The following is a 41,609-nucleotide window of genomic DNA, read 5'->3' as shown; positions in this document are numbered from 1 at the left end:
TTGTTATTCTTTGTATCCGCAAAGCCCAAAGCTCCACTGTGAAGCATTTTATCGTTTTTTACGACACAATATGCGATTGAAGTGGTGTTGCTTTTTTCAAATTCCGACTTCAATTTTTCTTCAAGTTCTTCTTTTGAATTTACAGTAAGGTCGGCCGCTTTCTGACAGGACCATACGCTCAAAAGCAAAAAGCCAAGTAAGATTGTCAGAATTCTATTTTTCATGATTTGTACAAGTTTAGCACCCCACCTCCGGTGGAGTGTTTTTTAGAAATTCAGCCACAAATGACACAAATTTTCACAAATTAAGGCACAAACTTGCGTTTGTGCTTCCGACACGAACGAAGTTCGTGCCTTAATTTGTGAAAATTTGTGTCATTTGTGGCTGAAAAATATTGTTTCGCTTCGGCGAAGGCGAGGTGCTAAACTATTACCATGATTTTTAATTTAGTGGTTGTTGTGTGTATTTCCGCTTTGGTTGTACCAGATTGGACATTCAAGAATAAAAAACAATCCTTGCAAAATACATTTTTTCTCCCTAGTAGCTGATCTCTTGTAGGTAGTATAGTGCTTTGCTTTCATTTGGCACTTCAAGCCCCCGACTTTTCAGCAATACCAATTGATCTTGAAACGACAGAGGGACTTTAGTGTATACGTGTTTATTCATAGCTTATAAAAGAGAAAACCCTCCAAGTGTGCTTCGTCGAGAGGCATGGAGGGTGTATTATCGTTATTCCGAGAATGTCTAAGGAGAATGACCCGCAAGCAGATCTTACGGTATGCAAAACGGGTACTGTTGGTGCAAAGATAAATGCCATTGTGAAAGGTTGTAAATGTTTTTTGGTTGCGCCAGGGTGTCTAGCGCAGCCAGCAGTCACGTTTGGCTTCGAGCCAGAGCGTGTCGGCAGGTAGAGGTTTTCGATCAATGAACCCCTCAAAGATTTATGTTCAATATAAATTTAATTTCAAACAAATTTTGTTTAGATTTGCTATTGGTTTTTAAATGATCAACTTACTACTACCACCTCACCTACCATGAGCGAAAGTCAAAACACAGAGTGGAAAAGTACCTGGCGCGACGAATACATTAAATGGATATGTGGCTTTGCCAATGCCAATGGTGGGAGGCTTGAAATAGGTAGAGACGACCATGGAAATGCAATTGGTCTTGACGACGCCAAACGGCTGATGGAAGATTTGCCGAATAAAATCAGGGATGTATTGGGCATCGTTGTAGATGTTAATCTTTCTTCAGAAAGTGGCAAAGATCTGATTTCTATTGAGGTTGCTCCACACCCTTATCCAGTTAGTTACAAAGGTCAATACCATTATCGTAGCGGGAGTACCAAGCAAGAGCTTAAAGGAACAGCACTGGACAAGTTTTTGCTCCAAAAGCAAGGCAAACGTTGGGATAGTGTTCCCGTTCCTTATGTTGCGGTTGAAGACCTTAGTGCATCGGCATTTGACTATTTCCGAAAAAGGGCAACTCAAACCAAACGCTTGGACAAAACTGTTTTGCAAGAAGATGACCGAATCCTTATTGATAAGCTTCACCTGAAAGAAAAGAAATACCTCAAGCGAGCGGCTATTTTACTTTTCCATCCTGATCCAGAACAGTTTTTTACGGGTGCCTATGTGAAAATCGGCTATTTCCGCACGGAAGACGATCTGCGTTTTCAAGATGAAATTCATGGGCCTTTATTGGAACAGGTGGAAAAAACCATGGACTTGCTTTTGTCCAAGTATTTTGAAGCCTCAATCCGCTATGAAGGCATCGAAAGAATTGAAGAATATCCCTATCCTGAATCGGCTATTCGTGAAGCATTGCTCAACGCCATAGCCCACAAGGATTACAGTAGTGGAAACCCCATTCAAATTAAAGTTTTCGACGGTGCCATTACTTTTTGGAATGCTGGCCAATTGCCCGAAACATGGACAGTTGCGGACCTAATTAAGGAGCATCCTTCCATACCATTTAATCCAGATATAGCTACTACATTTTTTAGAGCAGGCCTGATTGAAGCTTGGGGGAGAGGTACTTTAAAAATGATTAGGGAATGTAAAAATGCAGGTCTGGTCGCTCCAGTTTTTGACTACGATCAATCTGGCTTTCGCATCAAATTTAAAAGATTGGAGGAAAAAAGTTCGGGGAAAAGTTCGGGGAAAAGTTCGGGGAAAATCCTTGAGCTGATACAATCCAATGGCTCCATAACCATTCCAGAGCTTGCCAATATGATTGGGATTTCTGAGCGTGCCGTTGAAAAACAACTGTCCAAATTGAAAGATGAGAACAGAGTAAAACGGGTAGGGGCAGCAAAAGGGGGACGTTGGGAGCTTGTGGAATAAACCATCGATACTCCTAAGGCCAACAACTCGACAGAAATAGAGGCCATCCGGCATTGCCCAACTATTTTTTTGTAATTGTCGCACCACTGGAGCGACAATTGAAGCATTCTTGGATTGGCAGGTATCGCATATATTTTTGGCAATAAAAAAAGCCTTACTCCCCGGTCATTCCGCGAAATAAGGCTTAAAAAGTGGTCCCTGTAGGACTTGAACCTACGACCCCCTGATTATGAGTCAGACGCTCTAACCACTGAGCTAAGGGACCTAAAAAAGAGAGTGTAAATATAGATAAACTTGCCACATCGGGCAAGTGCAATCACACCATATTGTGGAAATAGTTGAGGATATCCTCGTCTTCGTCCATTTTATCGATCAGTTTTTCCACGTCGGCTTTTTGCTCCTCGGTCAGTTCTTTGGTGACGTTGGGGTTGCGTTCAAACTCGGCGCTGACCAGTTCCACGCCCCGTTCTTCGAGGGCTTTTTGCATGGCGCCGAAGTTTTTGAAACCTGCGTAGATCACAATACAATCGTCTTCGGGAAAAAGTTCCTCCAGGCCGTGGTCGATCAGTTCCAGTTCCAGTTCTTCGATGTCGATGCCTTCGGCTTTGATTTTGAATACACTATCGTGGGAGAAGATGAAATCGAAGGTACCCGAGCTGGCCAATGAGCCGCCGTACTTGGAGAAGTAGCTGCGCACGTTGGCAACGGTGCGGGTGGGGTTGTCGGTAGCAGTTTCAACCACGAAGGCGACTTTGTGGGGGCCGTAGCCTTCGTATACAATTTCCTTATAGTCGGCAGAATCTTTGCCCAGGGCCTTCTGAATGGCGCGATCGACGTTGTCTTTGGGCACATTCAGGGCTTTGGCGTTTTGGATGGCAATTCGCAGTTTGGAGTTGGTCTCCGGGTCAGGACCAGCTTCTTTTACAGCAATTGTAACATCCCGGTTTACTTTGGTAAAATTTTTGGCCATACTGGCCCAGCGCTTAAGTTTACGCCCTTTTCTAAATTCAAACGCGCGACCCATATCCTGTTTGGTTGTTAGTTGACCTTTTGTGTTGTTCAATAAACGGCTGCAAAAATACCATCTTGTGGCGTAGGAGTAAAGGAATCGGGATTTTTTTTTAGGATTGGAACCAATTATCTTTGTTAAATGCAGCTTAATCGTTCTGAAATGCGGCCAAAAATCAGTCCACTGGGTGATCAGGGGCTTTTGCTCGATTGGGGCGGGGGGCTAGATCCAGTGGTTCACCAGCAGGTTCAGGGCTGTTGGCAACGTTTGGCGGCAATGGATTTGCCGGGGGTACTCGACCTGATTCCGGCGTACAACACTTTGGCCATCTTGTGGGATCCGGTTTTTTTGCTGAAAAATTACCCGCAGCAGCTGCCTTTTGAGTTGCTTAAGGATTGGATTTTGCCGGTTTTGGCGCAAGAAATGACACACACTGCGGCGGCGAGCACGCGTATGGTAGCCATCCCGGTGTGTTTTGAGCCGCCCTATGCTTTGGACTTGCTGGAACTGGCGGCACAAAAACAATTGAGCCCGGCGGCTTTCGTCGAGCGTTTTTGTGCACGGACCTACCAAGTGTATTTGTTGGGTTTTTTGCCGGGTTTCGCTTACATGGGTACGGTGGAGCCGGAGCTGGCTAGTCCGCGGCGGGCGGTGCCGCGCGCGCTGATTCCTGCGGGTAGTGTTGGCATTGCAGGGGCACAAACGGGGATTTACCCATTGGATTCCCCCGGGGGCTGGCAGGTGATTGGGCGTACGCCCTGGCGGATGTTTTTGCCAGAGGTGGAACCGCCGGTGCGGCTGAGGGTGGGGGATGAGGTAAGGTTTTATGCGATTGGGGCGGAGGCGTTTTTGAAGGAGCAGGAGAAAGAAATAAAGGTCACTTGAACCTAGTGCTTAACTCTCCTTAGGTGAGTCTTAAGTGCCTTAGGTTTCTTAGGTGGTGAAGAAAAACTAGGCACGAAAGTGCTTTCACCACCTAAGAAACCTAAGGCACCTAAGTTACACCTAAGCAAGGCCAAATAACTTGCCTACTCCTCCTTAAACCACCCCGCGTACATCACATAATTGTTCGCGATCCGCTCGATGGTATCTTTAAACGTTTCCGCGCTGATGGCTTTGACCTTTTTGGCGGGTACGCCAGCGTAGATGTGGCCAGCTTCCAGACGGCTATTTTCCAGGACTACGGCCCCGGCGGCGATCAGTACATTTTCTTCCACTACCGCGTGATCCATCACGATGGCGCCCATGCCCACGAGCACATTGTCGTGGATGGTGCAGCCGTGTACGAGGGCGCGGTGGCCGATGGATACATTGTTGCCGATGGTGGTGGCGGCTTTGAGGTAGGTGCAGTGGATGATGGCACCGTCCTGCACATTCACCTTGTTGCCCATCCGAATGGCGTTGACATCGCCACGAATGACGGCGTGAAACCAGACGCTACAATCCGCGCCCATCACTACATCGCCAACAATAACGGCATTTTCAGCCAGGTAACAATTGTCGCCAAATTGAGGGGCAATACCTTTTACGGGTTTGATCAAAGCCATGTGTTGTATTTTAAATAGCTGGAATTTATTCAGGAAATTCGCCTTTGGTCTTGCGGTTTTCTTCCAAAACTTCCAGGGCACGGGCTGCCTCTTCGGCAATCACGAATAAGTTTACTTGTGCCCATTCCAGCTGCATCATGTTGTTTGTTAGGTCATTGGTAATAAAACTGGCAATATTGTTTTTGCGCAAAATGAGTTTTACCAGTTCGGCTTGCCAACTAAAAGGGAAGCGCATGATGCAGACTACATCTGCGTCGGGTGGGATGACAAGATCGTATTCCTCTTCGAGTTCTTCCTCAAAATCATCCTCGAGGTCCTCCTTATGGTTTTCCCATTCAAAATCGTCCAAAACATCGTCCAGTGGCATAATCAGGGTTTGAAGCAGTAAGTTACAAAGGTCGTTTTTTATAAGCAAGTTCATATTCAGTATATCCACCCAACAGAAAAGTCAGCAGGTAGTTCCCCGCAATTTTGGCGCCATTGCTGTTGAAGTGGGTGTAATCGAGGTTGGCCAGTTTGGGTCGACGCCGTTCTACCCATTCCACCATGGAGTCTTCGCCGCCCATTGCCTCGTAAAAGCTGAAAAAACCGCAGCCTTTGTCCATGGCCGATTGGCGTTGGGCTTCGGTAATGCGGTAAACGCTGGGATCGGAGTGCATGGCTGCGCCGTCTTTGATCGACTTGTCGGAGGGACCAACCAACAGGATCGGCACACCGGGCATGGCTTTTTGGAAATGTTCGATGACCTGGTTCATTTCGCGGGTGTACCAGCTGTAGTCCTGGAGTTTGGCGTTGAGTACGTTCAGGCCGTATTGCAGGATGATCAGGTCGTAATCCAGGGCGGTCTGGAAACTGCTCAGTTGTTCCTGGCTGATGCGCATCAGGCTACGGCCAGAATTGCCGCGCAGGGAGAAATTGTCCACGATGACACCATTGGGTGTTTCCAAACTTACACCGTACAAGGGCAAGGAGCCCGGTACTTTAAAATCGGCCCGCAACCTGGTGGTCATGGAATCGGCCAGGATAACAGTGTTCAGGATTTCGCGCCCATCCAGTTGGATTTCGCGGCTGCGGCCATTGTAAGTGCTGGTGACTTTGCGGGTGCTTTGAGCCAGGCTATCACCCTGAGTTTGGCCATAAAACAAACGGACACTGGAAAAACCACGGGTGCCGTAAAAACTTTTGCTGGCGCCCCATTCCGACCAATGGTGGACGGAGATGGGTTTGGGCGGCGGCGCAGTATCAATGACAGCTGTTCCATCAATGGTGTCCTTGGGTACAATCAGGCGGGGGAACAAAGCCCGAAAGTTTTCGCCCGAAATCCCGAAGGGGAAGCGTCCAGGGTCCTTGTCGATTACCGTTTTGCGTTGCCAATTGTTGGAAAAACTCAAACGCACCGACTGCCGGAAGCCGGGAATGGGGTTGTCGATGCCCACGTATCCTACTCCCTTGCCCCCAAAACGTTTTTGGAGGCTGTCGCGGAAAGTTTGGCAAATGAGGTCACCTTCGATGGAAGAGTCGCCGTAATAGGCAATGCGGATCTGGCTTTTGCGCTGGCGCAGTTTTTCAAAAAAATGGGCCAGGTAGGTCAAACCATGGTATTGGTCCTTGGCGTCGTAAGCACTGATCTGGATTTCAGAAGCAGGGTTGATGACTGGCGCAATCGGTTTTTTCGCTTTGGCCTTGGCTGCGTCGCGCTGCTTGTTTTTGGGTTGGGTGCTGCGCAAAGACTCGTAAAAGTTGTAGCCCCGCAGATTGTCTTTTAACCAGGGAATCCGGTTGTGGACAGAAGGGTAAGTCAGCAGCCACAATGCCGCCAACACGATCACCAACCAGGCCCGGCCAAAAACGTTCTTTTCCATAATCGATTGCTACTAAAACTGGGCGAAAATAAGAAAAAGCTAGACTATTTTACTTCACCCGAATTTTAGATCCCACCTTACATTCGTCTGTACTCAAATTGTTGAGTTTTTTCAAACCATCGATGGAGGTTTTGAACTTTTGTGCCAAACTTTCCAGGGTGTCGCCCTCCATCACCAGGTGGTATTGTGGAGCAACAACGGAGCCAGCGGCACTTGTGCTTTGGGTACCCGAATTTGGCACCGGGTTGGACTTGCCAAAAGGATCATTTCCGCCAGAATTGACCGGATTGACTTTGTTGTTTGATGCCCCAACCGTGGTCGTATTCACATGGGTAGTGGGGGCCTTGCTTGGTGGCACTTCACTTTTGGTTCCGGTACTTGTAGTGGTTGGAGGAATAGTAGATGTTGCAGTAGTGGTCATGTTGCCAGGTGTGCTCGTTTGGGGCACCGTAGGCATGGGGGTTGGTTTTTTATCGGGCTGGTCGCTTTTCAGTTTTGGCTGCTTCTTGACTTTTCCACCGCGGATTTTGATCTGGGCATTTTCAGCAGGCTCCTGGCCGTGGCTCATTTTGTTGCGGGTGTAGAGTTTGTCCAGGTCGATGGCATACAACACCGAAATGTCTATCATCCCTTCTCCTTTGCGCACCTTGTGGTAGGTTTCCTGACCACGCCAGGCCTTGGGCTTGGACTGCAAAAACACCCGGGTACCTGCTTTGAGTGGCTCGTCAGCACCACTGATATGGGGGTTGTGGTGCATCAGGGACTTGGGGGATACAAATTGCTTGGAGGCAATGTCTTTAACCGTTTGCCCGGCGCCAGCTATGATGAACTTCACATCGTTGGTCGATTGGGGTACCCCTACCACCAAAACTGGCTTGATTTTTTCAGGTGAATCAGGCTGGGTAAGGGTGGGTAAAGTGCCTATTTCGGACAATAAGTCCTGGTAGGTAATTTCGTCGTAACGGTGCAAGTCCAGGTCTTCAATCAATTTGATCAGTTTGCTGGGGTAGCCAGGGTCGGTGGCGTAGCCTCCTTTTTTCAAACCCTCTGCCCAGCCTTTATAATCGGTACGTTTGAGTTCAAACAAGGGGCCATAACGCTCTTTTTTGGCCGGATTCATCAGGAAAGCCGAATGGTCGCGGTAACACTGCTCGGCGCTACCATAAACGCGGAAGCAGGACTTAATGAGTTCCCCTTTGTCGTTGAGGTCATCGTCTTCTTTGTAATAACCTTCGCCATTCCAGTCTTTGCCACATTTGATGCCAAAATGGTTGTTGGCCAGGCGCGACAAATCACTGGTGCCCCAACGCGACTCCAGCAGACCCTGCCCCAATTTGATGCTGGCGGGGATGCCGGTGCGCTCCATTTCCTCTACGGCCAGAAGGCGATAACGCTCTACATAGGCCACTTTTTCATCCATGTCCTTGGGTTGCGCCTGGGCGCATCCGTACACCAAAAGGGACAAACAAAGCAATAGGCTATTTTTCAAAAAATTCATGAGCAAGGGATTGTTTTCAGACTCGTACTTAATGAATATGTTTTTCAACGAGGGCGAAAAGTTAAACAATATCAGTCGATTGATAATTAAAATTTTTTTAACGTTGCATAAAAACCTGTGAGTGGTAGTGCTGTTCCAGATTCAGGTGCGATGAAAAAACAAACCATGCAAGTACGTGTACATTTTTTAGGCCAAACTCGCTCCATTGACCTGGCTGCTCCGCTCGACATCAGCATGCCGCTGGTGGCTGGCGAGGGCAATGCCAACTGTTTTTATGCCCCTTATCCGGAGTTCTGGCCCGTAGAAGCACCCGAATTTGGCTTCATCGGCGATACCAATCGGGGCGGGGCGGTCAATTTTTACAACCTCAAAATCAACCCCCACGGCAATGGTACCCATACCGAGTGTGTAGGGCATATTGCTAGCGAAAAATATACCATCCACCAGTGCTTGCGCCGCTTTCATTTTTTTGCCAAATTGATTAGCGTTTGGCCACAGCGGCTGGACAATGGTGATCGGGTCATTTTGCGGCAACAATTGGAAGATTTGTTTGTTACCCATGTGCCAGAAGCGCTGGTAATCCGCACTTTGCCCAACGATGAGTACAAATTGCGGCAAAATTATTCTGGCAGCAATCCGCCGTATGTGCACCACGAAGCCATTGCTTTTTTGGTGGATCGTGGGGTACAACACCTACTCCTGGATTTGCCTTCGGTGGATCGGGAAGAGGACGCGGGGGCTTTATTGGGGCACAAAGCTTTTTGGCAATACCCCGATGCTCCGCGGAGTGCGTGTACCATTACCGAGTTGATTTATGTGCCTTCGGAAATACCGGATGGCGATTATCTGCTCAACATTCAGATCGCGTCCCTGGAACTAGACGTCAGCCCCAGTAAACCCGTACTTTATGCTTTGGACATTATGTCTGTCTCTTGAAACCTAACGCAGCCATGTATAAGCCAACGTATTATTCCAAAATTTACCGCACTTTTATGAGCCTGGATGAAACGGCTTTCCAGGAGCAGATTCGTTTTTTTGAAGAAAATGAAAAGGAGATTCGCGAACTGGATTTTGAGGAATATTTCGAGGTGTTGGCGACCTACGTTACGGCCTTGTTTGAGGTGGGGGCCTACCGCGAACATTTGTTGATGGTAGATGTGGTGATTGAAACCTCGATCATGAACAATATAGTGGAATACAAGGGAGAGGATCTTTTTCGGCGGATGTTGTTCCGCAAAGCGGCCTCCTTGTACCATACCGGGCAGTTTCAAAAAGCGGAGCACGTATTGGCCGAGCTGTTGCGCATGGATCGGGAAGACCAGGGCGCCATTTTGTTTTTGAAAAAATGCCTGCGTACCCATTACCCGCAAATCCGCAGCAATGCTCACGCGGTGGCGGTATTTTTGTTCCTGCTCACCGCCTTTGTGATTGCGATAGAGGTATTGCTCGTAAGGCCATTTTATGAAATGCATGCCAAAATGGTGGAGATGTCCCGCAACTCGATTTTTGTGATCGGGATTTTGTGTATCCTTTTTGGGAATTTGTACCATCGGTTTTTGGCGGAACGGGAGGTGCGGGGTTTCTTGAAGGCTTTGCGGAAGGAGAAATGAGTCCCAATTTCTAAGGCACCAAAGGGGCACCTCAGTTGGTAGCGCAAATTACGCCCAAGCTTTTTCCCCCACTTTATACTCCACACAACCATCAAATCTCCCTGGAATGGGGTTGTAACGCAAAGCCTTGGTCATCCCAATTTCCGAACTGAAATACGCAAAAGTGGCCAGTTGTTTGATCAAGCTGAAAGGATGCGGCGGAGCATCGTTTGCTTTACTGCTTTCGTAGGCAGCAGCAGTTTTATCCATGGCAGTAAGGAGTTCATGTCGTTGTACTGCATTCAAGGCATTGAAACTGTTGTTGAATTGGGTTTGGCTCTCCGCCAGGATTTTTTTCAAACCTTCCACAAAGATTTTTTGCTGCTCTTCCGCATAACAATCTTCCACAATGAGCATCATAAATGCACCCGCTCCGGCTTGTTTTGCGCCAGGCGAACCGGTGGTGTCGGGCAGGATGGTGTCGGCGATGCCGTCCAACAGCGCTTCGTCACCCGCTTGAAACAGGGCACTTTTAGCGGATGATTGATTACGCGGGGCGCAACCACTCAGGATGGCTTCCGCGCCAATGAAGGTTCCGCCGAGTAGGAGGGAGGTTTGGTAGAGTGCTTGTCTGCGATCCATAGGGATAAGTTGAGGAGTTGAGAAGGTTGAGAGGGTTGAGGAGGTTGAGGAGGTTGAGAAGGTTTAGGCTCCGCGAGCGATTTTGACAAAGTGCTTGTCTAAGTCGCTCGCGGAGCCTAAACCTTCTCAACCCTCTCAACCTCCTCAACCTATAAATTTCCTGCTTTCAATTCCGCTACCGCATGATTGGCAGCCCGTGCGGTCAGCGCCATGTACAAAATAGAGGGGCTCTGGTTGCCCGTACTGGTCATACACGCGCCGTCGGTCACAAAGACGTTTTTGCAGTGGTGCAGCTGGTTCCATTCATTCAGTAAGGAGGTTTTGGGGTCGCGGCCCATGCGTACCCCACCCATTTCGTGAATGTCCAGGCCGGGAGCTTGTTTGTTGTCGTGGGTGCTGATGTTTTGGCAACCCGCCACCTCGAGCATTTCGCGGCTTTGGGTCAAAAAGTCAGCTACCATTTTTTCCGCGTTGTCGTCATAACCCACCGAGGTGACGAGTAGTGGAATGCCCCATTGGTCTTTTTGATCGGTGCTCAGCCGCACGTGGTTGTTTTCGTTGGGCATGGATTCCCCTTGCATGTACATGTACACTTCCCAGCCCCGGGGTTCGGAAAGTGCTTTTTTGTAGTCGGCCCCAATGCCTTCCGCGGCATCGCGTCGGGCGCGGTAAGCCCCCATAAAAGTGGTATAGCCACCCAGGAAGTCAGTGTCTTGTTTGCCGAGGTTGCGGAAATTGGCCAGGATACATTCCACCGGATTTTTGCCGTACACGTATTTGTCTTCATAGCCCGGCATCTCGCCATGAGCAGAGCCCCGGTAAATGTGGAATCCGATGTATTTGCCCAACAAACCATTGTCGTTGCCCAGGCCATTGGGGAAACGATTGCTTTGGGAGTTCAGTAAAATCAAATTGCTGTTCAGTGCCGAGGCATTGACAAAAATGATTCGGGCTTTGTATTCAATCACTTCTTTGGTATTGGCATCAATCACCCTGACGCCGCTGGCTTTGCCCGATTTTTCATCATAAAGAATGGAGTGAACCACCGAATCAGGCCGAATGGTCAGGTTGCCCGTCTTTTTGGCCCAGGGCAACGTACTGGTGACCGAGCTGAAGTAGCCACCATAAGGGCAGCCGCGCATACAGAGGTTGCGGCGCTGGCAGCGACCCCGGCCTTGTTCGAGGTGTATTTCCTTGGGTTCGGTGAGCTGGGCCCAACGGCCTTGCACCAGGTAGCGGTTTTTGTAGTGCTGGAGAAATTTTTCCTGCAATACTTTTTCCACGCAGTTCAATTCGATCGGGGGCAAAAACTCCCCATCGGGCATGGACTTGATTCCATCTTTGTGGCCACAAACACCAATGAATTTTTCTACATGGCTGTACCAGGGGGCCACGTCGGGGTATCGAATCGGCCAGTCGATGCCGTAACCAAACTGGGCTGGTGCTTTAAATTCGTATTCGCTCCAACGCTGACAGGCCCGCCCCCAAATCAGGGATTTGCCACCCACCTGATACCCTCGAATCCAGTCGAAAGGTTTTTCCTGTATGTAGGGATGATCCTTGTCCTCAATGAAAAAATGAGCCGTATCTTCATTGTAACCCGCCGCCTTACTGATGAGTGGATTTTCCTGCTTGTATTGGCGCGGATGGGTGTTGCGGTGTTTGAACTCCCAGGGTTCGGTGAAGGCAGTTGGGTAGTCGCTGATGTGCTCGATGTTGCGGCCACGCTCCAGCACCAGGGTTTTGAGGCCCTTTTCACACAACTCTTTGGCTGCCCAGCCACCACTGATCCCTGACCCAATGACGATGGCGTCAAAATCTGGCATAGCTATATGTTTTATGGTATCAAATCTAAAGATTTTTTTGTCGGGCTTTGCTCTTTTTTACGTTATTTCAGTACTTTAAATCTTTATTGCAAACACCTCAAACCTACCCAGAGCTTATGAAAAATATACTGGCCTTTCTTTGTTTTTACTGCTATGTACAAATTGGCCTCTGGGGTCAAATCCCGGCTTTCCCCGGAGCTCAAGGATTTGGAGCATTGAACACAAGTGGCGGACGCGGTGGGCAGGTCATTTATGTGACCACGCTCAATTGTGAAGGCCCTGGATCGCTCAACGCAGCCTTGGCAACACCCGGCCCGAAGTACATCTTGTTTAAGGTGAGTGGTATTATCGACTGCGCGGCGGAGCTCATTTGGGGCGACTGCTACATTGCTGGCCAAAGTTCACCGGGCGGCATCATCGTGCGGGGAATCATCATCGACGACTGGTACGAGCCCAACAATGGGGCCAAAAACATCATCATCCGTCACCTCAATTCACGCCCGGCCACCGAACAAATCCGGCCAGGCAGCGGCTGGGTAGCCGACGATGCCCTGCGCCTGGATGCAGCAAGTCGGGTTGTCATCGACCATTGCTCTTTTGCCAATGCCACCGACGAGGCCATTCAAATTTCTCGCAGCAACAACCTCAGCATTCAATATTGTCAGTTGGCAGAAACGCTGGGGGACCACTACGAATTTGGTGGGATGTTGCTCAATTATTCGGCCAACGGGCACCGCAAAGACAGCATCAGCATCCACCACAACATCTGGAACCGCATCGGCGGGCGAATGCCGGAAATGAGTTGTGAACAAAGTGGCGAGGCGCCGAATGACATGTCCTGCCTGCAACATCCGCTGAGGATCGAGCTGTCGAATAACTTGCTGTGGGATCAACAAATCGAGATGTATTACAACTCCGGTTTTTATACCTCAAATCAGGAAGCGCCGGGGATGCGCCTTTTGCCCAATTTTGTCAACAACCTCTCGGTGGTACGCAGCAACATGTGCCATGGCATGTTTCGCGACCTGATGCTGGGTTTTTCCAACAATGAGCTGTTTGTCAGCGGCAATAAACTGAGCAGGTTTCCCAATTATGCCGACTATGACCTGTTTTACTGCTGCAACGATTTTTGCACGGCGCCCAATCATCCCAATCGGGAATTGGGCAAGGCCGTTCGTCGCAGCACCCGTTTTCCTTACCCCACAATTACCTATACGGCCACAGTCGATTTGCTGGCCAATTTGCGCAGCACCGTAGGCGCTTTTAACCCTCACAGTACCCGCCGCCGCGATCCGATGAACCGTCGCTTGCTGCAACCCCTGCTGGACAATGTTATTGACAGCCGCCCTATTGATGGCCGCGATTATTACCAGGATGCTTTCCGACTGGATTTTACAACGGCTCCGACTGCGCCAAAAGATACGGATAGCGATGGCATGCCCGATTCTTGGGAAACCGCCCAAGGTTTGAACCCCAATGTGAAGGACCACAATGGCACCCAGCTGTCGATCAAATTCACAGGACTGGCTGGCTATACCAACCTGGAATGTTACCTCAATGATTTGTCGGATCGTTTGGTCAGTGGCAGTCCTTTGACAAAGGTAGGCGACCGAGGCATTGACAAGCAGTGGCAAAAAATCAATTTCGACAGTTCGGCGCGGATCTTGTATGTGGAAATAGACCAGGCGACTGCTCCGGAAGGTTCGCAGGTACAAGCTCAGGTGTTGAACAGTTATGGTGCAGTGTTGGCCGAGGCCAAAACGCAGGGGCAGCGCTTGCAGATTCCTTTGGCGCATGCACCTGGTGGCATCCATTTTGTACACATTCAGAAAGGCATTCACGGGGTGACAGAAAGGATTTTCATTCCCTGAGTGCAAAGGGTAGCCCTTGGCTTTTGAACTCTTTTGGCTTATTTTTATTCAATTTTTGATCAATTCAATGGATAAACCTGCATCATGAAAACCGACTTAATTGCGCTATTCCTGTGTTTTTTTGGGCTAAACCTAACTGCTCAAATTCGTTTTGAACGGGCTTATTTCATCGACAACCAGGGCAACAAAACCGAATGTCTGATCAAGAATTCAGATTGGAACGACAACCCCAATTCCTTTGTATACCGCAAAACAGACACCGAGCGGACCCACTCCGCATCCATTGAAAATGTCCAGGAATTCGGCGTGTACAATTTTTCCAAATACATCCGCGCCAAAGTGGACATTGACCGCAGTAGTGGCGACATCGGCAAGATGGATTATTTCGGCAATGCCGTTTTTCACAGCGAAGAGCTTTTTTTGAAAGTGTTGATTGAAGGCACAGTGTCTTTGTACCAGTATTCCGATGGCGACCTCAATCTTTTTTTCTTCCAAACCCCTGGCCAAGGCATTCGCCAATTGGTGTACAAAAAATACATTGTAGACCAAAACACCATTGCCAGCAATGTGGAGTTTCGGGAACAATTGGCCGTAGCCAAATGTGCTCAAGCTCGCCCGGAAGTGTTGCAGGAATTGAAATATTACAAGTCCGAATTGGTAAAATACCTGATCGCTTACCACCAGTGCCAGGGACTAAGTTTTACGAACTACGATGGGAAAATCAAACGCGACTTGTTCAATTTACGGGTGACCACCGGCCTGAGCTTTTCCGATTTTGTTTTTACAGGGGTGGATGGTTTTTCTCAAAGAGCGGCACCCCGGCTCGGGCTGGACCTGGAGTTTGTACTGCCTTTCAACAAAAGCAAGTGGGCCTTTTTTGTGGAACCCAACCTGCAAAGTTTTTTCGCCACCGAATCCATTCGCAACGACCTGACCTCGATCAATTACCGAGCCCTGGAAATTCCGGCAGGGCTGCGGCATTACTTTTTCATCACCGAAGATTTGCGCTTTTCATTGAGTGCGGCCTACGCTTTTGAACTGGGCTTCAAGTCGGCCATGAACCGGATTGATGGCCGCCAGTACGAACTCAGCGGGGGCAATGTATTTGCGGGCGGGGCCGGGATGAGTTACAAAAAATTCAGCGCTGAATTGCGCTGGTACGAAAAGAAGGATTTGTTGAGGTTGTATCCTTTTTTGGAGTCAGATTTTTCAAAAGTTGCATTGGTGTTGGGCTGGAAATTGTGGTAAAAAATGCCGGGCGCAGCGCAGGGTTTGTGGTGATTTGTCGTCTCATCACTAAAACCCGCTAATGAAAAAAACGCTCCTCCTCAAAACGGTGCTGGCCGGACTGGTACTGTTGTTCGCAGTTACCAATATGGGCTTGGCCCTGACCATCAGTGGCCGCATTACCAATGCTAAGACCAGATTCATTCATTTCCGCAGCTGTTGGGATCGACGAGATAGCTTTCAACTAGATGAAAAGGGCTACTTTAGTGCTACTCTAAGCATTAGCCCTTATGAGAAGTCTTTTGATCTGATTTGGGTAGCAAAAGATGGTTATGGAAGAGGGGTTTATATGCTACTCGACCCCGATGATGTGGTATCAATCACTGGCAACAACAAAGGCGGAAGAGTGGAATTCATCAAAGGCAATGTCGAGCGCAAAAATTACCTGAATGACCTACTGGAAAAAACGAACGGTCTCAACCACCGGAAATATGATTTTGGAGAAGAAAAAAGGGACTCTATCGATCGGGAGATTTTTAAGTACCTGGATACCCTTTTCATCAAAGACCCGGTTTTGGCCATCGAGTGTATAGGTTTTATGCGTTATACCCTTTTTACCAATGAATACAGTTGGAAAAAATTTCCACACGTCTGGCAATCCCTTGAATCTGTACCTGCGGATGTGAAGGAAAATTCATACACCTATAAAAAACTGAACAATCGACTCTGGCCGGGTAGAACCATGCTCGAACTTAGTTTTGTTGACACTTCCAAAATCAGCCACCGCAGCGATGAATGGTCAGGGAAACCCATCCTTTTGAGGTTTGGCAACAGTTGGTGCAGAGCTTGTTTATTAAATGATCAGGCCTATCTTGCTCAATATGAGGAGTTAAAAGATAAAATAGTGTTGCTCAGTATTGCCAGAGAGGACTACTTTAGCGATTGGCAAAAATACGTTCGTAAAAGTCCATTGCCCTGGCAACAAGGTTTTTGGGTCAGCGATGAAAGCATCGACAGGGATGGATTATGGGAAAACTATCACCTTAATGCCGTTCCACTGGACATCCTCATCGACCAAAACCGAAAAATCATCAGCTTCAACCCCAGCGTTGACGAGGTTTTAGCTTTTCTCAATAAAAAATAATACCAAGTCGCGCAGGTTTTTTAGAACCTTCTCGTCTAACCCCTAAACACCAACTTTTGACCAAAGCCAAAGCACATATCCACAGTTCTCAGGAAGGCAGCAGTACTTTCCAGGACTACTTTTACACCCACAAAGACCGGGTGTTCAATACCGCTTTGTCTTTGTTGCAAAATTGGGAAGAAGCCGAAGAGTTGACCCAGGATGTGTTTGTGGCCGCGTACGAGGCCATCGGCAGTTTCCGGGGGCAGTCGAGCATGCACACCTGGTTGTACCGCATCACAGTGAATAAGGCCTTGGATCGGATCAAGGCCCGTAAAGCGCAAAAACGTTTTGGCATCACCTTGTCGCTTTGGCGGCAAACGGAGCAGGAAGAAAAAAACCTGGATCTACCCGATTTTATTCACCCAGGGGTGCTACTTGAACGGCAGGAATCCAGCGTCGCTTTGTTCAAAGCCATTGCAAAATTGCCGGAAAACCAACAAAGTGCCTTTGTACTGGCCAAAATAGAGCAGCTCAGCTATGCTGAAATCGCCCAGGTTTTGGAGATCAGTACTCCGGCGGTTGAGTCACTTTTGGTACGAGCCAGACAGAAATTACGGGAATTGCTCAAAAACTTTTACGAGAACGATTAATACATTGCCTGATGGACGAATCCAAACATCCTGATCCAATAGAGGCTGCATTGCAAAGCCTGGAAGGCCTGCAAAGAGCCAAGGCGGATGAGGCTTTGCTGCAAAAAATCGAAGCCCGCATCCAGGCCACCCGTGCGGCGCGACAAGTGCAACACCTGCAGGTTCGGCGCATGGCCATTCAAATGGTTGCTGCTGCGGTGCTAATGTTGCTGCTCAATTGTGCGGTCTGGTTCAATGTAGGTTTCAAACAGCAGGAAATGCAAAAAGTGGAGCAGTTTTCCCGCCTGTATTTTGCATCACCACTCAATTATTAAACATGAATGCCATCAAAATAATGGGCGGAGCCCTCTTGCTTTTGTTTGTACTCAATGTCGTTTCGCTGGGTTTACTCCTGCGTATAAACCGCCCCCACGATCGGCCCAATCGGCCCTCGGCTGCGGCGGAATTCCTGATGCATGAGCTGAAGTTCAGCCCGGCTCAAAGGGATGAATACCAACAGTTGATCAAACAGCACCGCAGCAAAATGCAGGCAGTTGAAGCCGAGCGCGTCGAATTGCGCCAGGCCCTTTTTGCCGGAATTGCCCAAAATGATACTGCTGCACTGGCTGGTTTGCGCCAATTGGAGGGCGAAGCGGAGTTGATCACCTTCCAACATTTTCAGGCGGTGCGTAGGCTGGGCGATACGGAGCAAAAACAGCGATTTGACCAAATTATTCAAGAAGTCATTCGCAAAATGGCAGCCCAACGGCCTCATCGACCTAAAAGAAAGGAGCATCGATAGACCGCTACTTAACTCTTTTTTTCATTTCATCACACAATGAACCATCCAATGAACAAGATTCCTTTCAAATTATCCCTGCTTTCCCTGTTGATAGCCTTTTTGTCGATCAGTATTGCTTGCCAAAAAGCAGATGGTGATAGCACCAGCCCAATTGACACTACGGGCAACAACGTCAACCCCAGCAGCAGTGAAATGCTCACGATCTACAAAAAAATCTACGGGGCTACTGATGTGTACCTGGATGGCAATTTTGTGGTGGTAAAAACCAAAGATTTCCCGGATCACAAAAGCCCTTATTTCAAAGGAACGGCCTGGGAAAGCACCAAATACGAGGCATACACGGGCAGCAACCCCCAATTCGCCATCAACCCCAACCGCATTTCCGAAAAGAATCTGACCTTTCGTTTTCCGGTGAATCCGCAGGAAGCCAGTTCAAAATCGGCTACCCCCCTGGGCTCAATTGGCATATCGCTTAATGGTGTGGTGTTGTTCAACCAGTATGCCGGGCCCAATCAGCCCCTGACCAATGAGATCAACTCTTTTGACCAGCACAATGGCCACCCTGCGCCCGGCAATGAGTACCACTACCACGTGGAGCCGATGTACCTGACGGGTAAAGTAGGCAAGGATGCACTCCTCGGCTTCCTCTTGGATGGTTTCCCGGTTTATGGTCCGCAAGAAAATGGCAAAACGGTCAGCAATGCGGATCTCGATAGTTACCACGGCCACAAACACGCTACCACCGAATTTCCCAAGGGCATCTACCACTACCATTTTACCAATGAAGCGCCTTATTTGAATGGCAGTGGTTTTTTTGGCACACCAGGCACGGTTAGTCGATAATGATGATGGTAAACCAGAAAACAAGCTTTGAACAATATGTGCTTGGAATGGTGCTTGCGCTCTTGCTGTGCAACTGTGAGTTGGGCAAGCACCAGATTCCAGCGCAAAGAATGAATGCTGCTGCCGAAAATTGGAGTAGTCAGAATGGTCAACTGTTTTGGCATGGTCAGCCCTTTAGCGGGTATCGCTACGCGCTATACGGCCCTCGCGATACCGCCGAAATGATCCCTTTTTGGCATGGAAAGGAAGAAGGAGTGGCCCGTTACTGGCACCCCAATGGTCGCTTGCGGGAAAAGCGCTTTTTTAAACAAGGCAAACGGGAGTGCATCCATTACGGTTGGTGGGAAAATGGGAAACCTAGCTTTGTCTACCACTTCAAGGCCGATTTGCATCAGGGCCTGGCCTACACCTGGCATCCCAATGGAAAATTGGCCAGCATTTTTAATTATACCCAAGGCCAAGAAGACGGCCAACAACAGGCCTGGTACGACAATGGAGTGTTGCGCCTCAATTACGTGGCGAGGAATGGGCGTCAATACGGATTGACGGGGGTGAAAAACTGTGCTACGGTTTGGGATGCAATGGTGGGGGAGTTCAAGGAGAAGCCCGAGTAATTCAATAGACTTGAGGCGATTCGATTATCAAGTAATTGATGATTTTCTTTTTTGAGTTACGAGTTCCGAGTACATGACTTACGATTTTTGAAGTGAGCTACCGCAGCGATTTTGACTCCGTCTTGGCTGAGTCGTAGCGGTAGCTTACTTCAAAATTCAAAACTTCACTTCAAAACTCAAAACTCATGTACTCGGAACTCGTAACTCGAAAAATCTCTGTGCCAAATTACTAGGCGCTAATTTAATTGCTTGATAATCAAATCGCCTCAAGTCTAATCAATTCCAGGATTAAGCGGAATTCCAAACTCCTCAAAACCATCACCATGCCAAAATCACTCTTATTCATCACCATAACTCTGTGTTGCTACCTGACTGCCTGTCAAAAACCGACACTCAGCACGCTCCCCGTCTACAATAGCCCCAGTTTTAACCCACTTTGGCTAACTGAGTCAGCCCTCAACAGTGACACCATCCATCGCATTGCCTCCTTTGCTTTGTGCAACCAACTCGGCGATACCCTCTCCAATCAGGATTTGGACGGTAAAATTTACGTCGCCAATTTTTTCTTTTCCGTTTGCCCCAGCATTTGCCCCAAGATGACCAGCAACCTGCAATTGATCCAGGAAACCTTTGCCAATGATCCGGGGGTCAAATTGCTTTCCCATACTGTCATGCCTTGGGTGGACTCAGTGGCTCAATTGCGGGATTACGGCGAGCGCATGCACATCAACCCCAAACAATGGCACTTGTTGACTGGCTCGCGGGCCGAGATTTACCAATTGGCGCGGCAGAGTTATTTTGCTGAGGAGGAGATTGGGTACAACCGGGATTCGACCGAATTTTTACACACCGAACATGTGTTGTTGGTGGATACCAAAAGGCGTCTGCGGGGGATTTACAATGGCACTTTGCCGCTGGATATGGAGCGTTTGCGGGATGACATTTGGACTTTAAAGGAAGAATTGAAAAAGTAATTTTAGTATAAAAAATCAGGGCCGGATTACTAGGTATGTTAAACAAATCACCAAGGGCTAATGCATAATTTATGATCTTTGTCTGACGCATGACTCGTGTTCCTGCGTTATTTTGCTGAGAATCAACATAACTCCAAAAAATTGCATTGATGTCCATCAAAACCATTGACCCGAACAGCATCAGCATACCTGATTTGCAGGGTTACCTTCAGGCGGCTGTTGCACCGCGGCCCATCGCTTTTGCCAGTACCTTGGATAAAGAAGGGCAAATCAACCTCAGCCCTTTTAGTTTTTTCAATATGTTTAGTACCAATCCACCGATTTTGGTGTTTTCGCCTTCACGACGGGTGCGTGGCAATAGCACCAAACATACCCTGGACAATGTGCTGGAAGTAGCCGAAGTAAGCATCAATGTGGTGAATTACAGCATGGTGGAACAGATGTCTCTGGCCAGTACCGAATACGAAAAAGGGGTTAACGAATTCATCAAGGCAGGATTCACCCAGGTGCCTTCCACTTTGATCCAGCCTCCACGGGTAGGGGAGGCGCCGGTTTCCTTTGAGTGTAAAGTCCTACAAGTGATCCCTACTGGTTCCGAAGGCGGTGCTGGTAATCTGGTTATTTGCCAGGTTTTGCTCATTCATGTGCAGGAGCAATACCTGGATGCCAATGGTCGGCTGGATACGACCAAGCTCGACCTGGTAGCCCGCATGGGGGGGAACTGGTATTGCCGGGCAAGTGGCGATGCCCTTTTTGAAATTCCCAAACCACTGCTGACCAAAGGCATTGGTGTAGATGTCCTGCCTGCGTCCATTCGCAACAGTACCGTCCTAACGGGAAACAACCTTGGGCGCCTGGGGAATCTCGAATTTTTTCCAACTAGTGAGGAAATAGCTACTTTGCGAACTCAAACCGAGGTTCAGGCTGCTTTGCAACAAGGCGCTGAAGCCCTGCACCAACTGGCCAAATCCTGGATTGAGGCAGGTAAAACCGAAGAAGCGCTAAAAATTTTATTGCTGGAAGCCTGATCCGTGTTAATTTCGCGCAAATTTTTGGATACAATGAAGAACAAAGTAGCAGTGGTTACGGGGGCAAATTCCGGCCTGGGATTCGAAACGGCTAAGGCTTTGGCCACCCAAGGTGCCCGGGTCATTTTGCTCAGCCGCAGCGCCGACAAAGGCCAGGAAGCACTGGATAAAATATTTGCAGCCACCCAAAACGATCAATTGGAGTTGTTGACCGTGGATTTGGCTTCACAAGCTTCGATTCGGGAAACGGGCAAACTCATTTTGGATAAACACCCTGTGATTGATACATTGGTGAACAATGCAGGCACCTGGATTTCACAGCATTCCCTGACTGAGGATGGGGTGGAAACCATGTTTGCCGTGAATCACCTGGCCTATGTGCTGATGAGCCACCTGTTGTATCCTGCGATCCGCAAGGCCGAAGATGGCCGGATTGTTTGTGTAGCTTCGGATTCTCACTTTCAGTTCAAAATCAATTACGCCGACCTGAACCTGACCAACAAATACCACGGCTTGCGCGCTTATGCCCAGTCCAAAGGGGCGAATGTGATGTTTGTGTCCGAATTACATAAGCGTAAGCAAGAAGAAAATGTATCCAGCTATGCCATCCAGCCTGGCTTGGTGAAAACCGATATCGGTGTAAAAAGGACCAATTGGTTGCACGCCCTGGCTTGGAAAATCCGCCGCAGCGGCGGGGTAAGCCCGGCAGAGGGGGCGCTTTGCCAAATCTTTTGTGCAAGCGCGCCAGAAGCCAAGGGCCAAAGTGGTTTGTATTGGGACAAGTGTAAGCCAAAACCTTCGGCGAAGTATACGTACATCGAGGAGGATCGGGCGCAGTTGTGGGAGCAGTGCCTTGAGATGTGTAAAATCGATTCGTTCTTTTAGACTACCTAACTTAGGTGCCCCTTTGGTGCCTTAGGTTTCTTAGGTGGTGAAAATCTTGCTCCGCAAAATTCTTTTCTTTTTCACCACCTAAGAAACCTAAGGCACTAAAGGTTCACCTCAGAATTTTCCCCAACCAACTCAGTGTTTCCTCTGCAATTTTTGGATTAAAATTCCCCTTCGTATACTGCTGCGCTTTGAAGTTTTGATACGCCTCCGTCCAATCTTTACTTTTCATCATAAAATGATCCAGGTCTGGAATGGTCACCCAGGTGGCCGTGTTGGGATGAGCTTCGTTGACGGTTTTTTGAATCATCAGGGGCTCTACCAGGCTACATTGCTCATAATCCGCGCCGCCGTGCAGGATCAGAACCGGGCAATTGGTTTGCCGCCAACTTTCGGCCAGATTGACCGAATCGAGTTGTTGCCAAAAACGCCAATGGCGGCCCCACATGTTGTTGCTGCCAGGCTGGTAATTGAGTTCGGATTCAACAATGGCCTTGTATTCAGGAACTTCATGGAGTTGGGTCGGATTTTTTTTGAGCACAAACAACTCGTAATAAACCTTTTGGATTAGCCGCACGAAGGTTTCGGTTTGCTGGTAACTCAGGTTTTCCATCAAGGGCTTTTGTACCCGGTGCATTTCGAGCAAAAATTCACTCCAGGGTCGGAATACACAAGCAAAAACCATCACGCCGCGAGGAGTATGCCGCTTGGCCACTTCGGGCGCAATGGTGCCGCCCATGCTGTGGCCCCAGATGAATAGATTGGATTTGTCTACAAAAGGCAATTGCTCCATGTAACGGTAGCCCGCATCAAAACTCTCGATGTCGGTGGCCAGGTCTACTTCGGTGCAGTGGGCACAACCATCACTGTCGCCAAGGCCACTTTTTTCAATGGTCACCACGGCATAGCCATTTTTTAGCCACTCATTCATCAGTTTGCCATTGTAGCTGGTGCTGTAGTTTTCGATGCTGCCACAGCCGTAGCCGGGGATGAGCAAGATGCAGGGCAGATTGCTTTTGCCCTTGGGTTTGCGCGTGATCGCCCGCAAGTATCCCTCTTTGAATTTTACCCAATCGTATTGAATGTCTGCAATGGGGGAACTTTCAAATGGTCGCATCACAGCTGTGACGGTTTTAAAATTACTGGCCCCATCGCGCTGAAAACGGACATTGACCTTGTCGCCATTGCGCACAAGGCTGGCAAGGGCGTTGTAATCGGCCATTTTTTTGAGGGCTTTGTTGTTGAGCTCGGTGAGCAGGTCCCCCTTTTTGAGACCAGCACTGGCCAGGGTGGTATTGGGCAAAATGCTGTCGACGAGAATGCCGATGGGGCTTTCTTTTCCCAACAAACCCATGATGGCCTTGCGTTGGGGCTGGGCAAAAGCAGACAGGCTGGAAATGAAGAGTAGCAAAAGAAGGCTGGTGGTGCGCATAAACCGTTGATTTGTTCAGCGAAGCTAGGCGATGAAAGGGAAAGGAATATCCCCCGATGTGGGGGAAATCTACATGTTGGCGAATCCAGTCGCGATCCTGGAATTCGAGGCCAGCGGCGTAGTCGTCGCCGATGGCGAGGCCGAGGAGGAGGTCGGAAAAGAGCATCTAATTAGGATTCACCGAGATCAATGTTCTCCAATCTTCCATAAAATTTGGATTGTAATTTTATCCCAATCTAAGACAAAATTCCCACAAATACAAACGGCGTGAGCAGTCCTTCCGTTCCACCCACGCCGTTCTATTTTCTATCGAATTTACACCTTTTGAAAAATCACCGTTGCCAATGGTGGCAAGGTAAACTCAATTGAGTGTTCCCGGCCATTCCACTCCTGTTTGTCGGCTTTGACGGTGCCGTTGAGGTGATCTCCGGTGCCGTTGTAGATTTTGGCATCACTGCTGAGTACCTCTTTCCATTTGCCCGCAGCGGGTACCCCAACGCGGAAGCCCTGGCGGGTGGTAGGTGTGAAATTGCACACGACCAGCAAGTTTTCCTCTGCTTTTTCACCCTTGCGCAAGTAAGCCAGTACACTGTTTTCCCAGTCACCGTGCTCAACCCATTCAAAACCTTCAGGGTGAAACTGTTTTTCATACATCGCCGGGTGATCGGAATAAAACTTGTTTAGGTCGCGTACCCAGGCTTGTACGCCCTTGTGCGGGCCAAACTCGAGCAACCACCATTCCAGGCCCCGCTCGATGCTCCATTCACTGGTTTGGCCAAACTCGCCACCCATAAAGAGCAGCTTCGTACCCGGGTGTGTATACATGTAGCCGTACATTAGGCGCAGGTTGGCAAAACGTTGCCACTCGTCGCCGGGCATGCGGTCGATCAGCGGGCCTTTGCCGTGCACCACCTCGTCGTGTGAGAGGGGCAACATGAAGTTTTCGGTAAAGGCGTAGATCAAACTGAAAGTGATCTCCCCGTGGTGGTATTTGCGGTGGATGGGGTCCTTTTTGAAATAATCCAAAGTATCGTGCATCCAGCCCATCATCCATTTTTGGCCAAAGCCCAATCCGCCCGCATAGGTAGGTTGAGATACCCCCGTCCAGGCCGTGGATTCTTCAGCAATGGTGATGGCATCCGGAAACTCCCGGTAAGACATCGTATTGAATTCGCGCAAGAAAGAAATGGCTTCCAGGTTTTCTTTGCCACCTTGGGGGTTGGGTATCCACTGGCCCTCTTCACGGGAATAATCCAGGTAAAGCATGGAGGCCACTGCGTCGACCCGCAAACCATCCGCGTGGAAGCGATCGAGCCAAAACAGGGCATTAGAGACCAGGAAGTTTCGTACCTCATTGCGGCCAAAATTGTAGATCGCACTTTTCCAGTCCGGATGGAAACCCTTGCGTGGGTCTTCGTGCTCGTATAGGTGGGTACCATCAAATTCGGCCAGGCCGTGGGCATCCGTAGGGAAATGTGAAGGAACCCAGTCCAGGATGACACCAATACCCGCCTGGTGCAATTTATCCACCAGGTACATGAAGTCTTGTGGTGTGCCAAATCGGCTGGTAGGAGCAAAATACCCAGTCACCTGATACCCCCAGGAAGGGAAGTAGGGGTGCTCCATCACGGGCAGAAACTCCACGTGAGTGAAGTTCATTTCTTGGAGGTATTGCACCAGATCTACCGCCAGTTCGCGGTAGCTCAAGGATTCGTTGCCATTTTTTTTCCAGGTACCCAGGTGTACTTCATATACGGAGTAGGGTTGGGGTTTACCTGCTTTATCCTGGCGCTGTTTGAGCCAGTCCTGGTCCTGCCAGGTGTAGTCATTGTCCCACACAATGGAAGCCGTTTTGGGAGGTACTTCCCAAAACAAGGCATAGGGGTCGCCTTTTTCCACATGTCGCCCGTTTTGGGAGTGGATGTGGTATTTGTAAAGGGTGCCTTTTTCCAGTCCGGGAATAAACCCCTCCCAAATGCCGGAACCATCCCAACGGGAGGAAAGCGGGTGCTCCTGGGTGTTCCAAAAGTTGAAGTTGCCAATCACCGAAACGGACTGAGCATTGGGGGCCCACACGGAAAAGTATACGCCTTTTTGGCCATCGACTTCGATCAAATGGCTGCCCATTTTTTCGTAAATCCGAAAATGAGTACCGGACTTGAACAGGTAAATATCGTAGTCGGTAAAAAGGCTGTGGTTGATTACCTTACTCATACATGCAGAGATTGGAGGCTTCGACAGACCGGGGCCTGTCGTTACTGATGGAAAAAGCGAATCGTATAAAATGGATGAAAAGAGAGGGGTAATACAATTGGATTGTACCCTGACCTAATCTTTGTTTCATACCCTAGCAAAAATAGCAAGGTAATGCTAAAAGAGAAGTGATCTGCAAAAAAAAACGCAGCATTACCAAATAAAGTAATGCTGCGTTGGAGAAATGCTGGAAATAAGCACTATTTCTTAGGCGTCTCCTTTGCTTTTGGCTTGGCAGGTGCTTTGGCTGTTTTTGCCTTGGCAGCCGGCGTAGTAGTAGTTTTAGCTGGAGCTTTAGCTTTGGCTGGAGCCTTTGGGGCTTCTTCCTTTGCAGCAGCAGCAGGCTTTTCAGCCTTAGGGGCGCCAGTTGCTTTAACTTTTTTGCCGCCTTCAGCTTTACCGGTTAATTCACCGTCAACTACAGCAGATACAGAAACCAAAGAGTTGTTGATGCCATCAAAGGGGGAAGGTACATAAGCGTCGGCAGCCCAATCGTTTTCCCAACGTTCGTTGTTGATCGCGTAGCGGAATTCGTAGTTGGCACCCAGTGCCAATTCAGTAGATGCAGTGTACTCCGTTTTGCCAGCCTTCATAACCAGGCCGCTTTGCCAGGCCCAACCATTGAAGTCGCCCAATACGCGAACTTCAGCGCCGTCCTGAACAGCAGTGGTAGGCAAAGAGAAAGTAACTTTACAAACTTTTTTCGTTTTGGAATAATCCTTCTTCAACATGTCATTTGGTATTTGTGGTTGAAAGAATCAATGACTTTGTTGCGATCTAAGCAGGTGATGTAAGGGTGCAATAATTTTAATTGCAAGGGCAAATTTAGGAGCTATTATTTTGATTTTCAAAGCCCAATGCTTTTTTTCTTATTTTCTAAACGCTGGACGAGCTGAAAAAATATCTGGCATTTACGCATTTTTTGAAATAATATTTATCCAGGAACAAAAAGATATCAGGCTTTTTTGGGAGGGATGTGATTCAACAGAATAATCAATGGTAATAAAAAAATGAAAAAAAATAGGATTTAGTTGAAAAAATTGGGGAGTTGAGCAGGTGAAGTTACCACAAACGACAGATTTTCAACTTTCTCAACTCCTCAACTCCTCAACTTTTTAAAACTTACCGTTCTCGTAGTACTGCAAAATTATTTTCCAAATCAAGTGGCGGTATTTGGCTGAGATCAGGTTGCCATTTGATTGGGTCAGGTTGTTCTTTGCCAAAATGTACTCAGATGTATTGGCCGTTCCGGCGGAAAAACGTTTTTCAAACAAACGTACATTTTCCGTTTGGGCAGCTACTTGTTGTTCGGCTGCTTTCCACTGCTCCTGGGTCGCCCGGTGGTTTTGTACGGCCTGTTCAATCTCGGTACGGAGTTGGTTTTTTACATCAGCCAGATTGTTCTCGGCAATGTTTTCATTGATTACAGCCCGTTGTACCTGTTGCTGGAGGGCACCACCCCGAAACAAGGGCATGTACAAGCCGATGCTCATGCTTCCGTTGCGGGTAGCATCCAGTTGTGAAAAGTAAGCTTCAGTACGGGTGCTGGTAAAAAAAGCACCGTAATTCCCCTGAAAATTGATGCTGGGGAAAAAATTGGAACGAGCAGCTTCCACCCCTTTTTGGGCGCTTAAAATACGCAATTGAGCTCCTTGTATTTCGGGAAGGCTAGCCTCTGCTTTTTGCAAAAGTGTTGCCGAAGCCATGGCTTCGGCGGGGCTGTTGACCCTTTGGATCAGGTTGGCATCCAGTTGGGCGTTCATGTCCACTGGCTGGTTCATTTGTTGGAAGAGGTTGACCTTGGCCAACTCGGCATTGTTGCGGGCGCTGACAGCATTGAATTCCTCATTGGCCAGTTGAGCTCTGAGTTCATACACCACTACTTCATTGGCTACTCCCGCAGCTACTCTTTTTTGCGCCAGTTCGATTTGCTGTCGGGTAGCATTCGCTTGCTCCTGGGCTACGCGGAAAAGCTCCTGATTGGCCAGGGCATTGAGGTAAAACGTGATGATGTTGCGGCGAATCAGATTTTTGCTGGTTTCTACATCTTTGATGCCCGCCTGAATGGCCTGCTTCTGTTGTTGGCCCTGGTATTTTAGCCCGAAACCACTAAAAATGGGTACCGATAGGTTCAAACCATAACCATTGCTGAGAAAAACCTCATCAATCCGCTGGTTGGTATTGACGTCGATGCTGCGGCCAAAGTTGAAGTTTTGCCCAAAACTCAGGCTTAGGTCGGGCATTTGTTGCGCCCGAATTTGTCGCAGTGACACTTCGGCCAAATCAAGTTGATACCCTGAGTTTTTGATTTGCAGGTTGTTTTCCAAGGCAATGCGCATGCAGTCGTCCAGGCTCAGGGTACTTTGCGCTGTGTTTTTTGAGGCTCCGAGACTGAGTATAAAGAGCGCCAAAAGTATGTTTTTCATAAATGATAAGTTTGGGGTTGAGGAGGTTGAGAACATGAGTCATCCCAAAAAATTGGGATGACAAACCGCGGATGCGGTTGAATTTAGAATAGCCCCGGTCGTCCGGGGTCATTTTGGCAGTAAAAGGTTTCGCAACCGCGGATGCGGTTGAACTTTTTGCTCAATTGAGTTCAACCACTGCCGTGGTTGCCACCAATTTGGTCCAACTATTTACCCCGGACAACCGGGGCTATTCTAAATTTAATCGCTCCGCGATTAGGTTTATGCCCGATTTTGACTTTTCAAAAATTCGGGATGACTCCTGTTCTCAACCTCCCTCAACTTATTTCTTTCAACTTATTTCGTGGTTTTTTCCTCCCGCTCAACATGCCCATCCAACAAGTGAATAATCCGCTGGGCATAAGCGGCATTTTTTTCACTGTGGGTCACCTGGATGATGGACACTCCTTCTTCTTCATTGAGCTTTTTGAAAATCTGCATGATTTCATCCGCTTGAGCCGATTGCAGGTTTCCCGTAGGTTCGTCGGCTAAAATCAGCTTGGGTTGGCCTATCAATGCGCGGGCAATGCCCACGAGTTGTTGTTGGCCCCCCGAAAGCTGATTGGGAAATAAATCCTTTTTAGCCACCATATTGAATCGATCCAGGATATCTGCCACGCGGCTTTTGCGCTCAGACCCCGAGATTTTTTTGTACAACAGGGGTGTTTCCAGGTTTTCGTATACCGTTAGTTCATCAATCAGGTGGTATTGCTGGAATACAAAGCCGATGTAGTGCTTGTACAGTTCGGTGCGCTTTTTTTCCGAAAGTTTGTGTACGGGTTCGTCCAAAAAGTAATACTCGCCTCCACTGGGTTCTTCCAACATCCCGATGATGTTCAGCAGTGTGCTTTTTCCAGCCCCGGAAGGCCCCATGATGGACACAAATTCACCTTCAAAAATATTCGCGCTAATGTCTTTGAGCACCCAGTTTTTCTGGATGCCACTGTTGTGGTACTTAGCTATGTTTTTTAGTTGCAACATGTGTTGTATAAGTTGTAGTTGTCATTCGTTTTTAATTGCAGTCACCGGATTGGCCAGGGCCGTACGCAGGCTTTGAATGCTTACCGTCAGCAAGGCCAGTACAATCACACTAAGGCCCGCTGCCGCAAATATCCACCATTCTACCTCGATGCGGTAAGTGAATTTTTTCAGCCATTGGTTCATCAGGTACCAGGCAATCGGGCTGGCGATAAGGATCGCCAGCAGTACTGGTCGCAAAAATTCGGTCGACAGCAGGCTCATCACATTACCAACGGTTGCCCCCAGCACTTTACGGATGCCAATTTCCTTGGCGCGGCGGGCCGTGGCATAAGCTGCCAGGCCAAACAAGCCCAAACAGGAGATAAAAATAGCGAGTCCGGTAAAGATGCCAAACAGTTTGGCCATGCGGTCTTCGGCTTTGAAGAGGGTGTCATAAGATTCGTCCAGGAAGAAATATTCAAAGGGTTTATCGGGGCAATGTTTTTTGAACTGCTTTCCAATTGCGGCCATCGTTGCTTGCACATTGGCCGTTTTTGACAATTGCAGGTACAAAGTCCCTTTAAAATCTTTATCCACAATCGACATCGCTAGTGGTGCTTTTTGATTCAGGCTCATTTCGCTGAAGTAAAAATCGTTCAACACACCGACCAGGGCTTGCCCCAAAAGGCTACCTACTTCATTTGCTTGTGTCAGGGACTTTACCCCCAAATCTTGGGCTGCAGTGGCATTAAGCACCATTTTTCCTTCCCAACCTGCCGTGTTTTTTAAATCAGCTGGCGGAATTTTCCAGGTCAAGCCCAACATATCGACCAAATCAGCATCTACCCCAAAGCTATGTAGGGATACTTCTTTTTTATTGATGGGCGAGGTGACAAAAAAAATCGAATTGTAATCCTTGAACAGCGCCATAGATGCGCTCCCCGTTTTTTCTATTCCGTTCAATTGAGAAACTGCATTGCGAAAAGCGTGAAAGCCTTCTGAGGAGGGCGTCATCATCATGATCTGCTCCTTGTTCATTCCCAGTTTACGCGATTGTAAATAACTGAGTTGCTGTTGGGCCACCACAGCGGCAATGACAAGTACAATCGAAGCTACGAACTGAAACACAGTAATGCTTTGGCGAATCTGGATGCCCCCTTTGCTGCTTTTTAAAAAACGCCCCTTCAGTACTTCTACTGGCCGAAAAGCGGAGAGCACCAGCGAAGGATAAGCACCTGCTAGTACAATACAAGCCAGCATCAAACCCAACATAGGCAATATCACGATCGGGCTCAGCATAAAGGCAGCATCAATCTGAAGATCCAGCCGATCAAAAAAGATGGGGCGCAGGAAAAAAGCCAGACCAAATCCCAATAGGAAAGAAAGACAAGTAATCAGCACCGATTCCCCATAAAACTGACCAATCAATTCGCCACGAAATGCACCCAAGGCCTTGCGCACCCCTACTTCCCGAGCCCTTTCATTGGCCCGGGCAGTGGTCAAACTCATATAATTGAGCAGAGCCAGCAAAATAATCAACAAGGCTACTCCTGCAAAAATATATAGGTTGTTGATGCCTCGAGCCTCAGCGCTGCTACTTTCCCCCAGGTGGAGATCGGTGAGGGCCGAGAGCATAAACTTGTGGGTTTTGATTTCTGATTCTGATATTTTGCCCCGTCGCATTAGTTTGGTAATGTTGTTCAAAACTGATGCTTGGATGGAAGTATTGGCCAAATGCAAATAGGTCTGAAAGGAGCCCGGACGCACTACGTTGTCCACTTTGAGCAAGTCGTCTTTCAACTCAGGATTGAGCAATCGTTGAAAAGCAAACAAGGATTGCAAAGGCGCAACAATGTCGTAAGCCAGCGAAGCATTGGAGGGGGCATCTTTAATGACACCACTGATCACGAAATCGAGCCCACTGTTGAGCGTCATGGTGCGGCCCAGTACGTCGCTATCTCCAAAATATTTTTTCGCAATGGATTCACTCACGACTATTTTCCCCGGCTGATCCAAAGCGGTACGTGGATCGCCTTGTAAAAAAGGAAAGCTGAATACTTTGAAGTAGCTGGGATCGGCGAGTACAAAACGTTTTTCGTAAAAAATATGGTCAGCGTCGCTTTTGAATGCTAGTTTTTCATTGAAGGAGGTATACATGCGTACATAGTCCTTCACTCCGGCAGTACTTTCCTTGAGGGCCGGGCCCATGTAGGCTGACATGCCCGTGCCCTGCACTTCCTGATCCCCAAATTTGAAAGAGACCTTCACGCGGTAAATTGTGCTGGCATTTTTATGAAAACGATCAAAACTCAACTCGTGGGCTACAAAAACCAAAATCAGCATGCTCACTGCAATGCCTACTGCCAAGCCACCAATATTGATTACACTGTAGAACTTGTTGCGCCAGAGGTTGCGCAGCGCAAATTTGAGTTGGGTATACTGCATGATCATTTGAGTTTGTGTTGCTCGCTGGAAACCCGTGGTTGGGACAAGTGCAGTTACTTGTCCCTAACCCCAAAAACGGGCCAATTGCAACGAGATTAGTATGAAACAACAGTCAGCGTAATATTCCTACAAGAGTCGGTGTCGGATGTAATACTGGTTCAAAGTCACAGACCGTGCCATTTTTTTAAAAAACTCATTTACAATCGCTTAGTATTATTTTATTGCCAAAACCCTGTTCAGAGTCGAACAGTTTGTGTCCGATTTTGAACAGTGGTAAGCGTAAAATCAACCAATCCGCTGCGCCTTCTCCAAAACCGCCCCATCGTACTCAATGCCCAAGCCTGGCCGAACCGGAATCTCTACCTGCCCGTTTTTTGCTTCCACTTTGCTGCACCAGTTGGGGCGTACTGCTTTGACATCATACACAAATTCTTGCAGGCCATAGAGGTTGGGCACTAGGGCTGCTACCTGCCAAAAAGGAGCAATGAGGGGATCGGCCTTGGGGGTATGGGGCGCAATCCCCTTGAGGCCATATTGACTGGCGATTAGTGATACTTGCAGTGTGCGCAAAATGCCACCATTGTAATACAGGTCGGGTTGCAGTAGGTCGTATACTTTAGTTTGGGCCAGGCGGCGGAAGCGGAATACACTCGAATCTTGTTCGCCGCCTGCCAGGACGATTTTTTTCAACGCCTTGGTCACCTGGCGCATGCCTTCCTCGTCTTCAAAATTGCAGGGTTCTTCAAAAATGGCTACGCCGTGATCCTCCAATAAACGCCCTGCCTCTATACCTTCAGTAACCGTGTAGGAACCATTGGCGTCGGCGTAAATGGTAATATTGTCTCCCAGGCCTTTGCGCAAAGCTGGAATGTATCGCTGGGTTTGAGCGGCGTTTTCGGCAGTATTTACCATGCGGCCACCAATCTTGATTTTGACCCCCTTGGCACCGGTCGCTTTGAGCTTTTGCTGAAGGCTTTCGACAATCTGGAGTGGGTCGCCTTCTCGATTCCAGTCTGAGATGTATACGGGATAAGAACTACGCAGGGCAGTGCCCAAGAGTTGATGAACCGGTTTTTGCGCCATCCGACCCAATAAATCCCAAATCGCAATCTCCACCGAACCGATACAATTCCATAGTGGCATACCTGCATACTTGTAATTGCTGTTGAGTCGGTAAGCATTGTCTACGAGTTGGGCCACGTCCCGTGCGTCAAATCCCACAAAATGAGGCAACACCAAGCCCTTCAGCAGCGAGACCAAATGGGGCATGCGGTCATTGCACTGGGTGATGCCGAGTTGGTCTTTACTGCGCACTACCAGCAGCAGGTATTTTTCTACTTGTAGCAACTCGACGGATTCGATCAGGATTTTATCGGGAAGAATTTTTTTTAAATCAGGTAGCGGCCAGCTCGGCAATGGTTCAGTATTGGTCTCGGCTGCAATTTTTAGCTGTGGTAAAAAGCTAAAGGCTGCGGCGCCAAGGAGGCTATTTTGGAAGAAACTACGGCGTTGCATGTCGTGCTACATTTGGTGGATATACCTGTGCAAACTAATCATTTTTTGTATCTTGCATGAGTAGTGGGGCAAAATAAATTGTTCATTTTCTTTGAGCTAAAGGATTAGATAAGACACTTGAAATGAAGCGTTTACTTATCTAGTCATTTGACAAAATGAACAGTTTATTTTTTATCGCCCCTAACATCCCATTATCACAAAAATATAGGATCATGCCTACCTCTCGTCGCCATTTTTTGCAGCAAACTGCCGGACTTGTAACGGCTTATGCGTTGCAACCCTGGCTCGAACCTTGGGTCGAATTCCGGCGTCATTTCAAAGTAGGTGCCTGTGATTGGTCCTTGGGCAAAAGTGCCGACCTTGCTGCCTTTGAACTGGCCAAAACCATCGGCCTGCCCGGCATTCAAGTCAATTTGGGCAATCTGGCCAACGATCTGCACCTGCGCCAACCGGCCCTACAAGCTCAGTACCTGGCGATGAGCAAAAGCACGGGAGTTAAAATCAGCAGCCTGGCCATCAGCGAGTTGAACAACGTACCGTATAAATCCGATCCCCGCACCGAACAATGGGTCTCCGATAGCATCGATGTAGCCCGCGCATTCGGTGTACGTGTCGTGTTGTTGGCTTTTTTTGTCAAAAACGACTTGCGCAATGACCCTGAGGGCATGCAGGAAGTGATCAAAAGGTTGAAAAAAGTAGCCCCGAAAGCCGAACAAGCAGGCGTCATCCTCGGCATCGAATCTTATCTTACGGCCGAAGAACACCTACACATCATGCGCGAGGTAGGCTCTCCAGCTATCAAGGTTTTTTACGATTTCCGCAATGCCGCCGATGCAGGCAATGACATTTATGCCGAACTCAAAACCCTGGGTAAGGAAAACATTTGTGAATTGCACATGAAGGAAAACCGCCTACTGCTTGGCAAAGGTACCATCGATTGGCCACGGGTAGCGACCGCCCTGCGCGAAATTGGCTACCGGGGAGACAACTGGATGCAAATCGAATGGGCCAAACCGGATGCAGAGGATGTGGTGACCGCTTATCGGTACAATTTGGCGTATTTGAAAGATTTGTTTTGATTGAACTCCTCGCCGAAAGGCCAAGGATTGACGAACCCTCGAACCATTAAACCAAAGCTGCACATGAATCGTATTTTTCTTTTCATTTTTCCCCTAGTCTTGGGTCTATCCTGGCCGACACCTAGCCCTCAGGACCCCCTCAAACTCTACCTCCCCGACGACCTGGAAGTGACACTCTGGGCCGAAAGCCCAATGTTCTACAACCCCACCAACATGGATGTTGACCTCAAAGGCCGAATTTGGGTCACTGAAGCGGTCAATTACCGCAACTTCAATAACGATTCCACCCGTTTTCGCCACCACCAAAAGGGAGACAGGGTGATGATCCTGGAAGATACCGATCAGGACGGAAAGGCCGATCAGTCCAAAGTATTTGTGGAAGACCCCGACCTGGTTTCGCCCCTCGGCATCGCGGTGATGGGCAAATACATTCTGGTGTCTTGTTCTCCCAACCTGATCCTCTACACCGACGAAAACGGCGACGATAAGCCGGACAAAAAAGAGATCCTGCTCACTGGTTTTGGCGGCAAAGACCATGACCACTCGCTACATTCCGTAGTGGCTGGCCCCGATGGCAAGTGGTATTTCAACACGGGCAACGCCGGGCCACACCTGGTCAAAGACCGTGCGGGTTGGACCCTTCGCTCCGGTAGTGTTTATACCGGAGGCACGCCTTATAATACGAAAAACGAAGGCAATCAACGCAGCGACGACGGCAAAATCTGGGTTGGCGGCCTCCAATTGTGCATCAATCCCGATGGCACTGGCCTAAGGGTATTGGGGCACGGCTTCCGCAACAGCTATGAAACTTACATCGACAGCTATGGCGACATGTGGCAAAACGACAACGATGATCAAGTTGTCACCTGTCGGGTTTCCTGGCTGATGGAAGGCGGAAATGCGGGGTTCTTTAGTGCTGATGGCACCCGCTACTGGTCCGCTGATCAACGGCCTGGGCAGGAGATGTTCACGGCGCATTGGCATCAGGAAGACCCTGGTTTTATGCCCGCTGGAGACAATACTGGCGCGGGTTCTCCGACTGGTGTAGTGGTCAATGAAGGTGATGGACTAGGTGTGAAATACCGGGGCATGTTGCTCAGTGCTGATGCTGGCCGCAATGTCATCTTTGCATATCAGCCAAAAGGCCAGGGCGCTGGTTTTGATTTGGGCAAAAGGCAAAACCTGCTGAGTTCGGTAGCTCAGGACGATGAAGGCTACGTCTGGAATGACAAACGCCACGACGCGGACCTTAGCAAGTGGTTTCGCCCCTCCGATGTGATGATGGGCACCGACGGTGCCATGTATGTAGCCGATTGGTATGACCCCGTAGTAGGCGGACATCAAATGAAAGACAGCATTGGTTATGGCCGCATTTACCGCATCACCCCCAAAGGCAAAAAACTGAGCGCTCCCAAACTGGATTTACAAACAGTGGAAGGACAATTGGCTGCTTTTCAAAATCCAGCCCCTAATGTGCGGGCACAAGCGTATCAGGCCTTGCTGGAACAGCGAGCTACCCGGATTCCTGAATTGATGGCCTTGTTGAAAGCGGAAAATCCTTACGTACGGGCGAGGACGATTTTTTTATTGGCAAAAATGTTGCCAGCGCCGATCCTGCTACCCACACTCGAACCTTTGGTGAAGGATGCAGATGCTCGTATGGCAGTTGCTGGCTTCCGGGCCCTGCGCAATGTTTTGCCTACAACTGAAATTCTGGCCTTGTGCTCGCGCCATGCTCAGTCGGGCAATCCGATGTTGCGTCGAGAAATCGCCATTGCCATCAGAGATTTTCCCCTGGAACAAAAAGCTACGATTTTACTCCAACTCGTCCGCCAATACGAGGGCCAAAATCCCTGGGAATTGGAAGCCCTAGGAGCAGCCATGGAGGCCCATACGCAGGAATTGTGGCCACAATTACAGGCCATCTCCCCGCCGTTGAGTGAAGCAGTTTGGCGTAAACTCGCCTGGCGTTTGCACCCTGCTGTGGCCGTAAATTCCCTGCAAGTATGGGCAAGTGATGCCAAAGCAAGTCCCGCAGCGCGTAGCCAGGCTTTGGTGGGCCTGGCCTATGTCAAAGACCGCAAAGCCGCCGAAGCCATGCTGGCCTTGAGCAAAAGTCTTTTGCCCGATGTGGCCGAGCAGGCCAAGTACTGGCTCTCCTTTCGGCAAAGCAACGATTGGGCCAATTTGCTGGACTGGCAAAAAACGGGGCTGGACCTGGCCAAAGAGAAAAAAATGGCACTCTGGAAAGCCCAACGCACCAAACTACTCAATACCAATATTGCGGCCTGGGATCGACTCAACACCGCGGAACGAATGGCAAAAGACTCATTGGGTGGGCAATTGTTGATGGGCATGCTGCTGGAAAACAAATTGCCAGCTGACTTACAGGAGCAGGTGGCCAAGCATATCTTTAGCAACCCCAACCAAGCTGTACGCATCCAGGCCGGGAATTATTTCAAACGGCCAGGAACGGAGAAACTTTGGTCAATTCCTATGATTGCTAAACTCAATGGGAATGCGGTCAATGGCAAAAAGGTGTTTCAGAACAGTTGCGCCAATTGCCACCGCGTTGGGAAAACAGGGCTAAACATCGGCCCAGACCTGACTTTGATCAAAAAGAAATTTGACCAGATAAGCCTGTTGGATGCCATCATCAATCCTTCGGGAGCGGTTGTTTTTGGCTACGAAGCCTGGAGTGTAACCACGCAGGACGGGGAATCGGCTTTTGGTTTTATCGTCGCCGACGGCCAAAACCTGGTGATCCGCGACCTTACTGGTCAACAACATGTTTTCCCTGCCAACAAGGTGTCCAAACGGCAAAAGCAGCCTGGATCATTGATGCCAGATCCAGTGGCGTTGGGCTTGAGTCAGCAGAATTTGGCGGATGTGAGTCGGTTTTTGTTGGAGTTGTAGGTGGGCTATTCAATGATGGTTAGAAAAATTTCCTGTTTGCCTGACATTAAAGCCTTTTTTTCAAGAAAGGCTTTAATGCACGCTCCACAATAAGGAACCGAAAGCAGGTTCAATTCATCACTATTGATAAGCTGGCCATCTTTATATTTTTGCATAAATTGATCGTACTCTTCTTTTAACACCAACTGGGCAGAGCTAAGATCGAGGTCTTTATCTGTAATGGTCAGGCGAATTAATTCTTGGTCAACCAGTTGGCCTTCGTGTATTATTTTGCTTACTTTATTAGAGACAAACCCGATCATATGCTCGCCGTGAATTGGGCAAAGTATCATTCCCATGGTTCTATTTTTGAATTTCTAAAACCTCTATTACTCATTCAAATATGTTCAGATGGAAGTTTCTTTCCGAGAAAACAAGGTCGTTTTTTTGACGATAATCATTTATACATTGACCACAAGTCACTATAAATAATTCATTTATCTCGTCGATTGAAAGTCCGTCATTGAGCAAGGTTTTTTCGAGAAGGAGGACGAATTCATGTTCAAAAATCAAGACTGAAAATTGTATGATTGGCTCATTTGAGTCAATTAAATTCAGAAGAATAACCTCCTCCTGGTTATTAGGCGTTTTCTGGGTCATGGCATGATTCAATTCAATTGAAACGGGTCCTGCAATCTGATCGCCATGTACAGGGCATTTAATTTTTCCCATTTTTTCTCATTTAGGGTAGAGGTCCATCATCATATGTTGGCTGGTTCAAAAAGTAGATCAAACGGGCCTAAATCATTTTGCAAGATGGTAAGGTTTTGCATTTTTTTCAAAAAAACTGAGCCTTTTTGGAACACATGGATGCCATCAAAACACCTTTATCAAAATCACCTAAAACCCATTATCATGAAACCGCAATTGTTCCTTTCCTATTTCAGCACTGTTCTGTTTAGTTTGATGTTGCTGCCTTTGATCGCAGCCAATTTGGTACAAAACCCCAATTTTGAAGTTGTGGGCGCCAATGGTGTCCTGGTCAACTTACCTGGTGCACCTGCCCCTTTTGAATCCCCCGCTAAATCCTGGTTTTTGCACACCAGCAACAACAACGCCCCCCTAAGCTCCCGCATGTTGCCTTCCGACGGGCCAAACGCCCCCCGAATGATCGAAATCCGCTGCGGCGGCAATGAAAGTGGCGTTTTCCAAAAATTCAATCCCAATGGCCATAAAAAAGTAATCGTTACGGCTTATGTAAAAGTGGTCACTGGCCAGGTCCAATTGGGCGTGGGTGTGGATGGTTTTACTAGTCAAGCCGTCTCGGTAGGCCCAACCAACAAGTGGGAAAAACTTAGCTTCGTCACCGACGGCACCAAACTCAACAACTGGGTATGGGTTTACAACCAAAACCCGAATGGCGGCTTGTTTTTTGTCGACTTTGTAGAGGTTGAACCTACCTGCACTCCAGATATTTTTACCCTCAATAGCAACTTCTCCGCGGTCGGCCCACTGGGTATTGCTACCAACCATGTAGGCCCGATGCCTCCTGCGGGCACTCCTTCTGCTTCACTGGAATGGCGGGCGCACAACAGCAATGCTGGTGCGTTGATCAATACCAACCTGATGGGCTCCAATGGTCCCGATGGCGGCCGGATGCTGCTGGTACGTACGCTCGGCAATGAAGGTGGTGTATTCCAGGTATTCAACCCCAATGGAGTGAAAAAAGTAGTGGTTACTGCCTGGGTGTACGTGATGAAAGGCAAGGTGCAATTGGGTCTGGGCAAGGATGGTTTTACCATCCAGGCCGTGATGAGCACCAAGGTTAACCAGTGGGAAAAACTGACCATTGTATCCGACGGCGCAACGCTTAACAACTGGGTTTGGGTTTACAATCAGGACCCGAATGGTGGCGATTTTTATGTTGATTTTGTGGAGGTGAAGTCGATTTGTCCGCTGGTGTTGATCCCGAATTTGGCGCAGCGGAATTAACGAACACAAAGAAAAATTACCAAAGCGGCATATTTTTTAGCATAAACATGAGTCATCCCAAAAATTCGGGATGACTCATGTTTGTGCTAAAAAATGTCGCTCGTATAAAATTGTAATCCAACGGCACTTTTGGATTTAAATCTGATCCCCAGTGTAACATCTTTCCTTTTTTTTTCGTAAAATGCCCCTCGTAAAGCCCAAATATGCGCGAGACCCAATTTATTCAGCAGAACAAGGAAAAATGGGGCGAGTTTGAAAACATCCTGGAGGATGAATACAAAGACCCCGACAAACTCAATAACCTATTTGTACAGATTACGGACGACCTGTCCTACTCTCGTACTTTTTACCCCAATCGTTCGGTGCGGGTGTACCTCAATGGGCTGGCGCAACGGATTTTTCACGACGTTCACAAGAGTCCCTCCTCACCCTGGCGCGCTTTCAACCATTTTTGGACCGAAGAATTGCCGCAGTTGTATTACGAAGCGCGGCGCGATATGTTGATTGCCTTTATGGTATTTGTGTTGGCTTTTGGCATTGGCGTGCTTTCCTGTGCGATGGACCCGGATTTTCCGGAAATCATTTTGGGGGAAAGCTACATTGACATGACCGAAACCAACATCAAAAATGGGGACCCCATGGCGGTGTACAAGCAAAAAGGGATGTTCAACATGTCTTTAGGCATCACCCTGAACAACCTGATGGTAGCCCTTTTGACTTTTTTAACCGGGGTTTTTATTGGTGCAGGATCTCTGATCGTGTTGATTTTTAACGGCATCATGGTCGGTGTGTTTCAGTATTTTTTCATCGAACGGGGTTTGTTTTGGGAATCTTTTCTCACCATCTGGATACATGGTACCATTGAGATATCCTGCATCATTGTAGCCGGGGCTGCGGGCATCACCATGGGGCGGGGCCTGGCCTTCCCGGATACTTATGCCCGGGATCGATCCTTCCAACTCTCGGCTCGTCGGGGGATGAAAATGATGATTGGCATTGCTCCCTTGATTATTTTGGCTGGGATTATTGAAGGTTATTTGACGCGCAATACCGATGCGCCCCAGCTGATTCGGGGCATTTTTATCCTGATTTCCTTGTTTTTTGTGCTGAGTTATTTCTTGTGGTATCCTGCTTTAAAAGCGCGGATTGGCTTTGCGCCGCCACTGCATAGCGCCGATTTAACCCCTGACCTCAATCTAAAAATCAACTATCACAGCATTAAACGCAATGGGGAGATTTTTACCGAGGCCTTTTTGTTCATGCGCAATCACCTGCGTTCGGTATTTTTGTTGATATTTGGTTGTACCGTTTTGTACTGCCTGTTGGTTTTCTCCAGCAGTTCGGCCATCAATGATGAAATTTTTAATTTGCCTACCAATTGGTTCGATTTTCTCGACGACTTTGATGCCATAATTTTCAATGAGCATCTGCCCTTATTGCCTGTTTTTATGGGTATTTGTGTAATGATCCTGACCACCGGGATCAATCGTCTGATGATTCGAGACAGCGATGCCACCTGGCCAAGTTGGGGCAAACTCCTGATTGATTTGTTGGCTGCTATTCCCGGAACTGCAGCCTTGTTGCTTGTGTTTTATGCACCAGGTGGGATCACTTGGCTTATTGGGAGTTTGGCAGTCCCACTTTCTATCCTTTGGGTTTTTATCACCCAACGGGAAGCGGAGGGCAACCCGTTTAAGGGAATTCAGCGGACATTCTCCCTGAGCATGCCGCAGTTCGGCAAGATGTGGGGACTCTCCCTGATCATGATGGGCACAGGGATGTTTTTTCTGGGCTTGATGCATACTGGGGTGGTCGGTTTTTTTCTGGATGTAATCAACTGGATCGTCAACCTGCCGGCCAAACAGATGGATAAATTCGGCATCGTCTTTTTGATGGGCTTGCAGGTTTTTATGACCTTTTTTGTCCTGGCCATGCTCCTGATTGGATTCGGGCTCTTGTATTACACCTTCTCCAGTATCCAGGATGCGGGGGATTTGTGGAATAAAATTGCGAAGATTGGGCAACAACGGCGGATTCGGGGTTTGGAGCGGGAGTAGTGTTTGATTATTTTGAGTTAAGAGTTAAGAATACATGACTTATGAGTTTAGAAGTGTGCTACCGCAGCGACTTGGAACAGGACTGTGTCTAAGTCGCTGCGGGAGCTCACTTCTAAACGCAAAAGTCATTTAATCGTCAAACAAAAAAAACAAGAAAAAAATCAACCAAGTAATTTATAAACAACTCGCCGCAAGT

Annotated in this window: 36 protein-coding genes and 1 tRNA gene; 19 read left to right on the top strand and 18 right to left on the bottom strand. The window is 48.4% G+C overall.

The window, feature by feature from the left end:
- Positions 1–224, bottom strand: a 224-nt coding sequence (locus tag SFV55_RS05450) for a hypothetical protein (protein ID WP_320028458.1), incomplete at its 3' end; no start/stop codon positions are given.
- Positions 225–1,034: 810 nt separating this feature from the next.
- Between SFV55_RS05450 and SFV55_RS05445 the strand changes: the two genes are divergently transcribed.
- Positions 1,035–2,345, top strand: coding sequence for an ATP-binding protein (locus SFV55_RS05445; protein WP_320028457.1), 1,311 nt, complete (start codon positions 1,035–1,037; stop codon positions 2,343–2,345).
- A gap of 192 nt (positions 2,346–2,537) precedes the next feature.
- On the opposite strand, the gene SFV55_RS05440 is transcribed toward SFV55_RS05445, so the two are convergent.
- Together SFV55_RS05440 and SFV55_RS05435 are read right to left on the bottom strand one after the other, a co-directional pair.
- Positions 2,538–2,610, bottom strand: a tRNA-Ile gene (locus tag SFV55_RS05440).
- A gap of 51 nt (positions 2,611–2,661) precedes the next feature.
- Positions 2,662–3,369: a YebC/PmpR family DNA-binding transcriptional regulator gene (locus tag SFV55_RS05435; RefSeq protein WP_320028456.1), complete on the bottom strand. Its 708-nt coding sequence runs from the start codon at positions 3,367–3,369 to the stop codon at positions 2,662–2,664.
- Positions 3,370–3,516: 147 nt separating this feature from the next.
- On the opposite strand from SFV55_RS05435, the gene pxpB reads away from it, so the two are divergent.
- Positions 3,517–4,239 carry a 5-oxoprolinase subunit PxpB gene (gene pxpB / locus SFV55_RS05430; RefSeq protein ID WP_320028455.1) on the top strand — a complete coding sequence of 241 codons (723 nt, stop codon included), beginning with the start codon at positions 3,517–3,519 and terminating at the stop codon, positions 4,237–4,239.
- A gap of 143 nt (positions 4,240–4,382) precedes the next feature.
- Here the strand turns inward: pxpB and SFV55_RS05425 are convergent, their stop codons facing one another.
- The 4 genes from SFV55_RS05425 to SFV55_RS05410 are packed head-to-tail and all read right to left on the bottom strand — an operon-like array spanning position 4,383 to position 8,261.
- Complete coding sequence (locus SFV55_RS05425; RefSeq protein ID WP_320028454.1) at positions 4,383–4,901, bottom strand: gamma carbonic anhydrase family protein; 519 nt, start codon at positions 4,899–4,901, stop codon at positions 4,383–4,385.
- Positions 4,902–4,926: 25 nt separating this feature from the next.
- Positions 4,927–5,268 (bottom strand): putative signal transducing protein, encoded by a 342-nt coding sequence (locus tag SFV55_RS05420; protein ID WP_320028453.1) that lies wholly within the window; start codon positions 5,266–5,268, stop codon positions 4,927–4,929.
- A 22-nt stretch (positions 5,269–5,290) separates the two neighbouring features.
- The gene (locus tag SFV55_RS05415) at positions 5,291–6,763 is read right to left on the bottom strand and encodes a GDSL-type esterase/lipase family protein (RefSeq protein WP_320028452.1); all 1,473 of its coding nucleotides are present in this window, start codon (positions 6,761–6,763) and stop codon (positions 5,291–5,293) included.
- Between the two features lie 49 nt (positions 6,764–6,812).
- A complete protein-coding gene (locus SFV55_RS05410) occupies positions 6,813–8,261 on the bottom strand; it encodes a glucosaminidase domain-containing protein (protein ID WP_320028451.1) in 1,449 nt (482 codons plus the stop codon).
- A 165-nt stretch (positions 8,262–8,426) separates the two neighbouring features.
- Here SFV55_RS05410 and SFV55_RS05405 point away from each other — a divergent pair, with 165 nt between their 5' ends.
- Both SFV55_RS05405 and SFV55_RS05400 read left to right on the top strand, forming a co-directional pair.
- Positions 8,427–9,197, top strand: coding sequence for a cyclase family protein (locus SFV55_RS05405; protein WP_320028450.1), 771 nt, complete (start codon positions 8,427–8,429; stop codon positions 9,195–9,197).
- Positions 9,198–9,211: 14 nt separating this feature from the next.
- Positions 9,212–9,871 carry a hypothetical protein gene (locus SFV55_RS05400; RefSeq protein ID WP_320028449.1) on the top strand — a complete coding sequence of 220 codons (660 nt, stop codon included), beginning with the start codon at positions 9,212–9,214 and terminating at the stop codon, positions 9,869–9,871.
- A gap of 48 nt (positions 9,872–9,919) precedes the next feature.
- Here SFV55_RS05400 and SFV55_RS05395 read toward each other — a convergent pair whose 3' ends face one another.
- Both SFV55_RS05395 and SFV55_RS05390 read right to left on the bottom strand, forming a co-directional pair.
- On the bottom strand, positions 9,920–10,492 hold the full coding sequence (locus SFV55_RS05395; protein ID WP_320028448.1) for a gluconate 2-dehydrogenase subunit 3 family protein: 573 nt from the start codon (positions 10,490–10,492) through the stop codon (positions 9,920–9,922).
- A gap of 149 nt (positions 10,493–10,641) precedes the next feature.
- Entirely contained in the window at positions 10,642–12,318 is a 1,677-nt protein-coding gene (locus SFV55_RS05390; protein ID WP_320028447.1) for a GMC family oxidoreductase, read from the bottom strand.
- 116 nt (positions 12,319–12,434) lie between these two features.
- Here SFV55_RS05390 and SFV55_RS05385 point away from each other — a divergent pair, with 116 nt between their 5' ends.
- The 11 genes from SFV55_RS05385 to SFV55_RS05335 all read left to right on the top strand — a co-directional run bounded on the left by SFV55_RS05385 (position 12,435) and on the right by SFV55_RS05335 (position 22,317).
- Positions 12,435–14,189, top strand: coding sequence for a hypothetical protein (locus SFV55_RS05385; protein ID WP_320028446.1), 1,755 nt, complete (start codon positions 12,435–12,437; stop codon positions 14,187–14,189).
- Between the two features lie 84 nt (positions 14,190–14,273).
- On the top strand, positions 14,274–15,437 hold the full coding sequence (locus tag SFV55_RS05380; RefSeq protein ID WP_320028445.1) for a hypothetical protein: 1,164 nt from the start codon (positions 14,274–14,276) through the stop codon (positions 15,435–15,437).
- A gap of 61 nt (positions 15,438–15,498) precedes the next feature.
- Positions 15,499–16,560 carry a thioredoxin family protein gene (locus SFV55_RS05375; RefSeq protein WP_320028444.1) on the top strand — a complete coding sequence of 354 codons (1,062 nt, stop codon included), beginning with the start codon at positions 15,499–15,501 and terminating at the stop codon, positions 16,558–16,560.
- Between the two features lie 56 nt (positions 16,561–16,616).
- Positions 16,617–17,192, top strand: a complete 576-nt coding sequence (locus SFV55_RS05370) for an RNA polymerase sigma factor (protein ID WP_320028443.1) — start codon at positions 16,617–16,619, stop codon at positions 17,190–17,192.
- An 11-nt stretch (positions 17,193–17,203) separates the two neighbouring features.
- Positions 17,204–17,506, top strand: coding sequence for a hypothetical protein (locus SFV55_RS05365; protein WP_320028442.1), 303 nt, complete (start codon positions 17,204–17,206; stop codon positions 17,504–17,506).
- Between the two features lie 2 nt (positions 17,507–17,508).
- Positions 17,509–17,973: a hypothetical protein gene (locus SFV55_RS05360; protein WP_320028441.1), complete on the top strand. Its 465-nt coding sequence runs from the start codon at positions 17,509–17,511 to the stop codon at positions 17,971–17,973.
- Positions 17,974–18,021: 48 nt separating this feature from the next.
- Positions 18,022–18,816, top strand: coding sequence for a YHYH protein (locus tag SFV55_RS05355; protein WP_320028440.1), 795 nt, complete (start codon positions 18,022–18,024; stop codon positions 18,814–18,816).
- Positions 18,817–18,863: 47 nt separating this feature from the next.
- The gene (locus SFV55_RS05350; RefSeq protein ID WP_320028439.1) at positions 18,864–19,430 is read left to right on the top strand and encodes a hypothetical protein; all 567 of its coding nucleotides are present in this window, start codon (positions 18,864–18,866) and stop codon (positions 19,428–19,430) included.
- Positions 19,431–19,753: 323 nt separating this feature from the next.
- A complete protein-coding gene (locus SFV55_RS05345; RefSeq protein WP_320028438.1) occupies positions 19,754–20,404 on the top strand; it encodes an SCO family protein in 651 nt (216 codons plus the stop codon).
- 149 nt (positions 20,405–20,553) lie between these two features.
- On the top strand, positions 20,554–21,432 hold the full coding sequence (locus SFV55_RS05340; RefSeq protein WP_320028437.1) for a flavin reductase family protein: 879 nt from the start codon (positions 20,554–20,556) through the stop codon (positions 21,430–21,432).
- A 33-nt stretch (positions 21,433–21,465) separates the two neighbouring features.
- The gene (locus SFV55_RS05335) at positions 21,466–22,317 is read left to right on the top strand and encodes an SDR family oxidoreductase (RefSeq protein WP_320028436.1); all 852 of its coding nucleotides are present in this window, start codon (positions 21,466–21,468) and stop codon (positions 22,315–22,317) included.
- A gap of 112 nt (positions 22,318–22,429) precedes the next feature.
- Here SFV55_RS05335 and SFV55_RS05330 read toward each other — a convergent pair whose 3' ends face one another.
- The 7 genes from SFV55_RS05330 to SFV55_RS05300 form a co-directional block, all read right to left on the bottom strand.
- Complete coding sequence (locus SFV55_RS05330) at positions 22,430–23,752, bottom strand: alpha/beta fold hydrolase (RefSeq protein WP_320028435.1); 1,323 nt, start codon at positions 23,750–23,752, stop codon at positions 22,430–22,432.
- Positions 23,753–24,067: 315 nt separating this feature from the next.
- On the bottom strand, positions 24,068–25,966 hold the full coding sequence (gene glgB / locus SFV55_RS05325; RefSeq protein WP_320028434.1) for a 1,4-alpha-glucan branching protein GlgB: 1,899 nt from the start codon (positions 25,964–25,966) through the stop codon (positions 24,068–24,070).
- A gap of 239 nt (positions 25,967–26,205) precedes the next feature.
- A complete protein-coding gene (locus SFV55_RS05320; protein ID WP_320028433.1) occupies positions 26,206–26,736 on the bottom strand; it encodes an isoamylase early set domain-containing protein in 531 nt (176 codons plus the stop codon).
- Between the two features lie 384 nt (positions 26,737–27,120).
- The gene (locus SFV55_RS05315; protein WP_320028432.1) at positions 27,121–28,431 is read right to left on the bottom strand and encodes a TolC family protein; all 1,311 of its coding nucleotides are present in this window, start codon (positions 28,429–28,431) and stop codon (positions 27,121–27,123) included.
- A 336-nt stretch (positions 28,432–28,767) separates the two neighbouring features.
- Positions 28,768–29,451, bottom strand: coding sequence for an ABC transporter ATP-binding protein (locus SFV55_RS05310; protein WP_320028431.1), 684 nt, complete (start codon positions 29,449–29,451; stop codon positions 28,768–28,770).
- Between the two features lie 21 nt (positions 29,452–29,472).
- Positions 29,473–31,875, bottom strand: a complete 2,403-nt coding sequence (locus tag SFV55_RS05305) for an ABC transporter permease (protein WP_320028430.1) — start codon at positions 31,873–31,875, stop codon at positions 29,473–29,475.
- A 285-nt stretch (positions 31,876–32,160) separates the two neighbouring features.
- Positions 32,161–33,390: a mandelate racemase/muconate lactonizing enzyme family protein gene (locus SFV55_RS05300; protein WP_320028429.1), complete on the bottom strand. Its 1,230-nt coding sequence runs from the start codon at positions 33,388–33,390 to the stop codon at positions 32,161–32,163.
- 212 nt (positions 33,391–33,602) lie between these two features.
- On the opposite strand from SFV55_RS05300, the gene SFV55_RS05295 reads away from it, so the two are divergent.
- Both SFV55_RS05295 and SFV55_RS05290 read left to right on the top strand, forming a co-directional pair.
- Complete coding sequence (locus SFV55_RS05295; RefSeq protein ID WP_320028428.1) at positions 33,603–34,469, top strand: sugar phosphate isomerase/epimerase family protein; 867 nt, start codon at positions 33,603–33,605, stop codon at positions 34,467–34,469.
- Between the two features lie 63 nt (positions 34,470–34,532).
- Positions 34,533–37,385 carry a PVC-type heme-binding CxxCH protein gene (locus SFV55_RS05290; RefSeq protein ID WP_320028427.1) on the top strand — a complete coding sequence of 951 codons (2,853 nt, stop codon included), beginning with the start codon at positions 34,533–34,535 and terminating at the stop codon, positions 37,383–37,385.
- Positions 37,386–37,390: 5 nt separating this feature from the next.
- Here the strand turns inward: SFV55_RS05290 and SFV55_RS05285 are convergent, their stop codons facing one another.
- The gene (locus SFV55_RS05285) at positions 37,391–37,723 is read right to left on the bottom strand and encodes a hypothetical protein (RefSeq protein WP_320028426.1); all 333 of its coding nucleotides are present in this window, start codon (positions 37,721–37,723) and stop codon (positions 37,391–37,393) included.
- A 34-nt stretch (positions 37,724–37,757) separates the two neighbouring features.
- A complete protein-coding gene (locus SFV55_RS05280; RefSeq protein ID WP_320028425.1) occupies positions 37,758–38,096 on the bottom strand; it encodes a hypothetical protein in 339 nt (112 codons plus the stop codon).
- 183 nt (positions 38,097–38,279) lie between these two features.
- Between SFV55_RS05280 and SFV55_RS05275 the strand changes: the two genes are divergently transcribed.
- Together SFV55_RS05275 and SFV55_RS05270 are read left to right on the top strand one after the other, a co-directional pair.
- Complete coding sequence (locus tag SFV55_RS05275) at positions 38,280–39,356, top strand: hypothetical protein (RefSeq protein ID WP_320028424.1); 1,077 nt, start codon at positions 38,280–38,282, stop codon at positions 39,354–39,356.
- Positions 39,357–39,559: 203 nt separating this feature from the next.
- Entirely contained in the window at positions 39,560–41,413 is a 1,854-nt protein-coding gene (locus SFV55_RS05270; protein WP_320028423.1) for a stage II sporulation protein M, read from the top strand.
- The last annotated feature ends 196 nt before the right edge of the window (positions 41,414–41,609 follow it).

Source organism: Haliscomenobacter sp., from assembly GCF_033763495.1.
Taxonomy (GTDB): domain Bacteria; phylum Bacteroidota; class Bacteroidia; order Chitinophagales; family Saprospiraceae; genus Haliscomenobacter.
Note: the sequence above shows the minus strand (reverse complement) of the source record. Positions and strands in the feature narration are given on the sequence as shown.

Coding starts and splice junctions, on each gene's coding strand:
- SFV55_RS05445 (WP_320028457.1), top strand. CDS start 1,035: ATGAGCGAAAGTCAAAACACAGAGTGGAAAAGTACCTGGCGCGACGAA.
- SFV55_RS05435 (WP_320028456.1), bottom strand. CDS start 3,369: ATGGGTCGCGCGTTTGAATTTAGAAAAGGGCGTAAACTTAAGCGCTGG.
- pxpB (WP_320028455.1), top strand. CDS start 3,517: ATGCGGCCAAAAATCAGTCCACTGGGTGATCAGGGGCTTTTGCTCGAT.
- SFV55_RS05425 (WP_320028454.1), bottom strand. CDS start 4,901: ATGGCTTTGATCAAACCCGTAAAAGGTATTGCCCCTCAATTTGGCGAC.
- SFV55_RS05420 (WP_320028453.1), bottom strand. CDS start 5,268: ATGCCACTGGACGATGTTTTGGACGATTTTGAATGGGAAAACCATAAG.
- SFV55_RS05415 (WP_320028452.1), bottom strand. CDS start 6,763: ATGGAAAAGAACGTTTTTGGCCGGGCCTGGTTGGTGATCGTGTTGGCG.
- SFV55_RS05410 (WP_320028451.1), bottom strand. CDS start 8,261: ATGAATTTTTTGAAAAATAGCCTATTGCTTTGTTTGTCCCTTTTGGTG.
- SFV55_RS05405 (WP_320028450.1), top strand. CDS start 8,427: ATGCAAGTACGTGTACATTTTTTAGGCCAAACTCGCTCCATTGACCTG.
- SFV55_RS05400 (WP_320028449.1), top strand. CDS start 9,212: ATGTATAAGCCAACGTATTATTCCAAAATTTACCGCACTTTTATGAGC.
- SFV55_RS05395 (WP_320028448.1), bottom strand. CDS start 10,492: ATGGATCGCAGACAAGCACTCTACCAAACCTCCCTCCTACTCGGCGGA.
- SFV55_RS05390 (WP_320028447.1), bottom strand. CDS start 12,318: ATGCCAGATTTTGACGCCATCGTCATTGGGTCAGGGATCAGTGGTGGC.
- SFV55_RS05385 (WP_320028446.1), top strand. CDS start 12,435: ATGAAAAATATACTGGCCTTTCTTTGTTTTTACTGCTATGTACAAATT.
- SFV55_RS05380 (WP_320028445.1), top strand. CDS start 14,274: ATGAAAACCGACTTAATTGCGCTATTCCTGTGTTTTTTTGGGCTAAAC.
- SFV55_RS05375 (WP_320028444.1), top strand. CDS start 15,499: ATGAAAAAAACGCTCCTCCTCAAAACGGTGCTGGCCGGACTGGTACTG.
- SFV55_RS05365 (WP_320028442.1), top strand. CDS start 17,204: ATGGACGAATCCAAACATCCTGATCCAATAGAGGCTGCATTGCAAAGC.
- SFV55_RS05360 (WP_320028441.1), top strand. CDS start 17,509: ATGAATGCCATCAAAATAATGGGCGGAGCCCTCTTGCTTTTGTTTGTA.
- SFV55_RS05355 (WP_320028440.1), top strand. CDS start 18,022: ATGAACAAGATTCCTTTCAAATTATCCCTGCTTTCCCTGTTGATAGCC.
- SFV55_RS05350 (WP_320028439.1), top strand. CDS start 18,864: ATGGTGCTTGCGCTCTTGCTGTGCAACTGTGAGTTGGGCAAGCACCAG.
- SFV55_RS05345 (WP_320028438.1), top strand. CDS start 19,754: ATGCCAAAATCACTCTTATTCATCACCATAACTCTGTGTTGCTACCTG.
- SFV55_RS05340 (WP_320028437.1), top strand. CDS start 20,554: ATGTCCATCAAAACCATTGACCCGAACAGCATCAGCATACCTGATTTG.
- SFV55_RS05335 (WP_320028436.1), top strand. CDS start 21,466: ATGAAGAACAAAGTAGCAGTGGTTACGGGGGCAAATTCCGGCCTGGGA.
- SFV55_RS05330 (WP_320028435.1), bottom strand. CDS start 23,752: ATGCGCACCACCAGCCTTCTTTTGCTACTCTTCATTTCCAGCCTGTCT.
- glgB (WP_320028434.1), bottom strand. CDS start 25,966: ATGAGTAAGGTAATCAACCACAGCCTTTTTACCGACTACGATATTTAC.
- SFV55_RS05320 (WP_320028433.1), bottom strand. CDS start 26,736: ATGTTGAAGAAGGATTATTCCAAAACGAAAAAAGTTTGTAAAGTTACT.
- SFV55_RS05315 (WP_320028432.1), bottom strand. CDS start 28,431: ATGAAAAACATACTTTTGGCGCTCTTTATACTCAGTCTCGGAGCCTCA.
- SFV55_RS05310 (WP_320028431.1), bottom strand. CDS start 29,451: ATGTTGCAACTAAAAAACATAGCTAAGTACCACAACAGTGGCATCCAG.
- SFV55_RS05305 (WP_320028430.1), bottom strand. CDS start 31,875: ATGCAGTATACCCAACTCAAATTTGCGCTGCGCAACCTCTGGCGCAAC.
- SFV55_RS05300 (WP_320028429.1), bottom strand. CDS start 33,390: ATGCAACGCCGTAGTTTCTTCCAAAATAGCCTCCTTGGCGCCGCAGCC.
- SFV55_RS05295 (WP_320028428.1), top strand. CDS start 33,603: ATGCCTACCTCTCGTCGCCATTTTTTGCAGCAAACTGCCGGACTTGTA.
- SFV55_RS05290 (WP_320028427.1), top strand. CDS start 34,533: ATGAATCGTATTTTTCTTTTCATTTTTCCCCTAGTCTTGGGTCTATCC.
- SFV55_RS05285 (WP_320028426.1), bottom strand. CDS start 37,723: ATGGGAATGATACTTTGCCCAATTCACGGCGAGCATATGATCGGGTTT.
- SFV55_RS05280 (WP_320028425.1), bottom strand. CDS start 38,096: ATGGGAAAAATTAAATGCCCTGTACATGGCGATCAGATTGCAGGACCC.
- SFV55_RS05275 (WP_320028424.1), top strand. CDS start 38,280: ATGAAACCGCAATTGTTCCTTTCCTATTTCAGCACTGTTCTGTTTAGT.
- SFV55_RS05270 (WP_320028423.1), top strand. CDS start 39,560: ATGCGCGAGACCCAATTTATTCAGCAGAACAAGGAAAAATGGGGCGAG.